The following is a 57,671-nucleotide window of genomic DNA, read 5'->3' on the forward strand; positions in this document are numbered from 1 at the left end:
GCAGGTTGGCGATCTCCGGCTCCAGCCAGCGGCTGGTTTCTGAATTGGAATCAAGCTTGGCGCCGCTCTGCAGCAACAGAAAAACCCTGGCCATCGCGTTCGGAATCTCGGCGGCCAGCTTCGAATCCTTGGAGGTGAACTGGATGGCGATGACGCGTGATTTCTCGACCTGGTAGACCTGCAGCTTTTCCTGGAACTCCTTCAGCACACGTTCTTCCGGCGGCAGGTCGAGCGGATTTTTCTTGATCCCCAGCATCACCAGGATATCGGAGATCGCCGACGGATTGGCTGTCGGATCGAATTCGGGAAGCTCGTACAGTTTCATCTCGCGGGCGACCTGCTTGATCAGGTCGATCGAGCGGAGAACCTGCACCTGGCTGGAAATGCCGGATTCATCGAACGGGCTGTCGGTGGTCTGGGGCGTCCCCTGATTGTTGCCGCTGAAGGCGGGCTGACGTGATTCGATCAGCAGTCTGGTTTCAGACTGATATTGCGGAGACATCAGGCTGGCGCCGGTAAAGGCCAGGCCGGCAAAGACGACAGTCGCCATCAGCACCCTGCCCCGCCGACGCCAGATGGCGCGGAAAAGCCCGCCGAGATCGATATCTACATCCTGATGACCGCCGTTGACGCCAGACATGCGCTTACTCCGAACCTGCACAACTCGCGCCACCGTAAACAAACATGGTAACGCAAGGGTTAATGGGAAAGGTCGTCCAAAGCCGGTGCGCTGAGGAAAAAGAAGGAACGAATGCCTCCGGGACAGTGAAAATCTACGTCGCCTTTACCGCCTGTTAACCCTAACAGATCGATAACATCTGGCCATGAACATGGTTTCCGGAGCGTGAGAGCCCAATGACGTCCGCACGATTGAAAACAGGTATTGTCTTGGCCACACTGTGCCTCGCCCTGTCGGGCTGCAGCAGCTATCAGCCGGCGCCCAAGGCCTTCAGCGAGGCGACGATCCAGCCCTACCGCATCGACAGCGGCGACAAGCTGCGCATCAACGTCTTCGAGCAGGCGGGCCTCAGCGGCAGCTACACGGTCGACCAGGCAGGCTATGTCGCCTTCCCGCTGATCGGCGCGGTAGCATCGCGTGGCCATACCCTGCCCGAAATGGAAACGATGATCGCCAGCAAGCTGCGTCAGGGTTATCTGCGCGATCCCGACGTGACGATCGAAGTCGATCGCTATCGTTCCGTCTTCATCATGGGTGAAGTCGGCCAGGCCGGACAGTATTCCTACGTGCCGGGCATGACCGTGCAGAACGCGATCGCGGTTGCCGGCGGTTATTCGCCGCGCGCCAACCAGGCCAATGTCGATGTCACGCGCAAGATCAATGGACGCACCCTGACGGGCCGGGTTTCGATTTCCGATCCGATCATGGCAGGCGACACGATTTACGTGCGCGAACGACTGTTCTGACAGTCATGCCCGATCCTCGCCCGCTGCGTATCATTCACTGCTTCAGGTCGCCCGTTGGTGGAATTTTCCGCCATGTCCGCGATCTGGCGGAAGCGCAGTCCAAGGCGGGTCACGAGGTCGGCATCCTGTGCGACAGCACGACGGGTGGACGTTACGAGGACAAGCTTTTCGACGAGATCAGGCCGTTTCTGGCGCTCGGTCTCGTCCGGCTGCCGATCCGCCGCTCCATCGGCATCGCGGATGTAGCGGCGTTATACAGGAGCTTTAAGGAAATCAGAAGTTTGCGGCCGGATATCCTGCATGGACACGGCGCCAAGGGTGGCGTCCTGTCCCGGATCATCGGCTCAGCCTTGCGGGTGAACAGGTATTGCGTTGCCCGCATCTATTCGCCGCATGGCGGCAGCCTGCACTATGACAGGAAGGCCTTTTCCGGAAAGATGGTCTTCCTGCTGGAGCGTTTTCAGGAAATGTTCACCGACGCGATCGTCTTCGTCTGCGACTTCGAGCGCGATACCTATATCGCCAAGGTGGGCAAACCGCGCACGCGCAGCGAGCGCATCCACAACGGCATCAGCGACCGCGATTTCGAGACCGTCCATGCACGGCCCGATGCCGTCGATTTTCTCTATATCGGCATGTTGCGCGACCTGAAGGGGCCGGATCTCTTCATCGATGCCTTCGCCAGGACCGAGCGAATCGTTGGCCGACCACTATCAGCGATGATGATCGGCGACGGGCCGCAAAAGGCGGAATACGAACAGATGATGCTGGAACGCGGTCTTGGTCGCCGCATCGAGATGCTGCCGGCAATGAAGGCACGCGACGCCTTCGCCTTCACCCGCAATGTCGTCGTTCCCTCGCGGGCCGAATCCATGCCCTATATCGTGCTCGAGGCGCTGGCCGGTCGCAAGCCGGTGATTGCATCGCGTGTCGGTGGCATTCCGGAAGTGCTAGGCGAGGATAATGTCGCGCTCGTCGCGCCGGACAACGCCGAGGCGCTGACCGCCGCCATGACCAGCGCGCTGACTGATCCCGACTGGGCCGCCCGGGTCATGCCCGAAGCCAAGGGTTTCAAGGCGAAATTCTCCACATCGACCATGGCTGACGACGTCACCCGCCTGTACCGCGATATTGTGCCGAAATCGTCCCGCGCCAACGGTATTCCGGCCCCGCGCTCGTAAGCGTTTCTTAGTGCCTTTCTGTTATCCCGAAGGGACTCAATCGACCGGGCGGATATCATGAACCAGATCGACAAACCGGAAACTTTCGACACCGAAGCGCTCAAGAAGAAAATTTCCGAGATCCGGACCTTCGCCCCAGGCGAGAAACCCGACAACGGGCCTGCCCGCGAACTCAATCCGCTTGCCCGGACGATCGCGTCGCAGTTCCGCACCGACACCTATTCGCCCAGCATGATCATCGGCCTGATGCGGCTGTTCGAATTCACCGCGCTGTTTGCGATCGGCTATGCCATCCACATGATATACGTGGCGCCGAAGCTCGAGGATTGGCTGGGCTACTGCGCCCTGATCGCCAGCGGTTCCGTCATGACGGTCGCGTTCCTGCAATTGTGCGACGGTTATCAGGTTCCGACGCTGCGGTCCGCCGCGCGCACCCTGCCCCGGCTGATCGGTTGCTGGACGCTCGCCTTTGCTTCGATGGCGCTGGTGTTGTTCCTGATGAAGATCGGCGGCACGTTCTCCCGCTTCTCGTTCACCCTGTGGTATGTCCTGGGCGCCACCTTCCTTATCGCCGAGCGCGCCTTCATCGCCTTTTCGATCCGCCGCTGGGCACGCAACGGCATCATGGAGCGCCGGGCCGTCATCGTCGGTGGCGGCCAGCCGGCCAAGGACCTCATTCGCTCGCTCGAACAGCAGACCGACAACGACATCCGCATCTGCGGCATCTTCGATGATCGCGACGAGCGCCGGTCGCCGGGCATCATCGCCGGTTATCCCAAGCTCGGCACGGTCGCAGAGCTGGTGGATTTCGCGCGCCTGACCCGCATCGACATGATGATCATCGCCCTGCCGCTCTCGGCCGAAAAACGCATCCTCGAGCTTCTGAAGAAGCTCTGGATCCTGCCGGCCGATATCCGTCTCGCTGCTCACGCCAACAATCTCAGGTTCCGCCCGCGCAGCTATTCGCATGTCGGCCAGGTGCCGATGCTCGACATTTTCGACAAGCCGATCGCCGACTGGGATTCCGTCGCCAAGCGCATCTTCGACATCTTCTTCAGCATCGTCGCGCTGGCACTGCTCTGGCCGGTCTTCATTGGCGCGGCGATTGCCGTCAAGGTCACCTCGCCCGGCCCGATCATCTTCAAGCAGAAGCGCCACGGCTTCAACAACGAGCAGATCGACGTCTACAAGTTCCGCTCGATGTATACCAACATGAGCGACCCGACGGCCCGCAACGCCGTCACCAAGGGCGACCCGCGCGTGACCCCGGTGGGGCGCTTCCTGCGCAAGTCCTCGATCGACGAACTGCCGCAAATCTTCAACGTGCTGCGCGGACAACTCTCGCTCGTCGGCCCGCGCCCACATGCCGTTCTCGCCCAGACCGCCGACCGCACCTATTCGGACGTGGTGGAAGGCTATTTCGCCCGTCACCGCGTCAAGCCCGGCGTCACCGGCTGGGCACAGATCAACGGCTGGCGCGGCGAGATCGACAATGACGAGAAGATCCGGTTCCGCACCGCCTTCGACCTCTATTACATCGAAAACTGGTCGCTCTGGCTGGACCTGAAAATCCTCTTCCTGACGCCGATCCGGCTTCTCAACACGGAAAACGCCTATTGAGCACGATCCCGGTCACACCGGCGGCGGTTTTCCGGCCGCAGCTTGCCACTGTTGCCATCCTCGGCTCGGCCATGGTGGCGTTCGGCGTCTTCCTGTCGGGTTTCGTCATCGCCGAACCGGCACCTTATGAACTGTTCATGGCGGGACTGATCGGCCTCTGGTTCATCTTCGGCCTGAAGATTTCGCGCACCGTCGCTCCCCTGCTTGCCCTTCTGATCCTGTTCATGACAGGCGGCCTGCTGTCACTGACCGTCATGCACGATCTGGCGACCGGTCCCATGTACATGGCGGTATCGGGCTTCCTTGCCCTGACCTCGGTTTTCTATGCCGCCATCATCGAGGCGCGGCATGAACGGTTGAAACTGATCTTCAACGCCTGGGTCGGCGCCGGCGTCATCACCTCGCTGCTCGGCATTCTCGGCTATTTCGGCGCCATCCCGGGCGGTGAAGCGTTCACGCTCTACGACCGTGCCAAAGGAGCCTTTCAGGATCCGAACGTGTTCGGCCCGTTTCTCGTCGCGCCGTCGCTCTATCTGATGTACCGGCTTCTGACCGAGCGCATCACCACCGCTCCGGTCAAGGCGGTGGCGATCCTGATCATGGCGCTCGGCCTGTTCCTGTCCTTCTCGCGCGCCGCATGGGCGCTCTATCTTTTCTGTGCCTGCGCGCTCGTGCTGGTCATGCTGCTCAAGGAGCGGACCGGCGCTTTCCGCCTGAAGATCCTGGTGATCGCGCTTGGCGGCGCAATCGGCATGGTCGCCGCGCTTGTCATCGCCCTGCAGATACCGCAGGTGTCCGACCTGTTCTCCAACCGCACGCAGCTCGTCCAGGACTATGACGGCGGCCATCTCGGGCGGTTCGATCGCCACAAGATCGGCTTCCTGATGTCGATGGAAAAACCGCTCGGCATCGGGCCGATGGTGTTCAGCCAGATTTTCCCCGAAGACGAACACAATATCTGGCTGAAAAGCCTGACTTCCTACGGCTGGCTCGGCTTCGTGTCCTATGTGACGCTGATCCTCTGGACGATCTCGATGGGCTTCCGATTCCTGTTGTTGAACCGGCCATGGCAGCCCTATCTGATGATTTCCTGGATCGTGCTGATCGGCCATACCGCCATCGGCAATGTCATCGACACCGATCACTGGCGGCATTTCTTTCTGCTGCTCGGCATCGTCTGGGGCTGCGGCGCGCTGGAATATCGTTACCGGCGCGAGAATTCCATCAATCGCTCGCAGAGTTCAACGCCTTCTCCAACGCAGCGTTAAGGTCAACGTCGTAGAAATGGCACGGATCGACTTTCGATCGAAGCGGCGGATTTGACAGTATGAGCATCGACCCTTCCATCCGTGGTATTCACGGCAGCCTGCGCATCCTGCAGGTGCTCGAACCGAGCGGCGGCGGCTCCGGCCGGCATTTCCTCGATCTCTGCCGCGGGTTGAAGCAGCGAGGCCACCATGTCGAGGCGGTTTATTCGCCGGTCAGGGCCGAGGACGGCTTCGTGCGCGAACTGAAATCGCTCGAACTTCCCGCTGTTCATGCGGTCGCCATGAAGCGGGCGCCTGGCCCTTCCGATATCGCCGCCTTTCGGGCACTACGCGGGATCATCAAGGGCGGTGAGCCCTTCGATATCGCTCATGGACACAGTTCCAAGGCAGGGGCTCTTGCCCGCCCTCACCTGCCCGGCCGCCACGCACAGCGCGTTTACACGCCCCACGCCTTCCGCACCATGGACCCCACGCTCGGCAAGGGCGGCCGGCTTGTCTACGGCCTGATCGAGGTCATTCTGGCCCGGCTGTTCACCGATCACCTGATCTGCGTTTCCGATGACGAGCATACACACGCCCTGTCACTCGGCATGCCCGAGAAGAAACTTTCCGTCATCGTCAATGGCGTGGCGCCGCCGCCGCTCGACATGGCAAGCACCGTGCGCGCGAGCTTCGGCATTTCGCCTGATGCTTTCGTGTTCGGCTTTGTCGGGCGCCTGTCTCACCAGAAGGCGCCGGAACGATTGATCGAAGCCTTCCGCAGCGCCGCCTCCCGGCTGCCCGACGCACAGATGATCATGGTCGGTTCCGGTGAACTGGAGCCGGACGTCCGCGCCGCGATCGCCGCAAGCGGCCTGCAGGATCGCATCCGCCTCACCACGGCTTTCACCGGTTCGCAAGCCGTGCCCGCCTTCGATCTCCTGGTCATGCCCAGTCGCTACGAAGCCATGTCCTATGTCATGCTGGAGGCGGCGGCCGCCGGAAAGCCGTTGATCTCGACCGATGTCGGCGGTGCGCCGACGGTCATCGATCATGGCCGAAACGGCTTCATCCTTCCCAATGATGGCGACATCACCGCGCTCGCAAACGCCATGGTCGAAAGCGCCGATCCGGAGAGATATCACGCCATGCGCGCGGCGGCTGAAGAGAAGATGTCCAACTTCTCGGTAGAAACGATGATCGACAAGACCGAGGCTATCTATTACCGGCTGGCAAGAAAGGGCTGACTGCTTTTCGACTGCTGGCGATGGCGCCGCCGAGAAAAGCGGTTACACCCTCGACTCAGCCCTGCTGCGTGCACCAGCCTTGCTTGCCGTTGGCCTTCGGATACGCCAGTCCCTCCGACACCAGCATCGCCCCGATCGATTGCCCGTTGGCGGCCATCACGCGGACGCCGGCTCCAGCGCCGGCCAGATGCACGTCGCTGGCATTGAGGATTTCCCAGAGCCGCCGTTTGGCCAGCGAGCCGAGCTTCCGCTCATTGTCGCATTTGGCCTGCTTGATGCGTGGCGCACGGATATCGGCGATCTCCACCTTTCGACGACCGTACCAGAACGTGCCGCCATCGACGACGCAGTTTTCAAAGGTTTCCGTGCAGAAATAGAAGCTTGCGGGCTTGCGGGCCGTCTGATCCAGCGCTGCCTGCTCGACAGGCCGAGTATCCGGGGTTGGCAATGCAAGGGCCGGCACCGGATGATCGACGCGCGCTTCACTCACCTTCTGAACCGGCTTTTCAGACTTTCTTTCGACGCGATGTTCGACTGGCTTCTCGCGCTTTTCCGCAGGCCTGTTCGTTGCGATCGATGCTGTGTAGAACGGCTTTGCCATCGGCAGGATTTCGGCGCGGCGGTCATAGGCGACGACCGCGCTTACCGACAGGATGCCGGCCAGATACCAGAGCCACATGCCGCCCTTTGCCTGTTTTCTGCTTGCGCGCCGCTTCCTGGGTTTCCTGGCTGCCGTCTTCGCCATCGTCTCTGTCCTCGATTTGCAAGCGCATTATCGGGCCAAGGAATTGCCGAAAACTTTAAACATCCGGAAAATCTGCGTTGTGGATCGGCTTTCGGCTTAAAACGCGGCCAGCCGGATTTTTCAACGGAATTATCGCCTTTTCTGAAAACAGGGCTTGCGTGCCAAGTCCTGTTTATATACGGCTTTCCACGGTTCGGAGTGTAGCGCAGCCCGGTAGCGCACTTGACTGGGGGTCAAGGGGTCGTGGGTTCGAATCCCGCCACTCCGACCATTTTCCCTTGAAGCCCAGCTCATCTTTTGACGACAAAAGCCCGTCCTCGCAGCGAACGAGGCGGCTTTGCCGGGTCAATGCACCGAGACGTCCGGTTCCTCCAGGAACGAACGAATGCCATCACGCTCGATGGTGGCGAGGAATTCCTCGAAGGCTTCCTTGTCGGTGGCGAAAGGCTCCTCCCAGACCGTCAGTCCCTCCTCCTGGTCGATCACTTCCAGCATCCAGCCTTCATCGCTGCCTGCCTTGCGGAAGATGTCGACCAGCACGGTAACGCCGTCATCGGTGAATTCGCCGGCGAAATCGGAATGTTCGAGCTTCGATTTTTTCGTCATGTCATCAGGCCTGTCTTGTGTGAGTGGCAGTCTGGGTCAGCCGGCCGCGCGAACGTTCGCGCGTGGCGCTTGCCTCGAGGCGTTTGGCCGCTTCCTTGATTTCAAGCGGCGTGAACAGCGTGCGGTATTCCGCCTTGATCATTGCGGCTTCCATCGACAGTTCGGTCTTGCGCGCATCGGCCAGGCGTTCCAAGCCGGTCGTGCCGGGCTTGAAAACCAGTTCCCTGGCTGCCCCGACGCCGCCCTTCAGAATAACCTGGCGGCGAAACAGGATCGGGCGAAAGCCGATGGCGGCACAATGATCGTAGAGCGCCAGCATTTCGTCGTGAAATCTCGCAGCAAGGGATTTGTTCATCTCGACCTCGTTCGGGCAACGGAGATATGGCGACGATCAACGCGGCCGCCAAGTCCCTTCGTGCTGAAACACCATTGTGAAGCTGCGAAGGCGTGGCCTGTGGAAACAGTCTATTGATCCGAAACCTCGATCTCCGCCTCGGCGACGGCCGCGAGGAACGCACGGCGCGCGTCTTGCGACGGCCGCTTGCCCTCGACCACTTGCGCGCAAATATCCAGCGCCCGATCGAGAGCCGGCGCATCGTCGAGCGGCCAGTCCTCGATCATCGCCCAGGATGCCTCGGTCGTGTTGGAAATCGTCACGTATTTGCCTGGCCCTTCCAGGGCAAGCGTCACGCTTTTCGTCCAGGGCTGGTCCATGGATTCTGCCTCGCTCAATGATCAATGCGGTTGGTATCATGGACAGTTCGCCGGCACGAGCGGAAACCGCCGCCGAATATTTGACGGGCAAGGCGCCTCAGCGCACCTGATCGAGCAGGCGCTTGCATTCCAGGAGATCGTAGAGCGCTTCCTGCAGCAGCGCGCGGTCTTCCTTGCCGACCGATGTCTTGCCGACCGAGACTTCCGGCGCCTCGTCACTGCCGCCGACAAAGGAGAAGAAGCGGCGGCTGGCCGGCGCCTTGGCGCGGCCGACAATCTGGTCCTCCTCCGGATTGCCGAGCTTCGGCTGCACCGTTTCCTCGATATTGGCAGCGGCGAGCGCTTCCACGGTCGCAAGATCGCCGCTGGCGATGGCCGCGACGAATTTGTTGCCATTCATCTTCAGGAGCTTCTGGACGCCCTTGATGGTGTAGCCATGATCGTAGAGCAGATGCCGGATGCCCTTGAGCAGATCGACATCTTCCGGACGATAATAGCGACGGCCCCCGCCGCGCTTCATCGGCTTGATCTGCAGGAAGCGGGTTTCCCAGAACCTCAGGACATGCTGCGGCAGGTCGAGGTCGTCGGCCACTTCACTGATGGTGCGAAACGCATCCGGGCTCTTGTCCATGTGTTCCCCAATTTCGCATTGATTCCAGCGTGCTGAAGGCAACGCAGCCAAGGCCGCGAGCGCCAGGAGCCGTTGAAAAGCCGATGATTACACGAATCATGCATATTTCAACGGCTTATGGACGTGTTTTCAACCACTTTAATGATGCGGGAGGTGTCAGGCCGCCGGCGACTGCGGCTTCTGCTTGGCCTTGCGCGACAGATGCGCCTTGAGAACGCGCTGCTTGAGCACGTTGGACGCCTTGAAGGTCATGACCCGGCGCGGCGAAATCGGCACTTCCTCGCCGGTTTTCGGATTGCGGCCGATTCGCTCGTTCTTGTCGCGAACCTGGAACGTCGCGAAGGAAGAGAGCTTGACGCTCTCGCCACGCACGATGGCGTTGCAAATCTCGTCGATCACGGTTTCGACCAATTCAGCCGATTCCGTTCGGGAAAGACCGACCTTACGGAAAACCGATTCGGCCAAGTCTGCTCGTGTCACCGTTTTTCCGCTCATCTTCCCCCCACCGATTTTCTTGAAATATCGATCAGCCCGGAAAGACTATTGCCCTTGTCCATTCCGGTCAAGCGTCTGCGCCATATCAAGATTTTTTACCAACGGAGCAGAACCGAGCCCCAGGTAAAGCCGCCGCCCATAGCTTCCAAGAGGACGAGGTCGCCCTTCTTGATACGCCCGTCGGATGCGGCGACGCTGAGTGCCAGCGGAATGGAGGCCGCCGACGTATTGCCGTGGAGATCGACGGTCACCACAACCTTTTCGAGCGGAATGCCAAGTTTCCTGGCAGAACCGTCGATGATGCGGCGGTTGGCCTGGTGTGGCACCAGCCAGTCGAGATCGTCGGCCGTCGTGCCGGTGGCCTCGAAGGCAGCCTCGATGACGTCGGTGATCATGCCGACCGCATGCTTGAAGACCTCGCGGCCCTCCATGCGCAGGTGGCCGACCGTGCCGGTGGTCGACGGGCCGCCGTCGACATAGAGCTTTTCCCGGTGGGCGCCGTCAGAGCGCAGTTGCGCGGTGAGCACGCCGCGATCCGCCGTCGTACCCCCGCCTTCCTGCGCTTCCAGGACGATCGCGCCGGCGCCGTCGCCGAACAGCACGCAGGTCGTCCGGTCGTCCCAGTCGAGAAGGCGCGAAAAGGTTTCAGCACCGATCACCAGCACGCGCTTGGCAAGGCCACCGCGAATATAGGCGTCGGCCGTCGTTACGGCATAGACGAAGCCGGAACAGACCGCCTGGATATCGAAGGCCGCGCCGTGATGCATGCCGAGCCGGTTCTGGATGTTGACGGCGGTGGCGGGAAAGGTGTTGTCCGGCGTCGAGGTCGCCAGGATGATCAGGTCGAGATCGGCGGGCGTCAGACCGGCATTGGCAAGTGCTGCGCGCGCGGCCGCTTCACCGAGGGATGCCGTCGTTTCACCCTCGCCGGCGATGTAGCGCTGACGGATGCCGGTACGCTGCACGATCCATTCATCGGACGTGTCGACCTTTTCTTCCATTTCGCTATTGGTCATCACCCGTTTCGGAAGCGATGCCCCGAAACCGCGAACCACAGAACGGATCATAATGCTCAAACCTCGTCAGTCGTGCCGCCCGCTGCACCTTCCACAGGGCGCGAGGCATGGTATTTTTGCAAATCGTTTTCGATCTTCGCCTTCAGGCCATTCCGGACCATGTCATAACCGACATCGATCGCCGCTGCGAAACCTTCGGCGTCGGTTCCTCCATGGCTCTTGATCACGACACCATTAAGGCCGAGGAAGACACCACCATTGACTTTGCGTGGATCCATCTTCTCGCGCAGCCGGTCGAAGGCGCCCTTGGCGAGAATATAGCCGATCTTGGCAAGCAGCGTCCGCGACATCGCAGCGCGCAGATATTCGGCGATCTGCCGGGCGGTTCCCTCGGCGGCCTTCAGCGCGATATTGCCGGAAAAGCCTTCCGTGACCACGACGTCGACGGTGCCCCGGCCGATATCGTCGCCTTCGACGAAGCCGAAATAATCGATGCTGTCGATGCCGGCTTCGCGCAGAAGCCGGCCGGCTTCCTTGACCTGTTCCTGGCCCTTGATCTCCTCGACGCCGACATTGAGCAAGCCCAGCGTCGGACGCTCGACCTCGAACAGGGCGCGCGCCATGGCTCCGCCCATCAACGCGAAATCCATCAATTGCTGCGCATCGGCGCCGATCGTCGCGCCGACGTCGAGCACGATGCTCTCGCCCTTGAGGGTCGGCCAGATCGCGGCGATCGCCGGGCGCTGGATGCCCTGCATCATGCGCAGGCAAAACACTGACATCGCCATCAGTGCACCGGTATTGCCGGCCGAGACGATGACATCGACCTCGCCCTTGTTGATCGCGTCGATGGCCTGCCACATGCTGGCCTTGCCACGCCCGCGCCGCAACGCCTGACTCGGCTTCTCATCCATGCCGATCGCCAGTTCGCAAGCATGGAAGGTGCTGTTGGCCTTCAGCTTGGGAAACTTCTCGAGGATCGGGGCGCACTGGTCTTCGATGCCATAGAGCGAGAAACGGATGTCGGGATGCCGTTCGAGCGCCTTGGCGGCACCCGGGATGACGACCTGCGGACCGAAGTCGCCGCCCATCACATCAAGAGAAATTCTGACCACGCGTGCCCTATCCTTTATTCCTGCCACACTGCATGTCTCGTCCCGGCGCAATCGGTCCGGCGATGAGACACACGTGTTTTCATGACGTTTGAGGCGTAGCAGTCCCGCTTCCGGGACAAAACGGCCCAACGGGCTGGATTTCGGCCAAAATACCGTTTTTCGCTGACGTGACAACCGAATTGTGTCCCGCGGGTTTTCGGACTCAGTCCTTTTTCCAATCCTTGAGCACGGCGAAGGGGTTGGGGCGAACATCGTCCTTCTGGCTGCTTTCGATGCGCTCCTCAAAGCTTGCACCCGCCTTGCGCGGATAGGGATCGATCGCAAGCGCCGCATATTCCGTCACGGCCAGACCGACATCGATCGTATCGCCGGTGAACGTATCGGGCAGATCAGGGCCTTCCGGATCGAGAATCATCTCCACGCTATCCGTGGCGGCAATCCGCGCCAGCCGAGAATTTTCCGGCACGAAGATCGCCTCGACCGGTTCGTCGATCTCAGCCTCGACCGGATCGAGCGTCACGACACAGGCCTGGACGATCTTCGCCTTCACATGCCCCTTGATCTTGACGCCGTCCTTCTTCCAGCGGGCGATCTGCAGATCGGACGTCAGCGACAGCACGTCGGAGACATTCCACTGTTCGCGCAAAGCAGCCCGCTCCGCCTCGTTGGCCTCGAGATGAACTTTCACCGCATTGGCTGAGATATTTCCGACCTTGACCGGATAGGAGAATGCGGGTTTTTCGTCGTGGTTCATCGTCTGATCCTTTCGGACGGAGAGCCGCCCAAGATGGTGCTGCCGGCCTTGATCGCGGCCCTGCATGTCGCGCCGTTGGCGACAGTCAGGCCGCCTCCGGCAGGTCAATCCGGCCGGTTTCTACGATATCCTCGCCTTTCAGCGCAAGTTGCGCCTCGGCCGCCAGCAGATAGTCGGCAAGACCGAGCATGGTCAGTGACGCATTCTCGGTCTGCGGATGAAAATTGCGCTTCAAGGCCGCGGCCAGTTCATCGCGATCCTTGTTTTCCAATGCGGCCGAATAGCTTTCGAGGCGTCCGTAGAACATCGCCGCCAGCTTCTTCATCCGCTTGGGCACACCGACATCGCCGACGCCGAGTTCGCGGATCGAATGATCGACATCCTCGAAAAAGGCATCGATGATCTCCTGGGCGATTTCCTGGCCGGCGCGCGGCGAGACACGCGTGCGGCGAAAATACAGGATTAGCGACGCCGACAGCATCTCGAAACGCCCCATCACCGTGTCCGGCACATCCAGGTCCGTATAGAGATAGGGACGGCGTGCGGCATCGGTCAGAAGCGCATACTGGCGTGCGACAATCGCCGTGTTGCCATTTTTTTTGCCGAACAGTCCAAATATCATCATAAAGCCCAAGTTTGGCCGCTTCAAAATGCGGGAGCCCGCGCATCCTGTTATTGCATGATCGCCGAAGCTGGTTTACCGAAGCAGGCACGAAATGCAATGGCGCATCTGCCAGCGTTACCTTGAGGGAGATGTCGTTGACGAAACGGTATTTCAAGTCAGACATGAAATTTCTGAGCAACGTCGTTTTCACATTGGCAATTTGCACAACCACGCTTTCGGCCTGCAAGACCGCCGACGTCCTGAATACCCGCGAAACCATCAATCAGGGTTACGTCGTCGATCAGGAAACGCTTGCCCTGGCGCCGGTCGGCTCGAGCCGCGAGCAGGTTCTCCTGTCGCTCGGCACGCCATCGACCACCGCGACATTCGACAATGAGGTGTTTTACTACATCTCCCAGAAACGCACCCGGCCCGTTGCCTTCATGAAGCCGAAAATCATCGACCAGAGCGTGCTCGCCGTCTATTTCGACAAGGACGGCGTCGTTTCGCAGCTCGCGCATTACACGCTGCAGGACGGCAAGGTCTTCGACATGATTTCCCGCACGACGCCGACCGGCGGCAAGGAAATGACCTTCCTCGGACAGTTGCTCACCGGCAACGGCATCGGCAAGAGCATGGCGAAATCGGTTCTGGGCAACAGCAACAACTGATAGGCCTGCGGCCGCAACGCTTCGATCTCGCATAAAAGGCCCGGCTGACACCATGTCAGCCGGGCCTTTCTTTTGACCGGTCTTCTTCAAGTCTGCGGCATCGCAAGGGATGCCGCAGACAGCTCGTCACGCCAGAACCGCCAGAAGCAGCAGGGCAACGATGTTGGTGATCTTGATCGCCGGGTTGACGGCGGGACCTGCCGTATCCTTGTAGGGATCGCCGACCGTGTCGCCGGTGACGGAGGCCTTGTGCGCGTCCGACCCCTTCACATGGCGAACGCCGTCCTTGTCGACGAAGCCGTCCTCGAAGCTCTTCTTGGCATTGTCCCAAGCACCACCGCCCGAGGTCATCGAGATGGCGACGAAGATGCCGTTGACGATGACGCCGAGAAGCGATGCGCCGAGTGCGGCAAAGGCCGAGGCCTTGGAGCCGGAGATCAGCAGGACGCCGAAATAGACGACGATTGGCGCCAGCACCGGCAGCAGCGACGGCACGATCATTTCGCGGATCGCGGCCTTGGTCAGCATGTCGACGGCGCGGCCATAGTCCGGCCGGTCGGTGCCGGCCATGATGCCCGGCTTTTCGCGGAACTGGCGGCGGACTTCCTCCACCACGGCGCCAGCCGCACGGCCAACGGCGGTCATGGCGATACCACCGAAAAGGTAGGGGATAAGGCCGCCGAAGATCAGACCGGCAACGACATAGGGGTTGGATAGATCGAACGAGATCGCCCCGACATCGGCGAAATACGGATATTTGTCGCCGTTTGCGGCAAAATATTTGAGATCGTTCGAATAGGCGGCAAACAGGACGAGAGCACCGAGACCGGCCGAGCCGATCGCATAGCCCTTGGTCACCGCCTTGGTGGTGTTGCCGACCGCATCGAGCGCGTCGGTTGCCTTGCGCACATCTGGCGGCAGATGCGCCATCTCGGCGATGCCGCCCGCGTTATCGGTGACCGGACCGAAGGCGTCGAGCGCCACGATCATGCCGGCAATGCCGAGCATGGCGGTGACGGCGATGCCGGTGCCGAACAGTCCTGCCAGCTGGTAGGTCGAGATGATGCCGCCGACGATGACAATCGCGGGAAGCGCTGTCGATTCCAGCGAGACGGCAAGGCCCTGGATGACGTTGGTGCCGTGGCCGCTGACGGATGCCTGGGCGATCGAATTGACCGGGCGCTTGTTGGTGCCGGTATAATATTCGGTGATGACAACGATCAGAGCGGTGACAATCAGACCAACGATACCGCAGATGAACAGGTTGGTGCCGGTGATATCCTTGCCGTCGGCCATGCCGATCGAGCCCCAGCCGATGGTCAGCGAGGTGGCCGCGCCGAGACCGACGATGGACAGGACGCCGGTGACGATCAGGCCCTTGTAGAGAGCGCCCATGATCGAGCCGTTCGAGCCCAGCTTGACGAAGAAGGCGCCGATGATCGAGGTTATGATGCAGGCGCCGCAGATGGCCAGCGGATAGGCCATGACGAGCGCGAGGTTCGCACCGCCGGCAAAGAAGATGGCGGCCAGAACCATGGTGGCGACGATCGACACCGCATAGGTCTCGAACAGGTCGGCGGCCATGCCGGCGCAGTCGCCGACATTGTCGCCGACATTGTCGGCGATCGTGGCCGGATTGCGTGGATCGTCTTCCGGAATGCCGGCTTCGACCTTGCCGACGAGATCGCCGCCGACGTCGGCACCCTTGGTGAAGATGCCGCCGCCGAGGCGGGCGAAGATCGAGATCAGCGACGCGCCGAAGCCGAGCGATACGAGTGCATCGATGACATCACGCGAGCCCTCCTCCAGGCCAAGACCGGCCGTCAGCACGAGGTAATAGATCGTGACGCCGAGCAGCGCCAGGCCGGCGACGAGCATGCCGGTGATGGCACCGGACTTGAAGGCGATGTCGAGACCGGCAGCAAGGCTGACCGAGGAAGCCTGCGCCGTGCGCACATTGGCGCGCACCGAGACGTGCATGCCGATGAAGCCGGCAACACCCGAAAGAACCGCGCCGATCAGGAAGCCGATGGCGGCGGTAACGGAGAGAAGAACCCAGGCACCGATGAAAACGACGGCGCCGACGACGGCAATGGTCTTGTATTGACGTGTGAGATAGGCCTGCGCCCCCTCGCGTATGAAGCCTGCAATCTCTTGCATGCGGGCATTGCCCTGATCGGCCGACATGACCGATTGCGTTGCCCAGATGGCGTAAACCACCGAAAGCAACCCGCATGCGATAACGCCCAGTAAGATGGTCATTTCGCTCTTTCCTCCGTTTAAACCTGCAGGCTCACTCCGTTCCGCAGACCCCTCAATAACGCCGCAACCCCTGCCTCCTCTTCAAGCAGGGGCCGCATCCGTGGGGGCCAGAGTGCGGTGGCGAATCGGTATCGTCAAGCCAGCACATCCGGAAAAACCCACGTTTTCCGGTATGTTGGCTATGACTTACGTCGCAGGAAGATGACTTTTGGAGATAAAACTCAGGCTGCACGCCGTTTTTCGGCGACAAACAGAGAAACGAGCAGGACGAGGCAGAAAATCGTCACCGGCCAGATGGCGGCGCTCAGCATGTCCCAGCCATAGGCCGTCAGAACCTTGCCCGATCCGAAGGAAGCGAGTGCCACGGCAGTGAACAGGATGATGTCGTGAAAACCCTGCACCTTGTCGGCCTCCTGCGGCCGGTAGCTGGAGGCGACGATCGCGGTTGCGCCGATGAAACCGAAGTTCCAGCCCAATCCGAGCAGCACCAGCGCCCCCCAGAAATTCCACAGCGCAATGCCGGCATGGGCAACCAGCGCGCAGAGCATCAGGATGACAAGACCGCAGGCCACGACCTTTTCGGCGCCATAGCGGCTCACCAGCATGCCGGTGAAGAAGCTCGGCGCAAACATGGCCAGCACGTGCCACTGGATGCCGAGCGTCGCCATGTCCTGCGAAAAGCCGCAGCCGACGACCATGGCGATCGGCGCACCGGTCATCATGAAGGTCATCAGCGCATAGGTGGATATGCCGCAGACCATGCCGGTGAGGAAGCGCTGGGTGAGCACGATCTCCCGCAAGGGCCGCACCGGACCGGCCGGCATCGCACCCGACGCCGGACGCAGGTCAGGCAATCGCAGGAAGGCGAGGATGGCAATGGCGGCAAGGCAGGTCGGAACCAGCGCGATGAAGGCACCGGCAAAGAACACCGGGGCCAGCATATCCTTGGTGAGGATGACGAGTTGCGGCCCGAGCACGGCCGAAACCATGCCGCCGGCCAATATCCAGGAAATGGCGCGCGGCTTGTAGAAGCTCGGCGAGGCGTCGGCGGCGGCAAAGCGCAGCTTCTGGGTAAAACCACCGGCAACGCCGGAGATGCAAAGGCCGAGCGCGAACATCCAGAAGTCGTTCTGGAACAATGCATAGGCTGCCAGCACGCCGCCACCGGCCCCGAGAAGCGCGCCGACCATGAAGGCCATCTTGCGGCCGAGCATCCGGGACATGGCCGCCACGAAGACGGCGCCGAGCGCCACGCCGACGTTGAAGCCGGTCAGCGGAGCCGTCGCCAGCGACTTGTCGTCGCCGAGCAACTGGTAGCCTGCGACGCCGCCAACGGAGAAGACAATGGGACCGATGGTGCCGAGAACCGCCTGGGCGGCGGTCAGCAGATAGACATTGTAGCGGGCGCCGCGCAGTTCATGGTCCATGCCCCGCCCCTTGCCCTGCCACACGGTCATCACGGATGCCCTACTTCTTGACGTCGGTTCTGATCGTGCGGGCGATACGGTCGAGCACGGCATTGACGAGCTTCGGCTCGTCCTCCTCGAAGAAGGCCTTGGCGATCTCGACATATTCCGTGACGATCACCGCCACGGGAACGTCCTTGCGTTCCTTGAGCTCGAACGTACCGGCGCGCAGGACGGCGCGGACCGTCGAATCGAGACGCGACAGCGCCCAGTCGTCCTGAAGAGCCGTGCCGATCAGCGGATCGAGCAAACGCTGGTCACGCACGACACCGGCGACGATGGAACGGAACCAGGAGGCATCCGCCTTCAGGTATGTGTCGCCGTCGAGCTCCTGGCCAAGGCGATGTGTCTCGTATTCGGCGACGATTTCGAGCACACCGGTGCCACCGACATCCATCTGGTAGAGGGCCTGGACGGCAGCGAGACGCGCAGCGCCACGCTGGTTGGCCTGCTTGATCGGCGGATCGACCGGCGGATTGGTAGGAATATCGCTCACTGCTCGCCGCCCAGCTTTATCTTCAGGTCGATCATGGTCAGCGCCGCGCGGGCGGCAAAACCACCCTTGTCGCCTTCGGACTTCTTCGCCCGGGCCCAGGCCTGCGCATCGTTCTCGACGGTCAGGATGCCGTTGCCGATGGCAAGGCTTTCACTGACGGTCAGGTCCATGATGGCGCGGCAGGATTCGTTTGCGACGATATCGAAGTGATAGGTCTCGCCACGGATGACCATGCCGAGCGCGACGAAACCGTCATATTCGGTGCCGCCATTGTCGATGCCGTCGAGCGCCATGGCGATCGCTGCCGGAATTTCCAGCGCGCCGGGAACCGTGAAGACGTCATAGGTCGCACCGGCGTCCTTCAACGCCGATGTCGCGCCATCGAGCAGAGCGTCGGCCATGTCGTCATAGAACCGCGCTTCCACAATGAGGATATGTGGTTTGGATGTTTCGGCCATATTTCACCCGTTTGATTTTTTGGGCCGGGCATCTCCGGCGCAGGCGGCGGTCAAACCATGCCGGAGCCCCGTTGGCAAGCATTTTTCGTCTGAACCGCCGATTTGCAGGCCTGCTTCAGCTCGATTGCCCGCCAAGGCGCCGAAATTTGGGGGCACCTTTTCAATTGGATGACGTCTCTGTACAAATTTGATGACAGTGGAGGAAAACATGACAGAGACGAAAAAGCCGATCGTCAACCCGGCAGAGCTTGAACTGGAGCACTGGCAGGAAGGCACATTCTTCGAATCCCGCGATGTCTCTTTTGGCGCGGAGCTTGGCTTGACGAACCTCGGCGTCGGCTATGGCGAAGTTCCGCCGGGCAAATCCGGCTGCCCGTTCCACAACCACCATATCGAGGAGGAACTCTTCGTCATTCTCAGCGGACAGGGCGAATACCGCTTCGGCCCCAATCGTTATCCGGTAAAGCCCGGCGACGTGCTGGGCGCCCCGTCCGGTGGACCCGAGACCGCCCACAACCTGATCAACACTGGAACCGAGCCGCTGAAATACTTGTCAATCTCGACCAATGCGAAAGCGGAAATCGTCGAATATCCGGATTCCGGCAAGTTCCTCGCCCAGTCGCGCGCGGTCGCGGGCGGCAAGCCCGTCTTCCGATTTATCGGCAAAAGGGAGAGCGAGGTCGATTATTGGGACGGCGAGCCGGGAATCTGATCGAATAGTGAAATTGCCCTCCAACCCAACCGAACGGACCCATGCACAGCGTACCGACCATCGAGACCGAGCGCCTGATCCTGCGCCCCTACCGCCGCGACGACTTCAGCCCCTATAGCGCACTGTTTGCCGACGCCGGTGTCACACGCTTCATCGGCGGCGTACCGTTCTCCCGCGAACAGTCCTGGACGCGATTCCTGCGGCAGGTCGGCATGTGGCACTATTTCGGCTTCGGCTTTTTCGCGCTGCAGGAAAAGGAAACCGGTCATTTCATCGGCGAGGCCGGCTTCCACGATCTCCACCGCGTCATCAGCCCATCCCTGGAAGGCACGATGGAAACCGGCTGGGCGCTGTCGCCACTGTCGCACGGCCGTGGCTTGGCGACCGAGGCAGTCCGTGCGGCGCTGACCTGGGCCGACCAGCAATTCCCGACGCTGCGCAAGACCTGCATCATCGACAGCGCAAACCTCGCTTCGCTGCGCGTCGCATCGAAACTGCAGTTCAAGGAAGCGAAACGGACGACCTATCATGGCGCGCAGGTGATCCTGTTGGAACGGTAGGCCCGCAGTTCTACAGGTGCCCTAGAATATCGAATATCGTATCTCGACTTGCCCCTCGACCAAGTCTCCGTCGTTAAAGGGCTTGGCAATGACCTTGAAGAACTGCTTTCCGATCGACAGCCGGAAGGGCTCGTCCAGTTCCATGTCCTCGCCGGGCCGCCCGGTGCCGGACAGGATGACAGTCCCGTTATGCGTAATCTCGAATTCCTTGCCCGCCAGTTTCGCCGGATCATCCGCCATCAGCTTCAGCGATTTGATGCGCACGGGAAACGGCACGACCGGACCCGTCGAATAGCGGATTTGGCCGTTTTTGGCGGTCAGCGAGAAAGTCCGCGTGAGTTTCATGGCGTTTCCCTTCCTCGCGGCGGCGGTCCCGGTTTAAGCGCCTTTCGGCGCCGGAAACTCTGCCAGCCGTGCGGCATAGCGGGCCATGGTATCGACTTCGAAATTGACGAAATCGCCAGCCTTGCGCTGTCCCCAGGTGGTGACTTCCAGCGAATGCCGGATCAGCAGAACGTCGAAATCCGTGCCATCGACAGCGTTCACCGTCAGAGAGGTGCCGTCGAGCGCGACGGAGCCCTTGGGGGCGACGAATTTCGCCAGATGTTCCGGCGCGCGCAGGCGAAAACGTGTCGCCTCGCCTTCGGTTTCCACCGACAGGATTTCCGCCTTGCCATCGACATGGCCGGAGACAAGATGTCCGCCGAGTTCGTCGCCGATCTTCAGCGAGCGCTCAAGGTTGATCTTCTGGTTTACTGTCCACGCCGAGATCGTCGTCAGCCGCAACGCTTCCTCCCAGGCCTCGACCTCGAACCAGCGCTGATTGGAGCCCTCCTCCGGCAGCGTCGTCACTGTCAGGCAGACGCCGGAACAGGCGATCGAGGCGCCGATGTCGATGCCTTTCGGATCATAGGCGGTGGCGATGCGCAGCTTGACGCCCTCGTCCAATGGCGTGAGCGTTTCGACGGTGCCGATATCGGTGATAATGCCGGTGAACATCAGGGGGTTCTTTCGTATTCGTAGGTATCGAGGAGGTCGTCGCCGAAGGTGGTGGTCTGCCGATGGACGAAGCCGACGGGGATCAGATGGCGATCAAGTGGGGATGGCACCCCTTCGCTGCCAAGGGTGACGGCACCGGTAAACAAGAGAATCCGATCGACAAGCCCCGCATTGAGGAAGGTCTGCGCCGTTCGCGCGCCGCCCTCGACCAGAAGCGAGGAGATGCCGCGCGTGGCTAGGGCCACGAGCAGATCGAGTGGCTCGGACGGATTGCAGACGACGACTTCGACACCGGCGGCTTCCAATGCAGCGCGTCTTGTCGAGAAGGAAGAGATCGTGCGTGGGGGATTACCCCCCTCTGTCCTGTCGGACATCTCCCCCTCAAGGGGGGAGATCGGCTGGGGTTGCGCTCTGTCTTCTCTCGACGCTTCATCGACAGACGATGCTCTAGAGCTGCTTGCTGTTGTTTCAATTAATGACGGCGGCAGGCTCGGCATACCGATCTCCCCCCTTGAGGGGGAGATGTCCGACAGGACAGAAGGGGGTGAAGGTTCCGCGAATTCGGAATCGTACTTTTCCAACTCGGTATCCGCAACCGCGATCACCGGCACGGACCTTGCGGTCGCAACCAGTTTCCCATCCAACGGCAAGGCCAGCCCGGGGTCCATCACGACCCGCACGGGCGAGCGGTCCTCAAGCCCCGACAGCCGCACCGTCAGTTCGGGGTCGTCGGTGATCGCCGTGCCGATGCCGACGAGGATGGCGTCGGTTTCCGCCCGCAGGCGCTGCACGTGTTCGCGCGCCGCCGCACCGGTGATGCGGATCTGCCCCTGCCCCTTGATGCCGATCATGCCATCGGCGGAAACGGCAAGCTTCAGGGTCACATAGGGCCGGTTGTTGCGCTTGCGCATGAGGTAGCCCTCGAGCTCGCGCTCACCTTCTTCTTCCAGCACACCGGTATCAACCACGATGCCGGCATCGCGCAGGATATCGAGGCCGCGTCCCGACACCCGCTCATCCGGATCGGTGACCGCGATGACGACGCGGGCAACACCGGCCGCCACAAGCGCATCAGCGCAAGGCGGCGTCTTGCCGTGATGGGAACAGGGTTCGAGGGTGACATAGGCCGTTGCACCGCGCGCGGCCTTGCCCGCCATGGCCAACGCCTGTGTCTCCGCATGCGGCCTGCCGCCGACGGCGGTGACGGCGCTGCCGACAATGTGCGGACCGTCGCCATCGTCGCGGACGATGATGCAGCCAACGGATGGATTGGAACCCGTTGCACCCAGGTTGCGGCGCGCGACACCGAGCGCCTCCGCCATGAACCGCTCGTCTTCTTGCGTCCTGTCAGCCATCTCGTCCCGCGTCATGTCATCGATTGAGAAAGCAGAAATCAGGCGCCGGGATCACGCGCGATCTTCGCGCTGATTTCGGCGATCACCTTTTCGAAATCCTCCGCATGCGAGAAATCGCGATAGACCGAGGCATAGCGAACGAAGGCGACGTCATCGAGGCTCTTCAATGCTTCCAGCACCTGCAGGCCGATTTCTTCCGAAGCGATTTCGGTCTCGCCGGAGCTTTCCAGCCGCCGGACGATGCCGGACACCGCCCGCTCGATCCGGTCGCGATCGACCGGCCGCTTGCGCAAGGCGATCTCGAACGACCGCAACAGCTTGTCGCGGTCGAACGGCGCCTTGCGACCGGTCTTCTTCAGGATCATCAGTTCCCGAAGCTGCACCCGCTCGAAGGTCGTGAAGCGGCCGCCGCAATCCGGGCAGATGCGCCGCCGGCGAATGGCCGCACCGTCCTCCGCAGGACGGCTATCCTTCACCTGGCTGTCTTCCGATCCACAATAGGGGCAGCGCATCCGGGGTCCTTGATCAGAGGTACGGGTACATCGGGAATCGGCCGGTCAGCTTGACGACCTTATCGCGGACGCCGGCTTCGACCGTGGCATTGCCTTCATCCGAATTCGCAGCCTTCAGGCCGTCGAGGACTTCGATGATGAGGTTACCGATCTCGCGGAATTCGGCTTCCTTGAAGCCACGCGTCGTACCGGCCGGCGTGCCGAGGCGAACACCCGAGGTGACAAAGGGCTTTTCCGGGTCGAACGGGATGCCGTTCTTGTTGCAGGTGACATAGGCGCGACCCAGGGCCGCTTCCGCGCGCTTTCCGGTTGCGTTCTTCTTGCGCAGATCGACCAGCATCAGATGGTTGTCGGTGCCGCCAGACACGATATCGAGGCCACCGGCCACCAGCGTTTCAGAGAGCGTCTTGGCGTTCTTGACGATCTGCGCGGCGTAATCCTGGAATTCCGGCTGCAGCGCTTCGCCGAAGGCAACGGCCTTGGCGGCGATGATGTGCATCAACGGACCACCTTGCAGACCCGGGAAAACGGCCGAGTTGAATTTCTTCGCCAGATCCTCGTCATTCGTCAGGATGACGCCGCCGCGCGGGCCGCGCAGCGATTTGTGCGTCGTGGTCGTTGCAACATGGCAATGCGGGAATGGCGACGGATGCTGGTTGCCGGCAACGAGGCCAGCAATATGAGCCATGTCGACCATCAGCCAGGCGCCCACTTCGTCGGCGATTTCGCGAAAGCGCTTCCAGTCCCAGATGCGCGAATAGGCGGTGCCGCCGGCGATGATCAGCTTCGGCTTGTGCTTGCGGGCGCTCTCGGCAACGGCATCCATGTCGAGCAGGTGATCGCCTTCGCGCACGCCGTAAGACACGACGTTGAACCATTTTCCGGACATGTTGACCGGCGAACCATGCGTCAGGTGACCGCCAGAGTTGAGGTCAAGACCCATGAACGTGTCGCCCGGCTGCAGGAGCGCCAGGAAGACGGCCTGATTCATCTGCGAACCGGAGTTGGGCTGCACGTTGGCGAAATTGACGCCGAACAGCTTTTTGGCGCGCTCGATGGCGAGTTCTTCCGCGATATCGACGAACTGGCAGCCGCCGTAATAGCGCTTGCCCGGATAGCCTTCGGCGTACTTGTTGGTCATGATCGAGCCCTGCGCTTCCAGAACGGCGCGCGAGACGATGTTTTCAGAGGCGATCAATTCGATCTCGTGACGCTGGCGACCGAGTTCCTTCTGGATGGAGCCGAAAATTTCCGGATCGGTGTCGGCGAGGGAACGGCTGAAGAAAACGTCGGTGGAGGCGGAAACGCTCATTCTCAAAGCTCCTGTGAGACTGTGGCACGGTGTTTAACGTCCTCGCATGGCAAGGGCAATACGGGCTGTGCGATTTGCGCCATTTCCCACACCCGGCACGCCGGAAACGCGACAGGAAAAGAATGCAAAAGGCCGCGCATCCCGCAGGATGCGCGGCCTTTTGAAACGCGCCGGCAAATTGTCTTATTGCGGCAGATTTTCGCGCTCGATCGAACCGGCGGCCTGCTCGATGCCGGTCGTCGTCTGTAGTGCCAATTCCTGCTCGCCGTCCATCTCGTAGATGTCGTCGCGGAACTGCACGATGCCGTCGGTCGCGGCCCAGGCCGTGATGTATTTGAAATAAACGGGAACCTCGACAGCCAGCGTAATCGGCGAGTTCTGGCCTGCGCGGATCGCCGCTTCGATCTGCTGGCGCGACCAGCCGGGCGTGTCGCGCAGGAGCCATGTCGTCAGGTCGCGCACGTTCTGGACGCGCACGCAGCCGGAGGATTCGAAGCGGGCGAGCTTGTTGAACAGGCCCTGGGACGGCGTGTCGTGCATGTATTCGTTGTTCGGATTGTGGAAATTGATCTTGGTCGATGCCATGGCGTTGATCTTGCCGGGATCCTGGCGGAACATCAGGTTCGGCGCCTTCTCGGCGTTCCAGTCGATGGTTTCCGGCGCGACTTCGTTGCCCTGCCCGTCGAGCAGACGGATGGCATTCTTCTTCAGGTATTCCGGGTCCTTGCGCATCAGCGGCACGATGTCCTTCTCGATGATCGAGCGCGGCGCTGTCCAGTATGGATTGAGGATGACCTCGTAAATCTTCGAATTGATGATGTGGGTCGGGCGGCTGAGGCGGCCGACAACGGCCTTGTGGCGCGTCGCGACGCGACCGTTCTCGACAGCCTCGATATAGGCGGCCGGGATGTTGACCATCACGTAGCGGCCACCGAGGTCGCCCGACATCGACTGCAGGCGGACGATATTGGTGTTGAGCTGGCCGAGGCGGACATCGGCGGCGATGTTTATCGCCTTGACGGAGTACTCGCCGAGCACGCCGTCCGCCGGCAGGCCGTGACGGGCCTGGAAACGCTTGACGGCGCCATCGACATAGCTGTCGAAGGAATTGGAAATGCCGGCCGAGCGGGGAAGGTCGCCGGAAATGATCAGGCGCTGGCGCAGGGCCTGCACGGACGGATCGGAGACGCCCATTTCCAGACGCACCGGCGAATTGACCTGCGGCCAGCCGCCAGCCGAAACGATCTGCTGGTATTGGGCAACAGCATTCTGGGTGTTGAGCAACGTATCTGGGCCGAAGATCGGATTGTTGGACACCACTGCAGTTGCGCTACGCGAAGCCTTGGCGTCGAACTGATCGTCCCAGACGCCACGCCGCGGCGCTTTGATGATCTCGTCGAGCGCATCCTGCGCCATCGCACCGCCAGCCCATGTCGCCGCACCGAAGGCAGCGGCTGAACGCAGAAAGCTGCGGCGTGAGAAAGCATCAGTTCCGTTTTTCTTCGACATCGTCCCTACCAATCAATGCTGCGGCGCAAGGCGCAGCGCTATCACAAATACCGTTAACAAACGCAAACTCTATCTTCAAAGCCAGACACAGGCCGTTCAAATTCCCGAGAGCGTAAACCGTCGCCCCCCGGTCAGCCGCCAGAGGTACCAGACGCGGCGCAGAGCCCTTGGAGTTCGCATTTTTTCACCCCTGTGGCTGTCACAGTAATATGGCCAATTCGTGTCGCTGCTAAGCCTACCATTGCAACATCCGGGCGCGCTCGACATGCGGGATTTCCGTCACACCGATGGGTTGGGCCGGTACCGATTTCTCGGTTTTAAAACCAAGCATGTTCCTGGATTTCCGACACAACCAGCCACACCAACAGATAGCAACTTTTGCGATAATAAATTCACAACAAGTACTTTACGTTGCATCTTTAATATGAGTTAATACACCATCAACGTGAGCGGCCTGACGTCCGGGGGGACATGCAAGATGGTTCTGGCTTTTCGTCTCTATGGTGATTTCCACTGGCCGCCGCGCCCGGATATCGAGGACCTTGCGGAGAAGCCGATCGAAGGCGTCTTGGAAATCCACTACCTGGAAAAAGGGGAGACGGGCGTTTTCCGGCCCATCCTGCGATGGACCCCGCGCGACAAATATCGACCTGACCAACCACTTCCCGCCATTCACCCCAGCCTGTTTGATTTCAAGGTCAAGGAAGCTGTCGCCTGGTTCGAAGATAACGCTGAAAATGATTGCGCCATCTGGATCGACGCCGGAAAGTACAACACCGACACCGACAGGGTCGCCTTCCGTGGCGCCTTTCTGCTTGAGCAGCACCGGGCCACAACGCCTTTGCAGAAGGAGGTTCTCGACCTCCGCTGGCCGCTCGTCCGGTCGTGCCAGTATGCCCCCGGGATGACGGTCCTGTCCGGGCTGGATGTCGGCTGGCGGGGCGGTCCGCGCTTTTGCCTCAACCTGCATCTGCCCCTGCCGGCCCGCAGGGCAACGCTCCTTTCCGGCCCGCAGGCCGATCCCGGTGCCTTTCCCTTCACCGCCGTCTACGAACCCGGCACTGGCACCTTCGACAAGATCCTGCAATTCACCACGCTCGTCGGCGGCTGGATCGAGGGGGATGCGGTCGATACCTCCCCGACACCCGTATCGCTGACCTCTTTCGTTTTCGGCGGCAGCAAATATCCATCCGACGCCACGCTCGGAACCTTCGGCTTTTCGGCGCGCGGCAAGCCTTCGCAGGGACAGTTCGCCGTCTATGACGGAAAACAGAAATACAGGACGATCGACCCCAGGAAATTCTGGCCGGACAATTCCCGCCCTTTCACCCAGGACATGCTGGGCCGCTACGGCTTTTCGATCGACCCCAAATCGGCTGAATGGCCACGCTTGAAAGCGGGCGACTCGACCGCTGACCTCAGCCTCCGCTTTTCGAAGGAAGGCGGGGAAGCCGAGAAACCGGCCTTCATCTACCGCATCGCGGTGTCGGCCAGCGGCGACGATCCGAAGGCAGCCGACGACATCAAGAAGGGCGGCAATGGCCTCAGCCTGCGACTGCAGAAGGAAACCGGCGGATGGGTCAATACCGCAGAAAGCCTCTATGTCGATTGCAAGCTGTCATGGCACATCCCGGATGACGATATCTGGCACACCGACCATCGGCGCTGGTCGCCGAAGGTGGACCTTGCCCTGCACTGGAAGAACGATATCCCGACCGGCGACAATCTCGGTGGCAGCCCGGCAAAGGGCGCCGACCTCGATTTCGGCCTGCTGCGCCATGCCGCGCATTCGTTCCGTGAAGCCCGGGAAGCGCTAAAACCGATCGAGGCCGGACAGGCACGCTCCATCCTTCCCGACCTCCAGGCCGACGGCAAACAGGCGATCCGGCTGGCACTCGCCGGGCCATCTCTGGAGGCTCGTTTCCTCGATAACGATACCAAGGATGGAAAGGCATCCGGGCTTTTGGCCTGGGGGCGCCCGGCGGCCACCGGGCCTGCGCAAATGCTGTTCGTCCGTCCGCGCCTGCGCCTGACACTCGCCGAGCCGGGCGATCTCATTCAAAACTCCGACGACACCGCCGGATTGACGGCCAACACGCTGAAGCTGATCGCCAGCGGCCTGACCTTCTTCAACGACCGGAAGGTGCCGACGCGGGTCAACCTGCTGCTCTCGCGCGACGATGGCTGGGCAGAGGCGCAAAGCGAGGCCGTGGCCGATGGCGCCCCCTTCTTCGCCTCCTACATTCTGGAAGTCATGCCGCCGGGCGATGCCTGGTCCGGGCGGCTCTCGTCGCTGCAGTTCGACTTGAAGCCGGTGGAAGGCCCGTTGCCGCCACGTCCGGAAGAGCTTACCAGGACCTATTTGCGCCTGGGTGGCCCGGGCACCCGCGACGGCATGGGGGACGGTGGCCCGCCGATCCCCCTTGCGCCGAGCCGTATCGCCGCGTCGATCCATGCCGTCCTGGCCGTCAGCGACGTCACTCCGGTCGGTGTCGATGTCGCCCGCATGGACCGTTCTGGCCGTCCGGCGCCTCTCCTCATCCGCCCCGACGGAGACGGATCGACCAGCGCTGCATCCGGTTACCGCTACTGGCTCAGCATCCGCGAAAGCATCGCGCCGACACAGGACCGCCTGATCGAGGCGGACATTTACGAAAACGCACCGGAAGCGGCCCCGCAAAACTATGTCGTGCTGTCGGAAGAACCGTTTTCGCTTTTTTGCTACATTCATCAACCGCTCGGCAGTCGCGGCGACGCCGGCTCCGGATCCGTGGCCTATTACTCCGGCGACGATCGCATCTGGCAATATCGCAAGGTGACGGATCACTATCACTATGTCCTGCCGCCGCAAGCGGTCGGCGAGAGTGCCGACAAGCCCCGGAGACTGGAAATCCACGACCTCCACCACGACGCGGCTGACGGCTCGCAGGATGCCATCCGCCCTTTCGTGACCGAAGGCGATAATGCCAGGACCAGCGGCTTGAAGCGCCGGGCGGTGGAATTCCGGCTGACGCCATCGACGGAATTCTGGATTCGTCCGAGCGATGTCGAGCGTGGCTATTTCATGCCGGAATCGACCAGCTACGAGATTTTCCGCCAGCGTGGAGAATATGGCCTGGGCGCTGCGCTTGCCTATCTGCGCGGCGAATTTCTCTATGGTCTTTCCGTCGGCATCGACGTCTCGCGAGAACGCGCCGTGGCGCTCCAGGCGCGCGTCGCCGAAATCGAGGCGCTGAGCGGCAGGATCACTGGTGCCGCACGTGACGCCGACGCGGAACCAAACCTTTCGGCCCGCTGGAACGCCCTTTCCCGCGCTGTCGCGCGCCGGCCGGAGCGGCTGGAAGTCTGGGCGCGCGATCCGGATTCGGCCGTCGATTTCACCCCTGCCCGCTTTGCCGACGGCGTCAGTTTCGCCCTACGGAGCACGGCCCTGCACCGGCCGCCGCTCGCGAGGCTCGAACAGCCCGGCGATCACGATGCCTGGCCCAATGCCGGTAGTCTCAAGCCGAATCTCGCCGATGCGCGGCGACTGGATCGCAGCAAGCCGCGTACGCATCCGCAGGGTCTGAGCGGCGGCGCGCTCTGGCCAGTCGAATCCAGCAATCTGTTCAATGAGCTCCTGCAACGGCCGGAATCGGGCGGCGGAACAATCGAAGCCATCGCACTTTCGCCGACCGGCGGCGACGCGACACAGAAGGCAAGCTTGCTCGGCGGCATCGTGACGATCATCAGCGAGACCCGCAACGGCCATGTGGAGCGGCAGAAGGTCGAGGTACTGGGCCGCATCGGCGCTTTCTGGCACCGCGCCAAGCACGTCGTCGTCTACGAACGCACGGTCAATCCCTCGGCCCAGTTCGCCCCGAAACATGCCGAAGACCCGGAACGGACGCGCTCGCGCCGCCCGATCCTGCGAAAGGTGCGAGAATATGTCGAGCTTCTCGAACCCGAGCGCTGCTACCCGGATTTTGCCGCCGCCGCACCCCGCAGCACAGGCTTCCTCGATCGTGTGCGTTTCAACTCCAAGATCATCAACGTCGACAGCGCCTGGAGCACCGAGATTGGCGATTATGGCTGGAAAATTCCGCTCTGGAACCTTCTGAGCGCCCGCGAACGGCCGCAGGTCTATCCGATGCCCGACATCGCCTTCGTCACCGTGGCTGAAGGAGATGGCGACAACCCGGTCGTGGCGCAGGAATGCATCGACACCGACAACCTGTTCTTCTTCTCCGAATTCAAAGCGGGCACGAGCGACACCAATCAATGGATGCCGCGCCTCGACATCGACTATGCCTGCATGCCGCCGGCGCAATCCCTCGCCAAGCTGACCGACAGGCCCCGGCAATCCGCCACTCCGGACAGTCGCCGGGCCGCCGTCACCCGCATCCTGCCCGGAACACGCCGCTTCACCTGGCGCCTGGCGCCCGCCGCGCAGAAGACGGCCATCAATGCCGGCCGCTCCGGCAAGCCCGTCTATGTCGGCCTCGACAGCGTCAGCTTCATGCGCATCAAGCATGAGGCCGACGGGCCGAAGCCATTGTTCGAGGACCTCACAAAGGTTCTGGAGAGCGCCGAAGGCATTCAGGCAATCGGCGTGGAGCCGGAGGCAATCGAGAAACTTGCCTACTGGAATGCGGATGGTACCGGCGCCGGCATTCCGGAGGTCGCACACTATTCGGCGGCAATCACCGAACTGATCGCTGGCTTGTCCAAGGCAGACAAGCCGTCCGTGGAAAATGCCCTGAAGTCCCTTGGCGATCAGTGGATCGGCCAAAACATCTCCGAAAAGATCAAAACCGAGTTGCCAAAATTCGCGGACGGTTCGTCGATCCTCGGAGATTTGAAACCGCTCAAGGATTTCGACGAAGGCATCAAGCTCTGCGACAAGCTGAAGACCGATGCCATCGGCATGATCCGGCGCAAGGAAATGCTGATCACCACCGCCTTGTCCGATTGGGTGGCGGATATCGAAAACAACTTTCCGGGAAAGATAGACGAAAAGCCCATCCCTCTTCCGGCGACGAAAACCGAAGCAATCACAATACTTGCGGATCGCATCACGGAACATCTGCGTCCGATCTTCAACGACGCCAGCGACGATATCGGCAATGCCGGTGCAAGCGCGGAAAAAGCCAGAACCATCCTGTTGTCTGTGGAGACCGATATCGAAGCGATCTTCGGTCGCGCAAGACAGCGCATGGAACAATTCTCGGCGGGCTACGATCGCGGCAAGCCCTGGTCTGCCGAGCGACGGAAATCGTTTCGTGTCGGCCTTGAGGCCATGGTCAGCAATGTCGCGGCCGACATCGCCGCCTCGGTCACGGAGGCCCGCCAGCGATTTGCCGTCGAACTTTCCGGCGTCAGCCAGGCCATCGGCGGGCATGTTTCGAAGGCGCTGACAGCGGTCGCGAAGGCGGGACAGAATGGGATCGAGGATGTCGCGACGCTCCAAGGCACTGTTCGTCGGCTGCTTGAAAATGTCATTCAGGCCATCAATGACCTTTCGCCTGCAGCCGGAGACGGCAAGCTGGATGATGCAATCGCCGGCATTGCCGTCCTCGCCGCGAAAATCTCCACCACTGCGGGCATAGCCGAACCGCTTAAGACGGAATCGACGGACGCACTCAAGCTGCTGAGCGAAGCAGCCACGTCGGCCAAGGCGCTCATCACCGACATCCGCACGACGATCCTGATGATCGAGGCGCTGAATGATGACACGCTCGGGGCATTGAGCGGTGCCGTCCTCGACCTGACAGAAAATGTCACCGCGTTGGTTACGGAACTGGCCGACAAGGCCGATAGTGTTGTCGATATCGCCAATGCGTTTGCCGACGCTGGCTTTGATGAGATCGCCTCCGACCTGGGCCATATCTGGGTCGGGATCGACGAACCGGTTTCAACACTCTCGGCATGGCTCGATAATTCCCTGCTGAAGATCGGCGAGCCCGTCGACTTCATCGTGGCCGCGACAATGAGCGAATTGTCCTCCATCAGCGATACGCTGCTGCGGGAGGTACGGACGGCGCATCGAACAGTCGATTCCGTTCTCGGCGACATTCAGGACGCGCTGAAAACCGTCCAGACGGTGCTTGGACCCAGCCAGCTCCTGAAAACCGTGGTTCGGAACAAGGTTATCGAGCCGGGCCTGACAAGCCTGTTGGCGCCTCTGCCGGAAGATCTGACGACCTTCGGCGGCGCGCTCGCCGCCATTTGCACCAGCCTGACCGAATTGAGCAGGACAGCAAGCACACTTCTGGCAAACCTCAGCGCCACCACACTGGACGGCATCGGCCAAGTCTCGGCCGCCTGTTCGGCCGTCTTCGAGGGCATCGGCGCCGCTGGCACATATATCGAGACCGTCGCGACCGGCTTCAAAAACTACGTCGAGAAGGAGATGGACGAGATCAGCAAGCAGTACCAACCGCTGATCAAGAGCATCGAAGACGAACTGGGAAACTTGCCCGCCAAGGCCGCAGACCTGATCGGCACCGTCAAGGCCTTCGATCATTCCGTGCGCAGCCTGCAGAACGATCTTTCCCGTTCGTTCGAGACGGCGCGGATGTATGGCGACAGGCTGTTCGATGCGGTCGGGCGGCTCGATGATCCCGATCCGATGGCGGCGCCGTCCAATATCCTGAAACTCTATTCGGCGGTCAGCTCGGCGCCGGAGCTTGCGGCGCTGAAGTCCGATATCGACCGCATCCGCTCCGGGTTCGACGATCTCACCGACATCATCGACACGACCGAGGCGAGCGCCCTGTTCAATCAGCTCGGCGACGAATTGAAGGCGCTCGGCCTGACGCTGCCCTTCAACCAGATCGGCGACCGGCTGGTCGCGCCCGATCTCTCCAATTTCAATATCGGCGACATCTTTGGCAATTTCGGCGGGCTCAATCTGAAAAGCCTGTTCGAGGGCTACAAGATGCCGGCCGGCACCAAGGATGCCATTCGCGTCACCCACGATTTCGACAAGGCGCAGGCGCGCGCCTGGGTGCAGGTCGACATCGACGCGCCGATGCCGGGCCGGCGCACCCTGTTCTCGCTCGGCGTCTTCCAGATCGATTTCGTCGACATGCATTTGACGGGACAGGTACGGCTGGAAGCCTCGAAGGACCAGGACCGGGTGACACAGACTGGCTTCGGTCGCATCGACACGACGATCGACGTCATCGCCGCCGGTCAGTCGATGGTCCGGTTCGAAAAATTCGCGCTGAATTTTACCCGCGAAAAAGGTCTCGACATCGAGTTCGACCCGAAGAACATCCACCTCAATCCGTCCTTCAAGTTCATCCAGGATTTTCTTGCCACCCTGTTTCCAGACGAGGCGGGCGGTCTGAAGATCGTCAAGCAGGACAATATTCCCGTCGGCGTCGAACACGACTTCATCATCCCGCCGGTGACCCTGAATTTCGGCACCAGCGGCGTCTCGAATATTTCCATCGAGAACCATTTCAAGCTGGTCGCCTTCCCGGATTTCATGATCGCCAACCGGTTCAATCTGTCGACGATCGAGCGCCCGTTCATCTTCTCGATCTTCATCATCGGCGGCACCGGCTATATCCAGATCGACGCGGAATACCGTCCCTTCGACAGCCAGTTGATGGTCTCCGTCGAGGCCGGCGCCGGCGGGTCGGCAGCACTTGCCTTCGCGGTCGGCCCCTTCGTCGGCCAGGTTTTCATCACCCTGTCGGGGGTCATGACCTATCGCAAGATGATCGGCAAACCGGGTGGCGGGCTGTCGCTGGCGGTCGTGGTCGTCATCGCCGGCCAGGTCGATGTCTGCGGCATGGTAACGGTCGGCATCAACCTGATGCTGCGGCTGAGCTACCGCGACAACGGCCAGATAGACGGCCAGGGCTCGCTATCGGTCAGCATCCGCATCTCCCGCTTCTTCACGCTGAGCGCCCGCGCCAATGTCAACTACAAGCTGCGCGGCGGCAAGTCGGAGACCTCCGTGACCAGCAGCGTCAACGGCGAGGTCGAGGATGAAAAACTCAAGACGAGGATCGACCAGGCGGAACAGGCAGTCAAAAAACTCCAGAAGGCGAGCAACTAGTCATGGCCCTGAAGACACCCATCATCCACTGCCTTCTCGATGCCGAACCGGAACGCTATCACGCCGCTCCATCCTTGGCAGTCAATCTCGGGTTCGAATGCCCGACCGATATCGCCCGCAGCGAGGTGATCGGCGACGATGCGGCTGCCAAGGCCCGGCGTGATGAACTCAAAGGCGATGAAGCGCTGGCGAAAGTCCGGTTCACGGCCTTTCTCATTGATGCCCAGACAGTGCAATTTCACCTGTTCGAGGCGCGGCCGGACGGCCCTGTCGACCCCACGTCCTACACGCTTGTCCATATCGGCCGTGTCGATACGGTATCAGAACCACCTGCCGCCGGCATGCCTGACCAGGCCATGACCTGGCTCTGCAACGCGAATCCGGCTGATCCAAAGACGCACTATTGGACCACATTCACCGCCGCTGCGGAACCGAATGCGGCGATCAACGCGGAAACGGCGGCAGCGACCTATCGGCTGCGAGCCGCGCATTCCTGGAACGCGCCGGTGGCGCATCGCCTGCATCTCACGCACATCCTGCGTCCGACCGGCATGACCGAGCCGAATTACGTCATCCTGGCTTTCTTCTCGGACCCGGCCGTGCCTGTTCCCGATATTATCGGCATTCCAGGACCGCAGGACATCGACGGATCGGAACGGCAATGGGATTTCACCTATGACGCCGGCGGAAAGCAGGGGGAGATAACCTGCCGTACGGAGGTGCTGGATACCGCCACCCTCTTCACCGCCACGCCCGATCTGATCCACGAACTCCTCACACCGGACGGATATCTCAGGGTGGATCCGGAGGCGGAACACCTCTGGCGCATCACAACCTGGTTCGAGGCACGCGCGGCATCGCTGATGTCGACGACCGAAGCCCTCGCCGGCCCCGATACGGATGCCAGAAGCGTCGATGAATTCGACAAGCTTTTCCTGTGGACCTGCGATGAGATCGACAAAAAACCAAAACTCGTTGCCCCCGCCGCCGCCTGGCTGGCGACGACGAGCCTCATCACGGCGCTCGACGCGATCGTCCTGTCCGTCCTCAAGCCGGTTTCGGGCGATGGCAGCGCCGGCGAAATCCTGGCGCCGCTCGTCATCGTCCTGCTCGACCGGATCGAGAAAAAAATTTCCGATCCATTTGACTTGAAAGCGAGCGCGCTCGATCCGGCAAAGGTAACGGGCGCCCTGCGCAAGGCGTTGAAGGCCGCCAATCCCCTGTTCATGCAAGCCAATGTCCCGCCATCGCCGCCGGATCGCACGGCGATCATCAACTGCCTGCGCAGCGCTCACGGCATCGATGCGAGCGCGAAGGATGCCAGCGTTGAAATACGCCTTTTGGACGCGCTACTGACCTGTTTCGGAGACGATGCGCCAACAGAGATCACACCAGCACTGAAGGCCGCGCTCGAAGACAAGAAGCCAGCATTTCTCCGACGGGCACTGACGGAGACGCTCAAGAAACTGCAGGATGAGGCAGGCATCGAATATGCCGCCATCCAGTTGATGGAGCACACCAAGCGCGGCGAAACGGACCTTCCTGCGCTTTTCGCCGAGGCGTATCTGGCCGAAATCAAGCGCCCCGGTGAGCCCGCCCTGACCGAAGTCCTGACAAAAGCGTTTGTCGAGGCCTGGGCCGATTATCGGACCCTGCTGGAAAATTCCTTCAATGGCGCCGAGGCCGTTCGGCGTGGTTCGGCCAGCGAGTTCAGCAAGGCCCTTCTCAGCTTTGCAAAGGCAAATCCGCCGGTCTCGACACCCGAAATGCCGGTGTCGAAGCCGCGGCACTTGATCACGATCGCCGGTGCGGCGGATTATTATCTCATCCGCCTGCTGATGCCCTCGGAAGAGCCCGTTCCGTCAAACCCGGTCCGCTGTTTCCGGCCGATCGCGGACAGCCTCCTGAGGACCCCACCGTTCACCGGCTTCGATCCATCGGGCATCGATGCGCTGAAAACCCTGTTCCAGAATACCTACGCGGCCGCCATGGCACCGATGGCCGACATCATCGAACAATTTGCCCGCTTCATTCCCGACACGGCACCCGCGCCCTTGCCGATCCAGATCGCCTCCAATATCGACGGGGCGGATATCGAAACATTTTCAAATCATTTCAATGGCATCGGCATCGCCATCCGGCGCATCGACACGGATGACGCCACCGACAAATGGGCGCATGCCAGCCTTGCCGACCTCACCTGGCCCATGCCGCCGCCCGACGCTGCGGCCGGTGAAGCCGCACCGAACGTCTCAGCGGCCATCCATCCCATGCTTCCGGCCGTCAGCGATGGGCGCGGTCCGATGTTCATCGCCTACGAAGGCCTTCCGCTTGCCGCAACGACCTTCGGCCGTACCGCCGCCGACCCGGTTCCCGAGGCGTCGGGCAACAACGCCCCCTTCTACAGCTACGAAGCGCCCGACCTGGATTTTGTCACGGATTTTGCCAAGGTGCCGCGTCTCGCCTATGGGCGGACCTTCGAGGCTTTCAGCTTCGCGACGACCAATGCCGGAACATTGCCGCTCGCCCTGCAACGACAAGCAGCGCCGCCGGCGCAAAAAGCCAGCGCTTGGATGCCGGACAAGGAGATCAAGGCCCCGCAAAAGGACGACAAACCTGATCCGGACCTCGTCTCGACGACCGCCTATCAACGGCGCACCGCCATCGGCCAGATCGCGCTCAAAGAGGTTCCGGAGGTCAATCGGCCCCGTCGTATCGGCGCGCCGATCGAAGACGTCGTTCCGGTTTCCGAGGATTATCCCCGCACGGTCATCGCCTCGGGCGATTGCCCCGGCGTGCGCGACATTTTTCGGGATCGGGACGGTACGGGAACGCTGAGCATTCCAGCCGTTGCAGCAAAGAAGGCGGAATGGCGCATCAGCGAAACCGTGTTCCGCGGCACACCGGCGAAGCTCACCGTGCGACTGTTCGACAGGGCGCCGCAAAGCGCGACCGACCCCGGCATTGCCAGCCTCGAGCTCGACTTTACCGAAGGCTTCGATTTCAGCGCGGTGAACGATCTCGTCTTCGGCGTCGAGCCTGTCGAAACCGAAGCCGGCGATGCCACCCGCGTTTTCTCCGCCACCTGCGGCAGCGTGACGAAGCAAACAGTTATCAAAACAGAAACGGCCATCGATGCGGGCTGGATCCGGCTGTCGCTGGCATCGGCCGCCTCCGCATCCCTCAGCTTCGCCGTCACCGACGACCTCAAGCCCTATGATGTCGCCGCACCGCTGCTGCTGTTGGCTCCGGCCGACAAGGCTTGGAAGGATGTCGTCAACTCCTCCGTCACAGCGGAAATCACGGCACCGCGCGTCGGTTATCTCGATTTCGACCGCTGGTTCTCCAATGCCGATTTGCGCGATGCGGCCTTTCCCAATTCGAAGCCGGGCGGTGTCAACGAAGAGGCAACAGACAACCTGCGCCGGGCACTGCTGACGGCCTATGTGTTGCGTGATACCCATCTGGGACTTGCAGGCGCGCTCGACCGCCTGCCGGATCCCGCCGTGGACGGGCTGCGCGTCGAACTGGCGATCCAGGACCAGTTGGGGCCGTCCGCCCCATCCTCATCGTTTGTCCATGCCGATATCTTCTTCGGGCAAACGCTTCTCGCCATCGCAAAAACGATCAAGCCCAACCAGCTCTGGACACCACAGTTGCTGATGAGCGTCGTCTTCCAGCCGATCGAGACGGCGTTCACATTCACGATGTCGCTGACATCAGGCGATTTCGGCCTGTCCGCCGGCGGATTGCGCGCAGGCGTTCCGGCCGGGATCGCGGCGCGACTGTCGATCGATGCGCTGGTTGCAAACCGGCACTTCGATCCGTCCGGTCCGCACCCCGCCGTCTTCCACAACGGCCTGCACCAGCATGCGTCGCGCGCCGTCGTCCAGCCCGGCACGAAGATCGTTTTCCTCGCCTTCCCGTCGCTCGCCCTGCGCATCGAGACCATGCTGAACGGCATGCCGGAAATCGATCTCTCCGACAAATTGAAGCCTGCCGACAAGCCGGCCATCGCACTCGCCGGGGACATGGTAGCGGTGCGGCCGATCGACCGCACCCGCCGCTACGATCTTGAAACGCGGGCCGAGCTTCCGGCCCCCGACAAGGCAAAGCGGACCCGCCAATGGCGCCTCCTCAGTGAAATCGACGTGACGACCCAGCGCTGGAGGCCAAGTGGCCGGCCAATCTATCATCACATCGATCCCCTGCACTTCCGCGATGAAAACGCCCTGTCCGACAAGCCCGCCCTGGCATCGCACGTCGTCATGCCGCTGAAGGAACAGCCGATCACCGACGGTCATTCGCTGTCCCGGTTCGAACAGGAAGCCTTTTTCGACCGGCCGAACATCGATTCACAGACCGTCACACAACGGCTGCTGCCACTTCCTTCCAGAACCGTCTTGGAACAGCACTTCTGGGAAGCGCCATCGGCAAGCATCTTCCGGCATCGTTTCACCCTTCGCTCCCGCTATGCCGGCGCGCTGAAGGCGGTTTCACATCGCGAGGTCAAGGCCTGGAACACCAGTCGCGAAACGCGCCGGACGCCGGCGGAGGCCTGGATCTTGCGTGTCGCCATGCTGGCGGACCTCTCGCGCATGCTGCTCACCCGACCGCAACAGCGCGCTCTGATCCCGCTGACAACGGCGCCACGGGACGACGGAAGTATTCCGAGCGCCCCGCCAGTGCTGGCCATTCTGCAGGAACCGCCCTTCTCGCGCGGCGGCCTCGCCGACCGGATCGCCGCCGAGATCAAGACCGGCTTCGGATATGGTTTCGAGGGCATGACCGACGCGACGGTCGAGATTCTCGACTCACGCAAGGAGATCGGCCCCGATCCACGCCTCTCCTACCGGCCCACCGAAGCCAATGCGGCGCTCGGCATGGCGCTGAACGCGGAGGGGCCGATCGGACTGACTTTCGACCAGGTCAATGCACCCGCACCGGCCTTTCCCAATTCGATGATCTCGCTTTCGCCGGTGCAGTTGAGTGGCGAGGAACAGAATCTCGAAGAGCATTTCCTCGGCATCTCGATGCGTCGCTACATCGATCCGAACTGGACGATCGACAATCGTCCGTCCGACCCGTCGAGCCTGGATGCGGAACGCTGCTGGTGGATCGATCCCGATCCCGTCCTGGCGCCATCCAAAGAGCTGCTGGGCTACACCGCCCACGGCATCGATGCGCCGTTGTTGAAATTGACCTTCGATGGGACGGTCTTTTTTGTCCACACGATGAAGGCGGCGGTCGATGGCATGGCGGGCGCGGCGGACAAGGACGTTGTCATCGCTCGTTGGGAGAGGGGTTTCGCGGAAAACCTGAGCATCCTGCACCAACCCGTTGCGCCCGGCCGTTATTCCACATCCGTCTTCGTCATTCCCAAGGAAAACCAGGGCAATGTCAGACGCGGTCGCAGCAACACGCCGCTGCTGATCTGCAATTTCGAGTGGGGACCGCCGGAACGGAAACCCAATCCGAAGGACGCGGGCGAACCGGGCGCGGCAAAGGGACCGGTCACGGTTACGCTCAAGGCCTCCGGTGCCAAGGTCCGGTCGACGATGGCGAGTGCCGCGACCTTCCTCGCCTGGACGCGCATGGGACGCAATTTCGACATCACCTATTCCCCGGACTTTGCCACCTCCACTCCCGTGTTGCGCGAACTGCCGACACGCGATCTGCTCGGCAATATCGATTCCTCGGAGTCGACGCTGACATTGGCGCGAAGCGGCATTGGCGAAACCTGGCTGTGCTCTTCGACCCTGCTCAAGCCCTACCCCTTGCATGTTCAGAGGCATCTGGCGGTGCTGACGACCGGATATCTCCGTGAACCCGGTCGGCCCGTCGAGGAATACAGCCGCTCGGCCCTGCTCCTAGGGCGCCGATCAGCACACCTTTCCGGCATTGGAGGTCAGGAGGATTGCCTGCGCATCGTCGAGTTCGAAACGCCGGCGGCGATCCTTTGCAGTTCCGAAGTTCCGGCACCGGAGACCTATCTCAAGGCCTATTTCGACCTTGTCGCCACCGGGTTCGGGACGGAGAGCGGCCCTGCATCCGCACGACTGTTCTTTCGCTTTGCCGGCCAGCCCGAGCATTTGCGAAAGTTCACCACGCTTCGGATCACCCTCGCCTATGGCAACGGAGGCACCGACGGCGGTCTTGTGCGGCACGCCATTGCCGCGCCGTTGGGAAATTCCGACGCGGCGTTCGCCATCGGCATGGAACTGTGTATCGAGCGCAGCGAGCCCGCTGCCAAGCTGGCCTATCGGTCGGCGATGCTGATGTCGGACGGCGAGACAGTGCCAGCCCAACATCCGGCGCCGGACAATGAACATGGCTTGCTCGGCGCCGACAATCACAATCCCGGCTTTTTCGTCAGCCTGGCGGCGGAGGGAGACGCGGGTGCCGGCGAATTCTGGACCGATGTCTCGCTCCTGCATTCGCCGCGCCCGACCTGCGACGGCCGCTTCGATTTCGATTGGCTGTTTTCCAAGGCCGGCGGAGCGGAACCCGCGCTGGATGTCGCTCCGGCCGGCCTCAACACCATGGTCGAGGCCCAGGCGCGCATCATCGCGGTCTCCCCGCCCGTACCGATCCAACCGAAACCAGCGGACTAGCGGACTAGCGGACTAGCGAAGCCGGTCCGCACCCACCACTCAAAACGAAGGAGAAAAGGCCTATGGCATTCGTCATCTACGTCAAGAACGAGGGCGACACCGGCACCGTTTCCGTGTCGCAGTGGATCAACCTCAACGAGTTGAAAGAGATCCACAACGGCATCATCGAGGCAGACAGCCAGGTCACAGTGCAGGCGTTGAAGACTGAGGAAAACGGCGATGATCGCGGCGACTTCGAGTGGCGGCACAGCGGGTCCGGACTGACCGGTCGCGAGGACGTCCGAGCCGAGGACGTGTTGCGGGTGGAGTAGTCGGCCTCCAGACGCGCGAACGGGTGCGCTCCTCGCGCACCCGTCAGCAATCCATCACGATCTGCCCCGCGCGTGGCCGCGCTTAAAGCTTGTAGAGCATGGTATCGTTCCAGAAGCGGTCGAGACGCTGCAGGAGCTTGTTCATCTGGCCGAACTCGTCGGTGCCGATGCCGCCGACCTTCTGGATCGAGCCGATGTGGCGTTCATAGAGCTTGGCGACCGTCTCGGCGATCTCCTGGCCTTCTTCGGTCAGGCTGATGCGGACCGAGCGGCGGTCGATGCGCGAGCGCTGGTGGTTGATGAAGCCGAGGTCAACCAGCTTTTTAACATTGTAGGATACGTTGGAGCCGAGATAGTAACCGCGCGAGCGCAGTTCACCGGCGGTCAGTTCCGAGTTGCCGATGTTGAAGAGGAGAAGGGCCTGGACGGCGTTGACGTCGGAGCGGCCCGAGCGGTCGAATTCGTCCTTGACGACGTCGAGCAGGCGACGGTGAAGACGTTCGACGAGGTGAAGGGATTCCATGTAGAGCGAGCGGATCGCGTCTTCGTGGGGATCTTTGTGTGCAACGACCTGCGGCTTCATTTTCGTGTTCATGATGACTGCCTCACTGTTTTGTTTGGCGGTGTATGTTCTCTCCCGCCTTGAGGTAGACATTATCGAATACGTATAAAATTCGACTTAAACTACAGCCTTAACAGCGCCTTACCATCCACAGCCCTTGTCTCAAGGTAAATCAATTCTTGCAGCCTTGGCCTGTTTGGCCCGTTGATACAGGATCGCGGCACGGAAAAGAACGAAGGTGAGAGCCACGGCTGAATGCAGAATCAGCAGCAGCGGCTTGGTCCCGAAGACATGCGGGTAGATCGCGAACATCACCACTTCGGTCGCCGCCGCCACGACCCAGAGAACCGGCCCCCAGGACACCAGCAGCCACAGTCCGAGTGCTGCGACGGGATAGACGACGGCAAGTGATGTGGCCGCCACCCGCCAGGGCAATGGCAGCAAATCAAACCGCCCGGCGCCGGCGAACGAAAAGCCGATCAGCATCGCCCAGTAGTTCAGGCCGAACCAGAAGCAGGATACCGCGACCAGACGCAGAAACAGGCCGAAGATCGTTTCGGTCAGCGAGAGCTTGGGTACCTGGACAGAATCAAGTGTCATGGCGCGGAGAATAGGTCGCGAGCATCGGCTTTGCCAAGCCGGGCTTTCGGGGCGATGAACGGTTCGCCAATGTCAAAACGTTTTGAATCACTTCATAATCACAAAGGGGCCTTGCCGAATGCGAGACCCCCTTTGTGAGTTCAAGTTTACTTCAAGTAAACGATCTTGCCGCCATTGGCCGCCGTCTGGATGCCGATGACGTTTTCGAGGATCACGTTCTTGGCCTGGAGTGTTGCCATCAGGCCCGGGTCGTTCTGGATTTCGGCCTGCGCCTTGGTGATCGTTTCAGGCGACGGATTGCGATAGGTCGCGGGGATCGACGACGTGTCCGTGGCTGCGTTGGTTTCTTCGCCGACATTGACGATCGTAACCATGTCGTCGGCCATTGGCGTGACGGAACCTGTCGTCTGGGCATAGGCATAACCGCCAAGGGACGTTGCCGAAAGTGCCGCGGCGAGAGCAATCTTAACTGCGATATTCATTGTCTTCTCCTCTGTGCGGAGGCCTCCAATCACCGCTCATCGGTGACGTTGTCGAGCGCTCCATAAGACGAGACCAAAACCTGAGATGGCGGAAATGGTTCCCAGGAAATGACTTTTTGCCCGTGGCGGTGCCGTCGACCGGCGCCAAAGATATCAACTCCTCTTCTCGAAATGATGATGAAACGCCGCACCTGAAGCGTTTTCCTTTGCTGGTCGCTCATGATAAACCGCGACCACACGCCAAGCTGATCGAAAGACGATGACATGACCGACAAGACCAATGCCGTTGACCTCATCACCGGCCATCGCCGGATGCGCCGCAACCGCAAGGCCGACTGGACGCGTCGGATGGTGCAGGAGAACCGACTGACGGTCGATGACCTGATCTGGCCGATCTTCGTGGTTCCCGGCTCCGGCATCGTCGAGCCGATCGCTGCCATGCCCGGCGTCAACCGCATGAGCATCGACAAGGCGGTCGAGGCTGCGAAGGAAGCGGCTGATCTCGGCATTCCGGCTCTTGCAACCTTTCCGAATATCGAGATGTCGCTGCGCGACGAGACCGGCTCCAACAGCCTTGCCGCCAACAATCTGATCAACGAGACGACGCGGGCGATCAAGAAGGCCGTGCCGAATATCGGCGTCATCACCGATGTGGCGCTCGATCCGTTCACCAGCCACGGCCATGACGGCATCCTGCGCGACGGCGAAATCGTCAATGACGAGACCGTTGACCAGATCGCAAAAGCCGCTGTCATGCAGGCGGACACCGGCGCCGACATCATCGCCCCGTCCGACATGATGGACGGCCGCATCGGCGCGATCCGCCAGGCACTGGACGCGGCCGGCCACCAGAATGTCGGCATCATGTCCTACGCCACCAAATTCGCCTCTGCCTTCTACGGCCCTTACCGCGAGGCGATCGGCACCGGCGGGCTGCTGAAGGGCGACAAGAAGACCTATTACATCGACCCCGCCAACGGCACCGAGGCGATGCGGGATGCAGCCCTCGATGTCGAGGAAGGCGCCGACATGCTGATGGTCAAGCCCGGCCTGCCCTATCTCGACATCTGCTGGCGGATGAAGGAAGCCTTTGGCCTGCCGGTCTTCGCCTACCAGGTCTCCGGCGAATATGCGCAGATCAAGGCCGCCGCCGCCAATGGCTGGATCGACGGCGAGCGCGTCATGCTCGAAACCCTGCTCGCTTTCAAGCGCGCCGGCTGCGACGGCATCCTCAGCTATTTCGCCATGGACGTGGCGCGTATCCTGGCGAAGCGGTCGTGAACAGCTGCGATCCGGTCACGCTTGATTTCTACGCGAGGGAAGCGGAAACCTATGCGTCCAGATCCAGCGGCTCGAAAGCTGGGCGGCTGGATGACTTTCTTGCCTTGCTGCCGCAACGCGCGAAAATTCTCGAACTCGGATGTGGTGGCGGTCATGACAGCTACAGGATGCTGTCGCGCGGCTACGATGTCACGACAACAGACGGATCGCCCGAAATGGCGCGACACGCGGAAACCCTTTTGCAGCGTCCCGTCGCGGTTCTGGCTTTCGATCAACTCTGCGAAACCAGGATGTACGATGGCGTCTGGGCCAATGCCTGCTTGTTGCATACACCGAGACCAGAACTTTCTGGCGTCATATCCCGAATCCATGATGCATTGAAACCCGGCGGGATTTTCTATGCGAGCTTCAAGGCCGGAACGGCGGAAGGCCGCGACGGCCTCGACCGTTACTACAATTATCCCTCACCGGATTGGTTATTGGCCCAATATGCACCTTGCGGATGGGAGCGTGTCGACCTCGAAGAAGCGTCGGGCGGAGGCTATGATGAGCTTGAAACGGTATGGCTGCACCTGACCGCAATGCGGTGAATGCCAGCGATAGACGTAATTTCACGCATCCATTTGATTTCCAGGCCCGTGCTTCCCATATGCGATCCATCGAACATGGAGACATGCAATGACCTTTCGTGACGAAAACCTTCGGATCCCCAGCAGCGACTGGCGTGCCTATCAGGGCGTGCTCAGCCGGCGGGTGATTGCGTTCGTCATCGACTATGCGATCGTCGCCCTTCTCTGGATCCCGGCGGCTGTCGTCGTGTTCTTCCTCGGCATCCTGACGCTGGGGCTGGGCTTCTTTCTCTATCCCATCCTGTTTGCCGGTCTGGCCATGTTCTATTTCGGCTTGACCGTCGGCGGTAGCGGTCAGGCTTCGCCAGGCATGCGCATGATGGGTCTGGCGATCGCCCGCACCGATGGACGGCCGATGGATTTCCTGACCGCCATCGTGCATCTAGTTATCTTCTGGATCGCCAATGCACTGCTGACGCCGCTGGTTCTGCTGATCGGGCTGTTTACCGATCGCGGCCGCCTGCTGCATGACCTGCTGATCGGCACGGTGACGGTTCGCAGCGACAGCTATTGATTCGGAAAGGGCATGGGCGGGCTTGTGTCGCCCATATGAAGTTGCCCATGGAAAATGCAGAAAAATCGGTTTATCGCATTGCAACGCTGCCGTTCAAAAAGTCTCGATTGACCTTTTTCATTCTTGCGCCATGCTAATGTTTTCGAAGCGGCCATGAAGAGCGATTTCCGCACCTGATGAACACACAAACTGCACCGTCTCCACAATTCTACCTGACCGCACCGGCCAGTTGTCCATATCTGCCGCAGGAAATGGAGCGGAAAGTCTTTACCCATATGGTGGGTGAGCGTGCTCCCGAACTCAATGATCTGTTGACGCAAGGCGGTTTCCGCCGCTCGCAGAACATCGCCTATCGCCCGGCTTGCGAAAGCTGCCACGCCTGCGTTTCCGTGCGCATCGTTGCCGGCGAATTCGTGCCGACACGCTCCATGCGCCGCATTCTCGCGCTCAATCGCGATATTGTCTCGACGGAATATCCGGCCGAGCCTTCCAGCGAACAATACAGCCTGTTCCGCCGTTATCTCGACCATCGTCACCAGAAAGGCGGCATGTCGGACATGTCCGTGCTCGACTATGCGATGATGGTCGAGGATACGCACGTCAACACCCGGATCATCGAATATCGGCTGAAGGTCGAGGGCGACGGCATTGGTGGCGAAAAAGGGCCGCTGATTTGCGCGGCACTGACCGACAAGATGGGTGACGGCCTGTCGATGGTTTATTCCTATTTCGACCCGACCATGTCGGATCGTTCGCTCGGCACGTTCATGATCCTCGATCATATCCGCAAGGTGAAGGAACGCGGCCTGCCGCATGTCTATCTCGGCTATTGGGTCAAGGGCTCGCGCAAGATGGACTATAAAACAAAGTTTTTGCCGCAAGAGCACCTTATGGCCCAGGGGTGGGAGCGCTATACAGAGGAAAGCGCAGCCACTGAATCGGACTGAGACTTGAGCCATAAAATCGACGCTGCCCACCACCGCCGTGGGCTTCTGATCACCGGACTTGGCGGCCTTGCCCTCTCGTTCGACATTCCGCTGATCCGCTCTTCCGATGGAGAAGTCTGGTCGCTTCTCGCCCTTCGCAGCCTTTGCACCTTCTGCGTCGCGCTGCTGGCCTGGATCGTGCTGAACAAGATGCTCGGCCGCAAGATCGCGCTGGTTCCCGGCACGGCCGGATTGCTGGCGGGCCTGTTCTATGGTCTCGGAAGCTTCACCTTCCTGCTCGCCGTCTTCAATACGGCCACCGCCAATGTCGTCTTCATCGTCGCCTTCACCTCGATGTTCGCGGCGGTGCTCTCTTGGATTTTCCTGAAAGAACGCCCCTCCAATGCCACGCTGCTGACCATGGCGATCATGGTCTTCGGCGTCAGCCTGATCGTCCATGACGGCCTGAAAAGCGGCAATTTCTTCGGCGACGCCATGGCGGTCTGCTCCGCCCTGATGCTCGCCTGCGCCATCACCGTCAGCCGGGCGAGCGGCAAGGACATGGGACTGGTTCCGCTCGCCACCGCTATCATCCCCTGCGTCGTCGGCTACATCCTGTCTCCGGCCGAGGGCCTGCAGATCGCCCATCCGGGCTGGATCATGTTCGACGGCCTCGTGATGATCCCGCTCGCCTTCTTCTGCCTTGCAACCGGCCCGCGTTACCTGTCGGCGCCGGAGGTGGGCATGTTCTATTTGCTCGAAACCATCCTCGCCCCGATCTGGGTCTGGATCGTCTTTTTGGAAAGCCCCACGAGCCAGACGCTTATCGGCGGCGCGGTGCTGATCCTCGCTTTGGTCGGGCATTCAGTCTGGCAGATGCGGCAACGCACCGCCCTTTCCGTTCCACCGCCACTCCACTGACAGGCCGTTACAGCCCTCGTCAACCGATGTTGTAATGCTGTTATAACCTCGGAGAGCAACCATGAATGTCACCATTCGCAAGATCGGCAATTCGGAAGGCGTGATCATCCCGAAGGAAGTGCTCGACCGCCTGGGGTTGAAGGCGGGAGATCAGATGGAGGTCACCACCGAAAACGGCACCCTGCAGATGAGACCGGTCGATGAAGCTTTTGCGCGGCAACTGGAACATGCCAGCCGTTTCATGGACACGTATAAGGTCGCATTGAAAAAGCTGGCCGAATGAGCGATTCAGCGTCCTCGATCGCCCGATTGTCGAAAAGCTGCATGCCTCCAGATCGAGCGGTTTGGCGGTGCTTTCAGGTTACGGGACGAAGATGGTTTCGAATCCGCCCTCGCTCGCCCCGTCAACAAGGCCGCCTATGGCTGCGGCGATGTCGTGGAACTCGCCGCCGCCTATCTTTACGGGCTGGCGATGAACCATGCGTTCATCGATGGAAACAAGCACATTGCCATTGTTGCGGCCGGTGTCTTTCTGATGGACAACGGCCACGAGATCGAAACCAGCGACGGCGGTCTTTTCACCATTGTTCTATCCGTTGCCGCAGGCGAGATCGAGGAAGGGGAGATTATTCGTTTCCTGCGCGACTCCGTCGTTAAAACGCAATAGCGCATCGCTGGAACTCCCCATCACCCCGTAAACTTGCCGCTCCTCGGAAAGCCCTTCGGCACCGCCCTGCCTGCGGCTGCGCGGTCGCCCAGCCATTCGATCAATTCGTCCTTCGACTTCGTGAAGCTGCGGCCGGCGCTGTCGGCCCAAGTGAGGCCATCGGCAATCGCAAAACAGCGGATGTCCGAGACGCCGCCATCCTTGTAACGCTGCAGGCGCACGCCCTTGCCCCGACCCATTTCGGGGATCTGTGCCAGAAGGAAAACCAGCATCTTGCGGTTTTCGCCGACGATGGCGACATGATCGCCCTTGACCGGGATGACCAGCTTGGCTTCGTCCGGCATCGCCACGTTCATGATTTGCTTGCCCTTTCGGGTATTGGCGACCATGTCGGCTTCCGGCACGACGAAACCGTTGCCGGCGGCGGATGACACCAGCAGCTTGCGCGCGGGATCGTGGACGAAGGCGGTCAGCACGTCCTGGTCGTTTTCCATATCGACGATGATGCGCAGCGGTTCGCCATGGCCGCGTCCGCCCGGCAGCTTGTCGCCGCCCAGCGTATAGGCCTTGCCGCCGGTGGTGACGACGAGGATGCGATCCGTCGTCGAGGCGGTGAACGACAGCTTCAGCCCGTCGCCTTCCTTGAACTGCAGCGTCGAGACATCGGAAATATGGCCCTTCAGCGCGCGGATCCAGCCCTTTTCCGAGATCACGACCGTGATCGGTTCCTTCTCGATCATCGCCTGCTGGATGGCTTCGAGGTCGGCTACCGGGGCGTTGGAGAACAGCGTGCGGCGCTTGCCGATCTCTGTGGCCTTGGCGAATTTCTTCTTCACCTCGCCGATTTCCCAGGCAACCGTCTGCCATTGCTTGTCGTCGGATGCCAGCAGCGACTCGATCTCCGCCTTCTCCTTGGAAAGCGCGTCGAACTCGGTGCGGATCTCGAACTCTTCGAGCTTGCGCAAAGAGCGCAGCCGCATGTTGAGGATCGATTCCGCCTGCAGGTCGGTGAGCGTGAAGCGCTCCATCAGCGCAGGCTTGGGCTCGTCCTCCTCGCGGATGATACGGATGACTTCATCGAGATTGAGATAAGCGATCAGATAACCGCCGAGGATTTCCAGGCGGCGGTCGATGGCAGCCAGCCGGAAGCGCGACCGGCGTTGCAGCACCTCGCGGCGATGATCCAGCCATTCCAGCAAAACCTCGTTCAGCGCCATCACCTTGGGCACGCGTCCCATGGACAGAACGTTCATGTTCAGCGGAATGCGGTTTTCCAGTTCCGACAGCTTGAACAGCGATTCCATCAGGATGGTCGGATCGACCGAGCGGCTCTTCGGCACCAGCACGAGCCGGACGTCCTCGGCGGATTCGTCGCGCACATCCTCCAGCAGCGGCAGTTTGCGGGCGAGCAGCAGTTCGGCGATCTTTTCGATCAGCCGCGACTTCTGCACCTGGAAGGGGATTTCGGTGACGATGATCTGATAGCCGCCGCGACCGGTATCCTCGACTTCCCATTTGGCGCGAACACGAAAACCGCCCCGGCCGGTCCTGTAGGCCTCGATAATGCTTTCGCGGCTGTCGATGATGATGCCGCCGGTCGGGAGATCGGGGCCTTCGATGCCGCCACGCTCCGGATTGTTCGGATCGAACATCAGGTCTTCGATCGTGGCCGACGGATTCTTGATCAGATGCAGCGCCGCATCGCACAGTTCGTGGGCGTTGTGCGGCGGAATGGATGTCGCCATGCCGACTGCAATACCGGATGCGCCGTTGGCCAGCAGGTTCGGGAAGGCCCCGGGCATGACGACCGGTTCCTGGTCTTCCTCGTTATAGGTCGGACGGAAATCCACGGCGTCCTGATCGATGCCTTCGAGCAGGAGGCTCGCGACATCGGTCATGCGGGCTTCTGTGTATCGGTAGGCAGCGGCGCTGTCGCCGTCGATATTGCCGAAATTGCCCTGGCCATCGACGATCGGGTAGCGCTGCGAGAAATCCTGCGCCAAGCGCACCAGCGCGTCATAGACCGACTGGTCGCCATGCGGGTGGAACTTGCCGATGACGTCGCCGACGATACGGGCGCATTTCTTGAACGACGAATTCGAGCGCAGCCCCATTTCGCTCATCGCATGGACGATGCGGCGATGGACCGGCTTCAACCCGTCGCGGACATCCGGAAGCGCGCGGTGCATGATCGTTGACAACGCATAGGCAAGGTAACGCTCTTCCAGCGCCGCCTTGAGGTCAACCGGTTGGATATTGTCGTCTCCGCCAGACGGCGGCAAAAGGCTCTGTCCCATGCATTCTTGCTACCCCAAGAAACCCGCAACAGCAAGGATTGCAGGGCATTGCGCTGTGGAGAACCGGGCTTGCGGAGGGATAGCATTCATTAACCGCCCGCTGCAAAAGCAGTCACGCGCGCTACCCGATGTGGTTGTCGTCGTGCTAACCGCTCCCGAGGTTGTTTCAGCGACCCGTAAACAAAAGATCATACATGCAGAAACATGAGGGGCCTTCCGATACGACATACATCCAGGATGCGATCGATGGCGTCGCGAAACAAACGCGGCACGCATTCTCAGCTTCGCCTTTACCCCCAAAATGAACACGCTGCAAAACATGACTCAACGATCGGATTCGAATATATTTCGGCCTTAATCCGTACTAGAAATGCCTTCGAAATTAAACCTTTACAACAAAGGAACCGCCTTATGATGCCTACCCGCAACCTCCGTTTGATGCTGGCAAGCGCCGCCTTTATCGGCCTCTCCGGCCCGGCCTTCGCGCTCGACGGTGCCGACCTCGTCACCAAGCTGAATGCCGCGTCCGGCTCCAGCGGCGCGACGATTGCCTATGAAGGCGTCAATGTCGACGGTACGACCGTCACGCTGACCGGCGTCAGTGTCAAGTCCGCCGCCGCACCGGGCAAGGACCTGAAAGTGGGCGAAGTGACGCTGGAAGGCGTCGAGGAAAACGATGACGGCGGCTATTATGTCGAAACCGTCAGCCTGCCGGATGTCGATACCAAGGAAGACGATGTCGCCTTCACCGCCAAGGACATTTCGCTCGGTGGCCTGACCATTCCTGGCAATCCGAATGGCGGAACCGTCAACGACATCCTCCTGTATGAATCCGCCTCGACCGGCCCGGTCACCGTGACCGCCAAGGGCAAGCAGGTCTTCTCGATGGAAGAGTCCGAAGCCAACCTGACGAAGCAGGAAAGCGATGCGGGCTTTGATTTCGATGCGACGCTCTCCGGCATCAAGGCCGATCTTTCCGACGTCGAGGACGCCAAGGCCAAGGACGCCATCGAAAAGCTGGGACTGAAGACGCTCGCTGGCGAAATGACGGCCAAGGGAAGCTGGGAAATCGCCACGGGCAACGTTTCGCTCGAGGAATATGCCTTCGACTTCGCCAATGTCGGCCGCCTCGCGCTTGCCTTCGATTTCTCCGGCTACACGCTGGAATTCATGAAATCGCTCCAGGAAGCGATGAAGGCGCAGGAAGCCAATCCGAACAAGGAAGAGGCCAACCAGGCGCTCGGCCTTGCGATGATGGGGCTGGTCCAGCAGCTGACCTTCAACAGCGCCTCCGTCCGTTTCGACGATGCGACGATCACCAAGCGCGCTCTGGACTATATCGGCGGGCAGCAGGGTGTCAGCGGCGACCAGCTCGCCCAGTCGCTCAAAGGCATGGTGCCGTTGATCATGGCGCAGCTCAACGTGCCGGAGCTCCAGAACCAGGTCTCGACGGCCGTCAATGCCTATCTCGACGCGCCGAAGAGCCTGACGATCTCGGCCGAGCCGGCACAACCGGTTCCTTTCCCGATGATCATTGGCGCCGCCATGGGTGCTCCGAACACGGTTCCGAGCGTTCTCGGCGTCAAGGTCACCGCGAACGACTGATCTCAGTCACGCAAGACGGCAAAATGCCCGGGCATCTCTTCGACGCCCGGGCATTTTCTTGAGGTCGGCTTAATTCAGAACCTGGATCACCGAGCGCGTCTGCGGATCGACGATGACCCGGCGCTCGTTGACCACCGTGTAGGCATAACCATCATATCCCTGCACCACATGCAGTTCGACGGTATCGGGCAACGCCGTGCCGACAACGACATCCCCGTCATAGACGACCGACGGCGTCGACTGGTCGAGGACATAGGTGCGGACTTCGCCCGGCACTTCCACGACGGTCGAGTTCGTCACGCCCGGATCGACCACGACGGGTTCTTCAACGATAACGGTGCTCTGGGCAAAGGCGGTCGATGACAGCGCCATCAAGGCAACGGATGCCAGCATGAGTGTCTTGCGCATGTTCTTTCTCCTTGCTTCTGATGCCCTAACAACAGACCGGCCCGGAGAAAGTTCCCGATTTCGCCTTCGTGCTTTCATTCACGGAGAGTGGACGGCAAAAGGAAACCCGTGAACGACGCCGGGTTTCCTCGTATGCCACTGGTGGAATCGCGCCCCTCAGCCCGTCTTGGACATCCCCGACCAATCCACCTTGCGGGTGGAGAACATCGTCGCGGCGATGGTCACGAAGGAGATGAGCGCTCCGGCCAAAAGCGCGTATTCGTCTTCCCTGAGGATCAGATACATGATCGCATAGGCCGTCGCGAGCACCAGAGCCAGCACCACGCCGCGCCGGACGCTACCCGTCACCGAGCCGACATAGGTCGAGATCAGTCCGGCTGTCGCGAACGAAGCCAGCACATAGGCGATCTCGAAGCCGGTATGCTCGGCCAGCGCCAGGAGCAGAACGTAAAAGACAACCAGCGCAAGTCCGGTCAGGACATATTGGACCCAGTGGACCTTGCGGGCGCTCTTCAGTTCGATGATGAAGACCGCCAGGAAAACCACGGAGAAAAAACCGATCGAATATTTCAGCGTCCGGGCGACGACCTGGTAGAACTTGACCGGCTCCACCATGTTGACCGTCATCAGGCTGTTGGCGAGCGGCATGACCGGTCCGGTGACGACACGATCAACGCCGCGGGCGAGATAGGGGATCGTCCACTTGGCGGAAAACCCGTGGTCGTCGATCGTTTTCTCCTCCGGCAGGAACAGACCTTCAAAGCCCGGATGCGGCCAGTTCGCCTCGGCGGAAAAGCGTGTCGTCTGGCCGGCCGGCGCGATCGCGAAGCTGCCCGAACCGTTGAGCGAAAGATCGATCGCGAATGTGAAGCCGTTCTCCACAAGCGTGCGACCGATCGGGCGATTGACGCCGCCATCGAGCCTGACCGGCGAACTGTACTTGTCGAAATTGCCGGGCACGGCGGACGAAATGGCTTTCATGCCGGGATCGAACGGCATCAGGGCGCCGCCATCGATGCGAACACCCGCATCCGAGCGGATACCGGTGATATCGGCGATGCTCATGACCAGCATGGCCCGGTCGAGATCCGGCTTACCCTCGATCTGCCGGAGATCCTCCGTCATATTCGGGGGAAAGCGACCGGTCACGTTGATCTTCGCATTGTAGACCGGCAGCGTGTAGATCGACAGCCTGCGCTCTTCCGTCGCCAGCCTGGTATCGACGTTCAGGGTGTCGGGCATCAGCAGCGCCCATTCGGTGACGGTCTGCCAGACGATCCGGCCATCGATGGTCTGATTGCGGTTGACCTCGAAAGGAACGGCCAGATAGGGGCCATTGAGGATCTGCGGCCCGCCCCATCCGGTGGCGATCCGGGCAGAGACTTCCTCGGCGCGCTTTCCACGCTCCTCGACGAGCCCCCAGACGAGCAGCGTCGGAATGAGAAGCGCCATCGAAATGAAGCCGATCATGATGAACTTGATCCCCGGCGAGGATAGTACGGTGCGAACCGTGCCTGCTCTGTCGGGTGATTGAGAAATGAAGGCGGGCTGCGGTTCTCCGGAAGGGCCTTCCGGGCTCGAATCGGTATCGGTCATGTCCAAACCCCCAGACATTGAAACCGGCTGGGTACGTGCCGGCTCACTATCGGTAAGCGTGCATCAAGGCCGATTGCGCGCGGAATATCGCCGCTTTGAAGGCTCTTTTCAGGCAAATTGCAGATATGAAAAGCCTTGGAAATCCTCTGCTTTGCAGACGGAAAGGTTGCCGAAGCTCTCGACTTGCTGCCGCCTGACATGCCATCTTCAATACAGCTTCAGGGTCCTGCTATTTTTGATCGAATCAACGTCCCTTATGCCTGACCGCAGGATGGTCGATGCGCTGCGCATCGATCCCTTATGAACAGATTCACGGCGGAGGGGACGTTTGAGCAAGCTTTTCGACTGGCTTAACCCGAAAAATGCATCGATCGAGCGACTGAATAGCAACAGGCGCCAATTCGAGCCGACCCATCCTGCCTACTACGACAGTCCCGGTAACCAGCAGATCAAACTGCTGCTGCAAGCGCGGGCCAATCTGCTCGCGATCTTTCGCAAGAAACATTATGACGTCGGCGTCGGGACGATGCGGATCTTCAACCGGCGGATCACCGTCGTCAATGCGCCGGACGCCATCAAATATGTCGTGGCCACGCGTCATGACAACTTTGAGCGCAAAAGCCCGCAGCTGCGGCGCGCGCTGGAAAAATTGCTCGGCGACGGCCTGTTCATCTCCGATGGCGAAACCTGGAAGCAGCGCCGCGCGCTGGTCGCGGATATCGTCCACAAGAACCGCGTGCCGGCCTTCGGTGGGATCATGACCAACACGGCGGTCGAGTTGACCGAACGCTGGCGCTCGCTTGGCGAAGGGGCCAGCGTCAACGTGCTTCACGAAATGGCGGGACTGACGGCTGAGATCATCGCACGCAGCGTCTTCGGCAACGATCTGGGGCCGGACGCCGCAAATGACGTGACCGAAGGCTTCACCAGCTACCAGGCGCTGGTCGATTCCGTAAACCTTGGGTATTTCCTCGGCTTCGACGAAGGGCTGCCGCTTCTCGGCACACCGTCGATGAAACGCTCGATCCGCCGGATCCATCGCGTCATCGACAAGGTGGTGGAAGACCATATTGCCGGCAACGGCGACGATCGCTCGATGCTGGACCTGCTGGTGCGCCGCCAGCAACGCAATCCCGAACTGAAGCTCGACGTCGTGGCCTTGCGCAACGAGGCGGCGACCATCTTCATGGCCGGCCATGAAACCACCGCCGCGACACTGACCTGGATCTGGTATCTGCTCGCGCGCGCGCCTTGGGTGGAAAAAGCCGTCCATGATGAAATCGCCCGCGTCTGCGGGGACAGCGTGCCGACGATCGAGCATGTGCCGCAACTCGACTGGTGCCGTGCCGTGGTCGAGGAAGCGCTGCGCCTGTACCCGCCCGTCCCGATCCTCGCGCGGCAGGCGAAAGGATCCGACCGGATCGGGGAGTTCGAGATCAAGCCCGCCTCGCTGATCCTCATCGTTCCCTGGCTGCTGCACCGGACCGAGGCGCTCTTTCCCAAGGCCCACGAGTTCCGCCCCGAGCGTTTCCTGGAGGGCCGCCGTCCGGCGCCCTACAGCTATATCCCCTTTGCCAGCGGGCCGCGGCTGTGCCCGGGGCTGCAATTCGGGCTGACCGAGGCCATTCTCTGCCTCGCCGTCATCGCCCAGCGCTTCCGCGTCCGGATGCAGGACGGACACAAGGTCGAGGCCGTTTACCAGTTGACTTTGCGGCCGCGCGGGGGAATGCCGGTGACGCTGCATCGTCGTTAGGAGGAATGGTTTGGTGGCGAAAGGAAAGGTCGGACAGCGCAAGGTTTGGGTCTACGAGGGACACACGCCCCGGCCCGGCCTCGCCGCGCTGTTCCGTGGGCGGGCAGGCAGGCAGGACTTCTATCGGTACTGGTTCAAGGAAGGACCAAGCAACGCGCTGGATATCTTCGTCTATTTCGCGCTGATGATCCTGCCGATCGATGCCTGCTCGGATCTCGGCGCCCGCTACAGCCGCTTTGCCATTCCGCGTCAGTTCAAGCAGCAGGAAAAGCGGGCGCGCGCCAATCTGGCGCGGTTACGCCCGGATCTCACCGATGCTCAGCGCGACGCCATGTTCGTCGCCAATTGCGATGCGCAGGGACGGTTCGTGGCGGAATATTCGGTCCTGATGCGCATTGCCGCCGCCAGACCCCGGCGTGTTCAGCGCGTAGGGGCCGAGAAGATGCTCGAAGCCGTCGGGAAAGGTCCGGTCATCCTTGCCGCCATGCATCTCGGCAATTGGGAAATCATGGCGCCGGAACTGGTCGAGATGGGTGTCGTGCCGAACGTCAATTTCGCGCCGCCGCCGCAACGGGGCCGCAACTGGATCACCAGGCGGGTCCGGAGCAAGGCTGGGCTCAGGCTGTTGCCCTCGGGATATGCCAGCATCCGCCCTGCCTTCAAGGAACTGAAATCCGGCGGCGTCATCGTACAATTCTGCGACGAGGGTTTTCGCGGCGTCGTGCGCGGACCGTTGTTCGGCCGCCCCCCGACAACCGAATGCAACATGGCGGTGATCGCCCGGCTCGCCCGCATGACCGGCGCAAAGATCGCCCCGATCTATTGTGTGCGCACTCACCAGGCGCGCTTCGTCTTCCATTGCGTCGAGCCCTTCAGCCTTCCACCAGTCGATGACAGGCAAGACACCCTGATGGACGACATCGTCTTCATCAATGCGGTGATCGAGCCGATCGTCCGGGCCCATATCGAGCAATGGTATTTTCTCGACAATCGCATCCCGGCGGGGTCCGCCTGAAAGCATTGCGGCCGCATCAGAGCGGCCGCAGGGTATATTCGGTCTGGATGAAGCGCGTCAGTCCTTCTTCATCGGTGGGATGACGCGCAGCGACAGTTCCACCAACTGCTTCGGCATGGCCGGTGCAGGCGCGTTCATCAGGAGGTCCTGCGCCTGCTGGTTCATCGGGAACAGCGTGATTTCGCGCAGGTTCTTGGCGCCGAGCAAAAGCATGACGACGCGGTCGATGCCGAAGGCGCAGCCGCCATGCGGAGGCGCACCGTACTGGAAGGCGCGGTACATGCCGCCGAACCGTTCCTCGACATCCGTCTGCGACAGGCCAACCAGTTCGAACGCCTTGACCATCAGTTCCGGCGACTGGTTGCGGATCGAGCCCGAGGCGATTTCGAAGCCGTTGCAGACTGCGTCATACTGGTAGGCCTTGATCGTCAACGGATCCTGCGTCTGCAGCGCTTCAAGTCCGCCCTGCGGCATCGAGAAGGGGTTGTGGGCGAAATCGACCTTCTTGTCTTCCTCGCTCCACTCATAGAACGGGAAGTCGATGATCCAGCACAGTTCGAACCGCTCGCGATCGACGAGGTTCAGGTCTTCGCCGGCCTTGGTGCGGGCTTCGCCGGCAAACTTGTAGAATTTTGCCGGATCGCCGGCAACGAAGAAGCAGGCGTCGCCCGCTTCAAGGCCGAGTTGCGTACGAAGCGCTTCCGTGCGCTCCGGACCGATATTCTTGGCGAGCGGGCCGGAGCCGGCAGTCGTGCCGTCTTCTTCCTTCCGCCAGAAGATATAGCCAAGTCCCGGCTGGCCGGTCGATTGTGCCCAGGCATTCATGCGGTCGCAGAAGGCGCGGGAACCGCCGGTCTTGGCCGGGATCGCCCATACCTCGACTTTGGGATCGCGCTCGATCATGCCGGCAAACACCTTGAAGCCGGAGCCGGCGAAATGGTCTGTGACGGCCTGCATCTCGATCGGGTTGCGCAGGTCCGGCTTGTCGGAGCCGTATTTGCGGATGGCCTGGTCATAGGGAATGCGCGGCCATTCCTTGGTGACCGGCTTGCCCTCGGCAAACTGCTCGAAGACGCCGGTCATGATCGGAGCCATCGTATCCCAGACGTCTTCCTGGGTGACGAAGCTCATTTCCAGGTCGAGCTGATAGAATTCGCCAGGCAGGCGGTCGGCACGCGGGTCTTCGTCGCGGAAGCACGGCGCGATCTGGAAGTAGCGGTCGAAACCGGCCACCATCAAAAGCTGCTTGTACTGCTGCGGCGCCTGCGGCAGCGCGAAGAAGGTGCCGGGATGAATGCGGCTCGGCACGAGGAAGTCGCGTGCGCCTTCCGGTGACGAGGCCGTCAGGATCGGCGTCGAATATTCGGCAAAGCCGGCCGAGTTCATGCGCAAGCGCATGTCGGAAATGATCTGACTGCGCTTGACGATGTTCTTGTGCAGCGTCTCCCGGCGCAGGTCGAGGAAGCGGTACTTCAGGCGGATATCTTCCGGATAGTCCGGTTCGCCGAACACCGGCAGCGGCAGTTCCTTGGAAGCGGAGAGTACTTCGATCTCCTGCGCGTACAGTTCGATCTCGCCGGTTGCCATCTGCTTGTTGACGGTCTCGTCGGAACGCGCCTTGACTGTGCCATCGATGCGGATGACCCATTCGCCGCGCACGGTTTCGGCCGTCTTGAAGGCCGGCGAGTCGGGATCGACGACGATCTGCGTCATGCCGTAGTGATC

At 61.2% G+C, this 57,671-nt stretch carries 48 protein-coding genes, 1 tRNA gene and 1 pseudogene (2 of these 50 cut by a window edge); 22 read left to right on the forward strand and 28 right to left on the reverse strand.

The genetic code is table 11. The annotated features are described in order from the left end of the window. Positions 1-640, reverse strand: the beginning of a protein-coding gene (locus tag VL202_RS03055; RefSeq protein WP_325462700.1) for an exopolysaccharide transport family protein. The gene continues 1,502 nt to the left of window position 1, outside the view; 640 of the gene's 2,142 nt are visible here — the first part of the coding sequence; its start codon is at positions 638-640; its stop codon lies beyond the left edge, outside the window. Positions 641-855: 215 nt separating this feature from the next. Here VL202_RS03055 and VL202_RS03060 point away from each other — a divergent pair, with 215 nt between their 5' ends. Genes VL202_RS03060 through VL202_RS03080 form a run of 5 tightly spaced genes read left to right on the forward strand, consistent with a single transcriptional unit; the run spans position 856 to position 6,720 of the window. Beyond that, entirely contained in the window at positions 856-1,425 is a 570-nt protein-coding gene (locus VL202_RS03060; protein WP_325462701.1) for a polysaccharide biosynthesis/export family protein, read from the forward strand. A gap of 5 nt (positions 1,426-1,430) precedes the next feature. Further along, the gene (locus VL202_RS03065) at positions 1,431-2,606 is read left to right on the forward strand and encodes a glycosyltransferase family 4 protein (protein ID WP_325462702.1); all 1,176 of its coding nucleotides are present in this window, start codon (positions 1,431-1,433) and stop codon (positions 2,604-2,606) included. A gap of 57 nt (positions 2,607-2,663) precedes the next feature. Further along, entirely contained in the window at positions 2,664-4,226 is a 1,563-nt protein-coding gene (locus tag VL202_RS03070) for an undecaprenyl-phosphate glucose phosphotransferase (protein WP_325462703.1), read from the forward strand. Further along, positions 4,223-5,494, forward strand: coding sequence for an O-antigen ligase family protein (locus VL202_RS03075; RefSeq protein ID WP_325462704.1), 1,272 nt, complete (start codon positions 4,223-4,225; stop codon positions 5,492-5,494). The genes VL202_RS03070 and VL202_RS03075 overlap by 4 nt, the downstream gene beginning before the upstream one ends. 59 nt (positions 5,495-5,553) lie before the next feature. Continuing rightward, positions 5,554-6,720: a glycosyltransferase gene (locus tag VL202_RS03080; protein ID WP_325462705.1), complete on the forward strand. Its 1,167-nt coding sequence runs from the start codon at positions 5,554-5,556 to the stop codon at positions 6,718-6,720. 55 nt (positions 6,721-6,775) lie between these two features. Here the strand turns inward: VL202_RS03080 and VL202_RS03085 are convergent, their stop codons facing one another. Further along, positions 6,776-7,465 (reverse strand): hypothetical protein, encoded by a 690-nt coding sequence (locus VL202_RS03085; protein ID WP_325462706.1) that lies wholly within the window; start codon positions 7,463-7,465, stop codon positions 6,776-6,778. A gap of 194 nt (positions 7,466-7,659) precedes the next feature. Between VL202_RS03085 and VL202_RS03090 the strand changes: the two genes are divergently transcribed. Then, positions 7,660-7,736, forward strand: a tRNA-Pro gene (locus VL202_RS03090). A 74-nt stretch (positions 7,737-7,810) separates the two neighbouring features. On the opposite strand, the gene VL202_RS03095 is transcribed toward VL202_RS03090, so the two are convergent. The 9 genes from VL202_RS03095 to VL202_RS03135 form a co-directional block, all read right to left on the reverse strand. Further along, on the reverse strand, positions 7,811-8,071 hold the full coding sequence (locus VL202_RS03095; protein WP_325462707.1) for a hypothetical protein: 261 nt from the start codon (positions 8,069-8,071) through the stop codon (positions 7,811-7,813). Between the two features lie 4 nt (positions 8,072-8,075). Then, positions 8,076-8,426, reverse strand: coding sequence for a hypothetical protein (locus VL202_RS03100; RefSeq protein ID WP_325462708.1), 351 nt, complete (start codon positions 8,424-8,426; stop codon positions 8,076-8,078). A gap of 110 nt (positions 8,427-8,536) precedes the next feature. Further along, positions 8,537-8,785, reverse strand: coding sequence for a DUF982 domain-containing protein (locus VL202_RS03105; RefSeq protein WP_325462709.1), 249 nt, complete (start codon positions 8,783-8,785; stop codon positions 8,537-8,539). A 97-nt stretch (positions 8,786-8,882) separates the two neighbouring features. After that, a complete protein-coding gene (locus VL202_RS03110) occupies positions 8,883-9,416 on the reverse strand; it encodes a MerR family transcriptional regulator (protein WP_325462710.1) in 534 nt (177 codons plus the stop codon). A gap of 156 nt (positions 9,417-9,572) precedes the next feature. Beyond that, positions 9,573-9,911: an integration host factor subunit alpha gene (locus tag VL202_RS03115; protein ID WP_062576339.1), complete on the reverse strand. Its 339-nt coding sequence runs from the start codon at positions 9,909-9,911 to the stop codon at positions 9,573-9,575. Between the two features lie 95 nt (positions 9,912-10,006). After that, positions 10,007-10,978 carry a beta-ketoacyl-ACP synthase III gene (locus VL202_RS03120; protein ID WP_325462711.1) on the reverse strand — a complete coding sequence of 324 codons (972 nt, stop codon included), beginning with the start codon at positions 10,976-10,978 and terminating at the stop codon, positions 10,007-10,009. A 5-nt stretch (positions 10,979-10,983) separates the two neighbouring features. After that, a complete protein-coding gene (plsX, locus tag VL202_RS03125) occupies positions 10,984-12,042 on the reverse strand; it encodes a phosphate acyltransferase PlsX (protein ID WP_325462712.1) in 1,059 nt (352 codons plus the stop codon). Between the two features lie 202 nt (positions 12,043-12,244). Then, on the reverse strand, positions 12,245-12,796 hold the full coding sequence (locus VL202_RS03130) for a DUF177 domain-containing protein (protein WP_325462713.1): 552 nt from the start codon (positions 12,794-12,796) through the stop codon (positions 12,245-12,247). Positions 12,797-12,881: 85 nt separating this feature from the next. Continuing rightward, a complete protein-coding gene (locus VL202_RS03135) occupies positions 12,882-13,418 on the reverse strand; it encodes a ubiquinol-cytochrome C chaperone family protein (protein ID WP_325462714.1) in 537 nt (178 codons plus the stop codon). A 131-nt stretch (positions 13,419-13,549) separates the two neighbouring features. On the opposite strand from VL202_RS03135, the gene VL202_RS03140 reads away from it, so the two are divergent. After that, a complete protein-coding gene (locus VL202_RS03140; RefSeq protein WP_325462715.1) occupies positions 13,550-14,071 on the forward strand; it encodes an outer membrane protein assembly factor BamE in 522 nt (173 codons plus the stop codon). Between the two features lie 126 nt (positions 14,072-14,197). On the opposite strand, the gene VL202_RS03145 is transcribed toward VL202_RS03140, so the two are convergent. From VL202_RS03145 to ribH, 4 genes are all read right to left on the reverse strand, one after another. Further along, a complete protein-coding gene (locus VL202_RS03145; RefSeq protein ID WP_325462716.1) occupies positions 14,198-16,333 on the reverse strand; it encodes a sodium-translocating pyrophosphatase in 2,136 nt (711 codons plus the stop codon). A gap of 221 nt (positions 16,334-16,554) precedes the next feature. Next, on the reverse strand, positions 16,555-17,790 hold the full coding sequence (locus tag VL202_RS03150; RefSeq protein WP_325462717.1) for an MFS transporter: 1,236 nt from the start codon (positions 17,788-17,790) through the stop codon (positions 16,555-16,557). A gap of 10 nt (positions 17,791-17,800) precedes the next feature. Further along, positions 17,801-18,286: a transcription antitermination factor NusB gene (gene nusB, locus VL202_RS03155; RefSeq protein ID WP_325462780.1), complete on the reverse strand. Its 486-nt coding sequence runs from the start codon at positions 18,284-18,286 to the stop codon at positions 17,801-17,803. A gap of 5 nt (positions 18,287-18,291) precedes the next feature. Further along, positions 18,292-18,753, reverse strand: coding sequence for a 6,7-dimethyl-8-ribityllumazine synthase (gene ribH / locus VL202_RS03160; RefSeq protein ID WP_325462718.1), 462 nt, complete (start codon positions 18,751-18,753; stop codon positions 18,292-18,294). Between the two features lie 208 nt (positions 18,754-18,961). Here ribH and VL202_RS03165 point away from each other — a divergent pair, with 208 nt between their 5' ends. Together VL202_RS03165 and VL202_RS03170 are read left to right on the forward strand one after the other, a co-directional pair. After that, a complete protein-coding gene (locus tag VL202_RS03165; RefSeq protein WP_325462719.1) occupies positions 18,962-19,465 on the forward strand; it encodes a cupin domain-containing protein in 504 nt (167 codons plus the stop codon). Positions 19,466-19,506: 41 nt separating this feature from the next. Continuing rightward, positions 19,507-20,025, forward strand: coding sequence for a GNAT family N-acetyltransferase (locus tag VL202_RS03170; protein WP_325462720.1), 519 nt, complete (start codon positions 19,507-19,509; stop codon positions 20,023-20,025). 21 nt (positions 20,026-20,046) lie between these two features. On the opposite strand, the gene VL202_RS03175 is transcribed toward VL202_RS03170, so the two are convergent. From VL202_RS03175 to VL202_RS03200, 6 genes are all read right to left on the reverse strand, one after another. Continuing rightward, the gene (locus tag VL202_RS03175; RefSeq protein WP_325462721.1) at positions 20,047-20,370 is read right to left on the reverse strand and encodes a hypothetical protein; all 324 of its coding nucleotides are present in this window, start codon (positions 20,368-20,370) and stop codon (positions 20,047-20,049) included. A 33-nt stretch (positions 20,371-20,403) separates the two neighbouring features. After that, the gene (locus VL202_RS03180; protein ID WP_325462722.1) at positions 20,404-21,024 is read right to left on the reverse strand and encodes a riboflavin synthase; all 621 of its coding nucleotides are present in this window, start codon (positions 21,022-21,024) and stop codon (positions 20,404-20,406) included. Next, positions 21,024-22,379, reverse strand: coding sequence for a bifunctional diaminohydroxyphosphoribosylaminopyrimidine deaminase/5-amino-6-(5-phosphoribosylamino)uracil reductase RibD (ribD, locus tag VL202_RS03185; protein WP_325462723.1), 1,356 nt, complete (start codon positions 22,377-22,379; stop codon positions 21,024-21,026). Before ribD ends, VL202_RS03180 begins: the two co-directional genes overlap by 1 nt. Before the next feature lie 38 nt (positions 22,380-22,417). Then, positions 22,418-22,891 (reverse strand): transcriptional regulator NrdR, encoded by a 474-nt coding sequence (gene nrdR / locus VL202_RS03190; RefSeq protein WP_062576326.1) that lies wholly within the window; start codon positions 22,889-22,891, stop codon positions 22,418-22,420. A 13-nt stretch (positions 22,892-22,904) separates the two neighbouring features. Continuing rightward, on the reverse strand, positions 22,905-24,203 hold the full coding sequence (gene glyA, locus VL202_RS03195) for a serine hydroxymethyltransferase (protein WP_325462724.1): 1,299 nt from the start codon (positions 24,201-24,203) through the stop codon (positions 22,905-22,907). Between the two features lie 183 nt (positions 24,204-24,386). After that, positions 24,387-25,712, reverse strand: a complete 1,326-nt coding sequence (locus VL202_RS03200) for a L,D-transpeptidase family protein (protein ID WP_325462725.1) — start codon at positions 25,710-25,712, stop codon at positions 24,387-24,389. Positions 25,713-26,190: 478 nt separating this feature from the next. On the opposite strand from VL202_RS03200, the gene VL202_RS03205 reads away from it, so the two are divergent. The 3 genes from VL202_RS03205 to VL202_RS03215 all read left to right on the forward strand — a co-directional run bounded on the left by VL202_RS03205 (position 26,191) and on the right by VL202_RS03215 (position 40,690). Further along, positions 26,191-33,765, forward strand: a complete 7,575-nt coding sequence (locus tag VL202_RS03205) for a hypothetical protein (protein ID WP_325462726.1) — start codon at positions 26,191-26,193, stop codon at positions 33,763-33,765. A gap of 2 nt (positions 33,766-33,767) precedes the next feature. Next, complete coding sequence (locus tag VL202_RS03210; protein ID WP_325462727.1) at positions 33,768-40,379, forward strand: hypothetical protein; 6,612 nt, start codon at positions 33,768-33,770, stop codon at positions 40,377-40,379. A gap of 62 nt (positions 40,380-40,441) precedes the next feature. Further along, positions 40,442-40,690 (forward strand): hypothetical protein, encoded by a 249-nt coding sequence (locus VL202_RS03215; protein WP_325462728.1) that lies wholly within the window; start codon positions 40,442-40,444, stop codon positions 40,688-40,690. 82 nt (positions 40,691-40,772) lie between these two features. Here VL202_RS03215 and ldtR read toward each other — a convergent pair whose 3' ends face one another. The 3 genes from ldtR to VL202_RS03230 form a co-directional block, all read right to left on the reverse strand. Beyond that, a complete protein-coding gene (gene ldtR, locus VL202_RS03220; RefSeq protein WP_325462729.1) occupies positions 40,773-41,285 on the reverse strand; it encodes a transcriptional regulator LdtR in 513 nt (170 codons plus the stop codon). A 129-nt stretch (positions 41,286-41,414) separates the two neighbouring features. Beyond that, complete coding sequence (locus VL202_RS03225) at positions 41,415-41,852, reverse strand: DUF6163 family protein (RefSeq protein WP_325462730.1); 438 nt, start codon at positions 41,850-41,852, stop codon at positions 41,415-41,417. 146 nt (positions 41,853-41,998) lie between these two features. After that, positions 41,999-42,334 carry a hypothetical protein gene (locus VL202_RS03230; protein WP_325462731.1) on the reverse strand — a complete coding sequence of 112 codons (336 nt, stop codon included), beginning with the start codon at positions 42,332-42,334 and terminating at the stop codon, positions 41,999-42,001. 264 nt (positions 42,335-42,598) lie between these two features. On the opposite strand from VL202_RS03230, the gene hemB reads away from it, so the two are divergent. The 7 genes and pseudogenes from hemB to VL202_RS03265 all read left to right on the forward strand — a co-directional run bounded on the left by hemB (position 42,599) and on the right by VL202_RS03265 (position 47,272). Beyond that, positions 42,599-43,615 (forward strand): porphobilinogen synthase, encoded by a 1,017-nt coding sequence (hemB, locus tag VL202_RS03235; RefSeq protein WP_325462732.1) that lies wholly within the window; start codon positions 42,599-42,601, stop codon positions 43,613-43,615. Then, positions 43,612-44,205, forward strand: a complete 594-nt coding sequence (locus VL202_RS03240) for a class I SAM-dependent methyltransferase (RefSeq protein WP_325462733.1) — start codon at positions 43,612-43,614, stop codon at positions 44,203-44,205. Before hemB ends, VL202_RS03240 begins: the two co-directional genes overlap by 4 nt. Before the next feature lie 88 nt (positions 44,206-44,293). Next, a complete protein-coding gene (locus tag VL202_RS03245; RefSeq protein WP_325462734.1) occupies positions 44,294-44,758 on the forward strand; it encodes an RDD family protein in 465 nt (154 codons plus the stop codon). A gap of 176 nt (positions 44,759-44,934) precedes the next feature. Next, entirely contained in the window at positions 44,935-45,705 is a 771-nt protein-coding gene (locus tag VL202_RS03250; protein WP_325462735.1) for an arginyltransferase, read from the forward strand. A gap of 3 nt (positions 45,706-45,708) precedes the next feature. Then, entirely contained in the window at positions 45,709-46,605 is an 897-nt protein-coding gene (locus VL202_RS03255) for a DMT family transporter (RefSeq protein ID WP_325462736.1), read from the forward strand. Between the two features lie 61 nt (positions 46,606-46,666). Beyond that, on the forward strand, positions 46,667-46,888 hold the full coding sequence (locus tag VL202_RS03260) for an AbrB/MazE/SpoVT family DNA-binding domain-containing protein (RefSeq protein WP_325462737.1): 222 nt from the start codon (positions 46,667-46,669) through the stop codon (positions 46,886-46,888). Between the two features lie 25 nt (positions 46,889-46,913). Then, a pseudogene (locus VL202_RS03265) lies at positions 46,914-47,272 on the forward strand (type II toxin-antitoxin system death-on-curing family toxin). 20 nt (positions 47,273-47,292) lie between these two features. Here VL202_RS03265 and parC read toward each other — a convergent pair. Next, positions 47,293-49,569 (reverse strand): DNA topoisomerase IV subunit A, encoded by a 2,277-nt coding sequence (gene parC / locus VL202_RS03270; RefSeq protein ID WP_325462738.1) that lies wholly within the window; start codon positions 49,567-49,569, stop codon positions 47,293-47,295. 411 nt (positions 49,570-49,980) lie between these two features. Here parC and VL202_RS03275 point away from each other — a divergent pair, with 411 nt between their 5' ends. Further along, a complete protein-coding gene (locus VL202_RS03275) occupies positions 49,981-51,174 on the forward strand; it encodes a hypothetical protein (protein WP_325462739.1) in 1,194 nt (397 codons plus the stop codon). 69 nt (positions 51,175-51,243) lie between these two features. On the opposite strand, the gene VL202_RS03280 is transcribed toward VL202_RS03275, so the two are convergent. Both VL202_RS03280 and creD read right to left on the reverse strand, forming a co-directional pair. Then, on the reverse strand, positions 51,244-51,582 hold the full coding sequence (locus VL202_RS03280) for a DUF1236 domain-containing protein (protein WP_325462740.1): 339 nt from the start codon (positions 51,580-51,582) through the stop codon (positions 51,244-51,246). Positions 51,583-51,738: 156 nt separating this feature from the next. Beyond that, positions 51,739-53,178, reverse strand: coding sequence for a cell envelope integrity protein CreD (creD, locus tag VL202_RS03285; protein WP_325462741.1), 1,440 nt, complete (start codon positions 53,176-53,178; stop codon positions 51,739-51,741). A gap of 328 nt (positions 53,179-53,506) precedes the next feature. Here creD and VL202_RS03290 point away from each other — a divergent pair, with 328 nt between their 5' ends. Further along, on the forward strand, positions 53,507-54,931 hold the full coding sequence (locus VL202_RS03290) for a cytochrome P450 (RefSeq protein WP_325462742.1): 1,425 nt from the start codon (positions 53,507-53,509) through the stop codon (positions 54,929-54,931). 13 nt (positions 54,932-54,944) lie between these two features. Beyond that, positions 54,945-55,946 carry a lipid A biosynthesis lauroyl acyltransferase gene (locus VL202_RS03295; RefSeq protein ID WP_325462743.1) on the forward strand — a complete coding sequence of 334 codons (1,002 nt, stop codon included), beginning with the start codon at positions 54,945-54,947 and terminating at the stop codon, positions 55,944-55,946. Between the two features lie 57 nt (positions 55,947-56,003). Here the strand turns inward: VL202_RS03295 and aspS are convergent, their stop codons facing one another. Next, positions 56,004-57,671 carry the 3' portion of an aspartate--tRNA ligase gene (gene aspS / locus VL202_RS03300; RefSeq protein ID WP_325462744.1) on the reverse strand. It continues 126 nt past the right edge of the window, so the window shows 1,668 of its 1,794 coding nt (coding positions 127-1,794); its start codon lies off the right edge, out of view; the stop codon is at positions 56,004-56,006.

Source organism: Pararhizobium sp., from assembly GCF_035497515.1.
In the GTDB taxonomy this organism is placed as follows: Bacteria; Pseudomonadota; Alphaproteobacteria; order Rhizobiales; family Rhizobiaceae; genus Pararhizobium.

Excerpts from the sequence above, each read along its gene's own strand:
- VL202_RS03060 (WP_325462701.1), top strand. The coding sequence starts at position 856 with ATGACGTCCGCACGATTGAAAACAGGTATTGTCTTGGCCACACTGTGC.
- VL202_RS03065 (WP_325462702.1), top strand. The coding sequence starts at position 1,431 with ATGCCCGATCCTCGCCCGCTGCGTATCATTCACTGCTTCAGGTCGCCC.
- VL202_RS03070 (WP_325462703.1), top strand. The coding sequence starts at position 2,664 with ATGAACCAGATCGACAAACCGGAAACTTTCGACACCGAAGCGCTCAAG.
- VL202_RS03080 (WP_325462705.1), top strand. The coding sequence starts at position 5,554 with ATGAGCATCGACCCTTCCATCCGTGGTATTCACGGCAGCCTGCGCATC.
- VL202_RS03085 (WP_325462706.1), bottom strand. The coding sequence starts at position 7,465 with ATGGCGAAGACGGCAGCCAGGAAACCCAGGAAGCGGCGCGCAAGCAGA.
- VL202_RS03095 (WP_325462707.1), bottom strand. The coding sequence starts at position 8,071 with ATGACGAAAAAATCGAAGCTCGAACATTCCGATTTCGCCGGCGAATTC.
- VL202_RS03100 (WP_325462708.1), bottom strand. The coding sequence starts at position 8,426 with ATGAACAAATCCCTTGCTGCGAGATTTCACGACGAAATGCTGGCGCTC.
- VL202_RS03105 (WP_325462709.1), bottom strand. The coding sequence starts at position 8,785 with ATGGACCAGCCCTGGACGAAAAGCGTGACGCTTGCCCTGGAAGGGCCA.
- VL202_RS03110 (WP_325462710.1), bottom strand. The coding sequence starts at position 9,416 with ATGGACAAGAGCCCGGATGCGTTTCGCACCATCAGTGAAGTGGCCGAC.
- VL202_RS03115 (WP_062576339.1), bottom strand. The coding sequence starts at position 9,911 with ATGAGCGGAAAAACGGTGACACGAGCAGACTTGGCCGAATCGGTTTTC.
- VL202_RS03120 (WP_325462711.1), bottom strand. The coding sequence starts at position 10,978 with ATGATCCGTTCTGTGGTTCGCGGTTTCGGGGCATCGCTTCCGAAACGG.
- VL202_RS03130 (WP_325462713.1), bottom strand. The coding sequence starts at position 12,796 with ATGAACCACGACGAAAAACCCGCATTCTCCTATCCGGTCAAGGTCGGA.
- VL202_RS03135 (WP_325462714.1), bottom strand. The coding sequence starts at position 13,418 with ATGATATTTGGACTGTTCGGCAAAAAAAATGGCAACACGGCGATTGTC.
- VL202_RS03140 (WP_325462715.1), top strand. The coding sequence starts at position 13,550 with ATGTCGTTGACGAAACGGTATTTCAAGTCAGACATGAAATTTCTGAGC.
- VL202_RS03145 (WP_325462716.1), bottom strand. The coding sequence starts at position 16,333 with ATGACCATCTTACTGGGCGTTATCGCATGCGGGTTGCTTTCGGTGGTT.
- VL202_RS03150 (WP_325462717.1), bottom strand. The coding sequence starts at position 17,790 with ATGACCGTGTGGCAGGGCAAGGGGCGGGGCATGGACCATGAACTGCGC.
- ribH (WP_325462718.1), bottom strand. The coding sequence starts at position 18,753 with ATGGCCGAAACATCCAAACCACATATCCTCATTGTGGAAGCGCGGTTC.
- VL202_RS03165 (WP_325462719.1), top strand. The coding sequence starts at position 18,962 with ATGACAGAGACGAAAAAGCCGATCGTCAACCCGGCAGAGCTTGAACTG.
- VL202_RS03170 (WP_325462720.1), top strand. The coding sequence starts at position 19,507 with ATGCACAGCGTACCGACCATCGAGACCGAGCGCCTGATCCTGCGCCCC.
- VL202_RS03175 (WP_325462721.1), bottom strand. The coding sequence starts at position 20,370 with ATGAAACTCACGCGGACTTTCTCGCTGACCGCCAAAAACGGCCAAATC.
- VL202_RS03180 (WP_325462722.1), bottom strand. The coding sequence starts at position 21,024 with ATGTTCACCGGCATTATCACCGATATCGGCACCGTCGAAACGCTCACG.
- ribD (WP_325462723.1), bottom strand. The coding sequence starts at position 22,379 with ATGGCTGACAGGACGCAAGAAGACGAGCGGTTCATGGCGGAGGCGCTC.
- nrdR (WP_062576326.1), bottom strand. The coding sequence starts at position 22,891 with ATGCGCTGCCCCTATTGTGGATCGGAAGACAGCCAGGTGAAGGATAGC.
- glyA (WP_325462724.1), bottom strand. The coding sequence starts at position 24,203 with ATGAGCGTTTCCGCCTCCACCGACGTTTTCTTCAGCCGTTCCCTCGCC.
- VL202_RS03200 (WP_325462725.1), bottom strand. The coding sequence starts at position 25,712 with ATGTCGAAGAAAAACGGAACTGATGCTTTCTCACGCCGCAGCTTTCTG.
- VL202_RS03205 (WP_325462726.1), top strand. The coding sequence starts at position 26,191 with ATGGTTCTGGCTTTTCGTCTCTATGGTGATTTCCACTGGCCGCCGCGC.
- VL202_RS03210 (WP_325462727.1), top strand. The coding sequence starts at position 33,768 with ATGGCCCTGAAGACACCCATCATCCACTGCCTTCTCGATGCCGAACCG.
- VL202_RS03215 (WP_325462728.1), top strand. The coding sequence starts at position 40,442 with ATGGCATTCGTCATCTACGTCAAGAACGAGGGCGACACCGGCACCGTT.
- ldtR (WP_325462729.1), bottom strand. The coding sequence starts at position 41,285 with ATGAACACGAAAATGAAGCCGCAGGTCGTTGCACACAAAGATCCCCAC.
- VL202_RS03225 (WP_325462730.1), bottom strand. The coding sequence starts at position 41,852 with ATGACACTTGATTCTGTCCAGGTACCCAAGCTCTCGCTGACCGAAACG.
- VL202_RS03230 (WP_325462731.1), bottom strand. The coding sequence starts at position 42,334 with ATGAATATCGCAGTTAAGATTGCTCTCGCCGCGGCACTTTCGGCAACG.
- hemB (WP_325462732.1), top strand. The coding sequence starts at position 42,599 with ATGACCGACAAGACCAATGCCGTTGACCTCATCACCGGCCATCGCCGG.
- VL202_RS03245 (WP_325462734.1), top strand. The coding sequence starts at position 44,294 with ATGACCTTTCGTGACGAAAACCTTCGGATCCCCAGCAGCGACTGGCGT.
- VL202_RS03250 (WP_325462735.1), top strand. The coding sequence starts at position 44,935 with ATGAACACACAAACTGCACCGTCTCCACAATTCTACCTGACCGCACCG.
- VL202_RS03260 (WP_325462737.1), top strand. The coding sequence starts at position 46,667 with ATGAATGTCACCATTCGCAAGATCGGCAATTCGGAAGGCGTGATCATC.
- parC (WP_325462738.1), bottom strand. The coding sequence starts at position 49,569 with ATGGGACAGAGCCTTTTGCCGCCGTCTGGCGGAGACGACAATATCCAA.
- VL202_RS03275 (WP_325462739.1), top strand. The coding sequence starts at position 49,981 with ATGATGCCTACCCGCAACCTCCGTTTGATGCTGGCAAGCGCCGCCTTT.
- VL202_RS03280 (WP_325462740.1), bottom strand. The coding sequence starts at position 51,582 with ATGCGCAAGACACTCATGCTGGCATCCGTTGCCTTGATGGCGCTGTCA.
- creD (WP_325462741.1), bottom strand. The coding sequence starts at position 53,178 with ATGACCGATACCGATTCGAGCCCGGAAGGCCCTTCCGGAGAACCGCAG.